Genomic DNA, 57671 nt, shown 5'->3' with positions numbered 1-57671 from the left:
CGCGATGTCCTGCGTTTCCTGGCAGGCGTCGTGCCATGTCGATACGTAACCCCGATATGCGGGTCCTTCATACATGACGCCCTGCTTTCCAAAATCGAACGTCGGATAAACATCGGCAACGCGATCAAGAAGAATCGCCGCCTTGCGCGCATAGGTTCGATCGCCGGTCACCGTGTACGCGGAAGCCAGCTTGACGATGCCGTCGATGACGAGCTGCTTCCACTGGCCGTATATCAGATATGAGCCGATAAACCGCCACCTGTTCCCCGTCGCCTCATCGACATATCCTTCGCCGTCGTCGACGCCGAACAGGTGAAGCGGGTCGTCCGGATCGGGATGCTCTATATTGTACAGCAGCGAGCGATCGGCACGGTCGACGTCGAATATGCCCTGCCGGTCGAGCCCTGAGGTATAGTAGCGGTAAAAATCGTTTTTCGGAAATTGTTCCTTACAGTGCGGACAAGCCGTTTTCCATGGATGACGGACAGCGTCCATTACCCAATTGTACATCGGTACGTCGTTGCGGCACGATGGACAGAAGCCGCTCGACCATACCATCCATGAACGGCGGATCGTCGGACCGAACATGAACCGCCACAGCGTGTCATCCGGCAGCCTGCGCCAGTACGCCGCAAATTCTACATATCGCCGTCTTACTTCCAACATATCCGGATCGCTTTCGCAGTTGCGCCAGATCGTCTGAAGCACCGATGAAGGAAAAAATACGCTCGTCGTTTTCACAGAAACCCATCTCCTTTACTCCAGGAAGAATCGGTACGGCACCTTATTCAGAGCGAAAAAAGCATCCCGTCGAGCACGACCGCGTCCCCTTCACCTGTTTCCGGATCAATATAGATCAGATAAAACAAAGAAAACGCGGCTATATAAAAAACATATAAGCTGCGCCTAGTTTCGTGTCGTCATTTTTCGGAGTACGTTACTCGTTATTTCCAGGTAGTTCAAACCTTAACGTGACTGATCTTTAAGTATATCCCCTATGATGGATCGAAGATCTCTAGCCAACCTGAATGGCCCCGTTCTAAGGGACTTTATATATGGTTCTAAATAATATTCAATATCGATGATCTATTTACCTTCTTTTGTAATTGCCGAGAACTGGCACTTAGTTGCTCGGGCATGGCTTATGCAGTTATTCATGAAGTCAGTTGCACGATCATATAGATGGCGATTCCCCAAATAATCACTGCGGAAGCTTTATTCAAACGCCTCATCCAGACTCCGGATTCGTCGACTTTTTTCATCAGATTCCCCGCTGCGCTTAATCCCAAGAACCATAACCAAGATACTGTGATCACCGCTGCAGTAAAGCTGATAAGGTTTGCGCCAGCATACTGGAGCGAATTCATTCCGATCACGATGACTGTATCCATAATGGCATGCGGGTTCAACAATGATAATGACAAAGCAAATAGTACCTGTTTACGCACTCCCAAGATGGGTGGGCTTGAAGCGGAGTCGCCGGATGAATGGCTGTTCCATGTCGTCCACCCCATATAAAGAAGAAACACGATGCCAACTCCCAGTAAAATCATTTTAAGCCATGTAAATGTCAGTACGGCTGCTGATATGCCTAATACAGCAAATATGACCAGCAATGTATCGCATAATGCAGCAGTGACTATGGATGGCAAAGCTTTGATAAAATTCGGCTGGTTGGCTCCTTGGTTAAAAATAAACACATTTTGTGCGCCTAGAGGCAGAATTAATCCCCCCGCTAGTAAAAATCCGTGAATTAACGCTTCAATCATAAAATATCCTCCAGCTCTCTTGATGTGATTTTGCATTATTGTAATGTAGGAGGAACGGTTTGACTCCATCCATTTGGATGGATAACGAACCAACCAAGTCGTATACTATTGGGAGACATCCGTAACAAGGAGGTACATGCGTGACCTTGCTAGTTGGTTGGAAACCGGACCGTGAATCGGATATTCCACTCCATTATCAGATTAGCCGTCATATTAGAAATAAAATTACATGCGGAGATTGGCCAGTAGGTACAAAAATTCCTTCGCAACGGTGGTTAGCGGATGAATTTGGCGTTAATCGCAGCACAATCGTCATGGCACTCGATGAATTAACCGCAGACGGCTTATTGCATGGGAATCGCGGTGGAGGAACGGTAGTAACCGGCTTATGTGACCACCCCGGTTCTCCTCCTCCGCCGGACTGGATCTCCTATGTAAATTCAGGGGTTCAATCCTCTAATATACCGACCGTTCAAGAGATCAATCGGGCAGAATTTCGTCCGGATGTCATACGGCTTGGAACAGGGGAGCTTGCGCCTGAGCTGCTTCCTCAGGAAGCAATGAGGACTGTGCTGCAAGCATTGTCAAGCGAGACCATGCCGCTGGGTTACGCCGAACCCAAAGGCAGTGCGAGTCTAAGGCAGTTCATCTCTCAGCATGTTGAAACATACGGCATTCGTGCCGCTCCTTCGTCGATCCTTATCGTCTCCGGAGCTCTGCAGGCACTGCATCTCATTTCTATCGGCTTGCTCCACCGGGGATCGACAATTTTTCTGGAGAAGCCGTCTTACCTGTACTCCATTCCTATCTTTCATTCAGCGGGGATGAAGCTGACCGGTATTCCAATGGATCGGCACGGTATCCAAGCCGCTCTGATCCCCAAGTACAGAAAACAGTACAACGGCGCTCTGCTCTACACGATCCCTTCCTTTCATAATCCAACGGGAACGGTTATGTCTCGGGAAAGACGAGAGCAGTTGATGCAGGTATGCCACTATGAAGGCTTGCCTTTGATCGAGGATGATGTATACAGAGACCTGTGGATCGATGAACCTTCTCCATTGCCTTTGAAAGCGGCGGACTCCTCTGGAATTGTGCTGTATCTGGGCAGTTTGTCCAAAACAGTCAGTCCAGGCCTTCGAATTGGCTGGATCATCGGTCCGGAGCCCGTTGTAGACAGGCTGGCGGACATCAAGATGCAAACGGATTACGGCGCAAGCTCCCTCTCTCAAGCAGTTGTCGAGAAATGGCTTTCGAGCGGCCTGTACCAGCAGCATATGGAGAACTTAAGGCAACAGCTGCGACATCGCAGAACGATTGCCGTGAAGGCTTTGGAGCAGTTTTTGGGTGACTATGCTGATTGGGAGGTGCCAAAAGGCGGGTTTTATATCTGGGTCCGCTTGAAACGCGAACTGCCCTTAAAGGCCTTGTTTGCGGCAGCTCTAAAAGCCGGGATCCTGCTGAACCCAGGGCATCTTTACGAGGGAGAGAACAATCGGCATATTCGGATTTCCTATGCTTTTGCTTCATTGGAGGATTTGGAAACTGGCATTTTTCGATTATCGGTGCTGATTAAGGATATGTCGAATCACTTCGAAACGAATAAATCCGAAGAATGACTGTTAAACTAAAGGCGGCCAATTTGGCGGTCTGGCGGTGTTTCGCCCCAACAAAAACGGACAACCGCATGAAGACGAGTGCGGCTGTCCGTTTTGTCGTGTGGCCCGGTTTACAACGGCTGCGATTCTTCCCTACGCAGAACCCGGATTGCATAGTCGCGGCCGAACTGAGGCGAGAGCGCGGTCCAGAACGAAAAAAGCCCCTTTTCGATTTCGGCCATCGCTTCCGTTCCGCCCGTGTCCACCATGTCGAATCCCGCTTCTGCACCCAGCCGAAAGACGGTTTGCTTGGCTTCTTCGTCCTCGCCGCTCATGAAGAGCGTGGCGTTCGCCCCGCCGAACCTCGGTGTCGCGAGCGCCTCCCACGTCGATGTATGGAACGCCCGCACGACGCGTGCGCCATTCGCGAGCCTCCGCACTTCCGCGTCAGCCGATCGCCCGTCGAACAGCATCGTCGCATTAACGACGATTTTCCGCCGCAGGTCTCCCGCCTCCTCCAGCACTCGTTCGATTTCCGTGCCGGGAACGGCCAATACGATGATTTCGCCGAACGCAGCCGCTTCCTTGATGGAAGTCGCCGCGGCGTTCGGGCCGATCGACTCGAGCAGCGCGCGCATCCGTTCGCTTCTCGGATCCCGTGAGCCGAACGTCACCCGGTGACCTTTTGTCGCCCATGTACTCCCCAACGTACCCCCGATGTGTCCTGACCCGATCATTGCAATGTTCACGCTCGCATCTCCTCTGCATGTTTTTGGAGGCTCGAACGCCGGAACTTACGTATCGTTTACGACGTCCCGTCCAACAGCTCGTTGTACAGGCGAATGTTGTTTTTCGTCCGATCGATCAGCTCGTCGAGTTCGCGGCGCTGCGCCTCCATACGGGCCAAGTGGTCCGTCAGCAGGCCGATTCGATCCCGGAGAACGGCTTTGTCACCTTCGAGCATCAACGATAGTTCGGTCACGCAGCGGTTCGTACTCGTGAATGACTTGATCTCTTCCAAGGACAATCCCAACCGTTTCAAACATTTTAGTCCGGACAGCAGTCGGAGATCTTCGTCGCTAAAAACGCGCGCGCCTCCCGACCGTTTGCGCTGCGGCTTGAGCAGCCCGATTTTCTCGTAATACCTGAGCGTATCGTGTCCGAACCCCGTCAGCTCTACGACTTGACCGATCGTGTACAATGAGTGCAGCCTCCTTTCATTCCTCATTCTACTTGCTGGAGGCGACTCCAGGTCAACTCCCGCGAAGCGAGAAATTTTCCGCTTCTAAATGATTGCATGTACATGTAAGTTTGAATCGGATATGTTCTTGTCGTCCGCCACATAACGAGACGAGGCACAGGAACGGATTCCTTTGCCTCGGTTTATGAGATTTACTATACCTTTTGTTCTATCCCTTACGGATTCGTCAACCGAACCTCGTCGCCAATCGCTATTACACCCGTTCTTACGACGGAAGCATACACACCGAAGGTTAGATTCAACTTATCGTTGACGATTTTCAGCAATGAAGAATCCCGTTCCAGCGAATCCGGATGCAAGGTGATCATCGAGCAGCGCTCGCAGCCTTTATCGATCAGCAGCTCTGCGCTGCCTATACTTAATCGCTTGCCGATCCACTGGGCCTCACCCATCTCTTCATCGTTTAGCGAGACGATTAGATTCGCTCTGAATCGGCGCGGATCCAGCTTCTTCCCCCATAACGCTTCGAGCTTGAGAAGCGAACGGTTCGTTACGATCAGAATATGGCTGTCGTCAACTCCGGTTCCTTCTCCGCTTTCAGTCCTATAGCTCTTCATGCTTATTTTCATACGGGCGAATCGTTGTATTTCTTGAAGAAGTTCTTCGTCCCAATGATATTCCTTCCCGTCCGGAGCCGTCACGATAACGCGCGGTTCTCCGTCTTCGACGCTTTTCTCCTCGATGATCGCTCGGTAGTTCAGCATCGCGGGGATTCCTCTCGCGGTAATAAAGCTGTTCCAGCCTTCCTTAGTCTCATCTATGAAAGCATGAAGGCGGTCGCCAAATAGCCCGTATGGTTCAATGCTGCATGCCGATTCAAGCCGTTCCCCCGCAAACGATTTGACCGGGTACCGGAACATCTCGCGAACACTGCCGACGATCGTCACTAAAATGAACCCCTTCCTCGACCTTAATCTGGCCGTTTCAAATTTCCCTTTAGTTGCTTACTCTCTCTCATATGTAAATATATAGCTGCCGGATCCGGACAGCAAGCGAACATCCGTCTCTAACGACGCAACCGACAAAATAACTCGCCCCGTTCAACGGTTAATCCCAACTCCTGTATCCCATATCAGCTGATCGAACAGTATCCGAAGCTCTGCCCTGCGTCACTCTTTGACGCTGCACAGTACGATCCCTTTGATGAAGAAACGCTGCAGGAACGGATATAGCAGTAAAATCGGAAGCGCGCCCAAAAAGATCTGGGCCGACTTAGCCGTTTGATCGTTTATTTCCGAGTATCGCTCCATGCTCTTGACCGAGAACAAACTGAAATCTTGCCCGATCACGACCGTCTGAAGATAGCTCTGCAAAGGATATTGCGTGGGCGAGTTCATGAAGATCAAGCCGTCGAACCATGAATTCCAATGGCCGACGGTCGAGAAAAGCGTAACCGTTGCCAGCGATGCCATAGAGAGAGGGATGTAGATTTTCCACAGTACAGTTAGATGCCCAGCTCCGTCTATAAATGCCGCTTCTTCCAATTCCTTCGGCAGCCCGCGAAAAAAATTAAGCATAAGGATAACGTTGAACACGGGAACGGCTCCGGGCAGCACGAGAGCCCAGATCGAATCCATGATCATCGTGTCTTTTACCACCATATATAGAGGGATCAGTCCGCCGCTGAACAATATCGTAAAAACGAAAAGCCATGCGTATAGCGTTCTGGAACGGAATGATGACGTTTCCTTGGATAACGGATAAGCGACAAGGACGGTAAGCAGCATGTTAAGCGGCACGCCGATGCCGACCCGCTTCAACGTGATAAACAGCGCATCGAGAAATTCTTTTTTGCCGCTTACGAAATCATAGCTTCTGATCGTGAACTGAACGGGCCACAATTTGACATATCCGGCTGCCGCGGCCTCACTTGAACTGAATGATACGGCCAGCACGTGAATTAACGGCATTAAGCAAATCGCAGCCATCAAAGTCAAAAAGACATAGTTTAATACGACAAAAGCGACTCTGCCGCGGGAGTAGCGTTCTACCATAGGATTGTTGCTCCCTCTAGAAAATTCTATAGTTGGCGAAACGGTAAGCCATTACGTAAGCCGCGATGACGAAGATGCATGACACGACGGATTTGAACAACCCGGCTGCCGTAGTTACGCCATATTGCGTCTCCACCAAACCGATTCGATAAAGCTTTCCTTCCTCACTTCGTTTAGCAAAAGCGCAACGATAATTGGAACGAACAAACCTGCGACGATTTTCATGAACGAGATGATGATCGTGCATCTTATTTACTGGGCGATTTTTCGGATTAAACGATCCATTCTCATAAGGCTAATCGAATGTTCGTGAGGGAAAGCATTTTTGCCGGAGGATCTTAAACGGGTACCTCTCAAACGCAATGGGCATAAGCTGATACATGTCATTTTGAGAGGATGTTTTAACATGTTTCCTTATCGCCCGGAAAATCATCATTTCCCATATTCCGATTACAAATTTACTCCCCGCGGGTATTATTATTCGCCTTATACCGATGCCGGATGGCTCTGGGGGCGTGGCGCCATCGAATCGGACGAAAGTTACCGTCCGCCTAAGCAGCAGAGGCTTACATTCGTGCTTGTGCATGGCTCTTGGGCCGACGCGCGCTTCTGGGACGGCGTAGCTGCGGTGCTGCGCAGTCAAGGGCATACCGTTTATACGCCGGAGTACGCAGGTCACGGCTCAGATCCGAACAAAAATGTCACGCATGCGATGATCACGAAGTCCGTCGTCGACTTTATAACGAGGCTGAACCTGCGCGACATCGTTCTCGTTGGGCACAGCTTCGGCGGATCAGTCATCCAGAAGGTTGCCGAACAGGTACCGGACCGCATCAAGCGCCTTGTTTTCTGGGATGCATTCGTGCTGAAAGACGGCGAGTCGGTTGCCGACGAGTTACCGCCACAAACGAGGCAAGGCTTCGAGCAGCTTAGAGCCGAATCGAAGGACGATACAATCATGCTTCCGTTTCCGCTGTTTCGGGATTTGTTCGTCAATACGGCAACCCTGGAGGAAGCTAAACAATTTTATACAAGTGTCAGTCCGGAACCGGCGAAACCGCTTTTCGAGAAGCTGGATCTTAAAACGTTCTTTACGCTGCCTACGCCCAAAAGCTATGTCTATTTCTACCAAGACAACGTATTGCCGCAAGGAGAGGGGTTCGGCTGGAATCCGCATATGTCCACTCGGCTCGGCCTGTTCCGCCTGATCGTCGGCGACGGGGACCACTTTACAGATACGCGCAGAAGACCGGCCATGGTGGCTAAGAAGCTTTACGAGGCGGGCCGGGACTAATCGGGAGTCAAATTTTGCACATCATTGTAGCGTAATCCGTCGATGTCCTCTAGATCTTGGCTCGTCTTCCATCCTACTTCGTTTAAGGCGTTCTTTCTTGAAACCTTAGATCGACATACGGACCCGCAGTGGAGCATAACGACTGCGGATATTTTGTTTTTTCCTCGTTTTCAACCTAGCACACTAACTCCCCTGATAAATCGAATCTTTATCACAACTTCTAACCCATTTCCTGGTAGAATATATTATACGATTGAAATTTTCATCTTGAAAGGAGATCACCCCATGTGGAAAAAAGTTTTGTTACTCGCTATAACCGGCGCTGCGATCCAGATCGCCTTGCTCACCTCCACCGGTAACACCTACGAGTACGCGGATACGCCAACGGAGCCGGCTGACGGCTATTTTATTCCGAAGAAGCTCACCTTCCTTGAAAACATGCCCTATTACGTCATTCCAAATGCGCTCAAGAATGAAGCGGAAGGATCTTTCGCTCCGCAAACGGTTGAAGTTGTCGAAGCGGAAGTCAATTGGGCAACGTCCGGTAACTGGTGGAAAATACATACCGATTACGGTGACCGCTGGATCAAAACCGCCCCTTGGCAAATCGAAGTGTCACCTCCACCCACCATCCGATTGATGTCGGAAACGCCTTTGTATGCGCAGGCGTCGGAAGCCGGAGGGTCTACGGCGGCGCTCTCCCCTCAGGAAGTGACGGTCGTGGACGCGGAGAAGAACTGGTTTCGGCAAGCGGAGTCCGATTATAATCCCAAGCGCTGGCTCAAAATCCGCACGACCTGGCTTGGCGATCAATGGGTTCACTTGCACTTAGACGAAATAGGCGCCTTACAGCCGCTGGATCGCAAGGTTTATTATCCTAGTGTTTATTATCACAATTCACCGTTTATGCATCTCATCACGGGTCAAAACGAAGGACTGCTCTCGAACGTTTTCGTTCAACAATCGGCGGAATACCGGTCCCTGCTCGGAAGCTCTTTTCAATTTGAAACGGAACAAGGGCCCAAATGGTCGTTTGGACCGGGCATGACGATTCAAGCTAATCCGCAAACACTTATACGTACGGAATCATCACCGTTATTTAAATATCCGAATGCCTATTCCGAATTGGTTGCCGAGCTTCCTCCCGGTAATTTAAATGTCATCGAAACGACCGTTAATGACGACGGATATTTGACACATGAAGAATGGTATCATGTTCGGAACGATCAAGCCGAAGGCTGGTTTAGCCCGTCATATGCTGAACCTGAAGGGGCGACGAAGGATACGAAATCGATCACACTTCGTAGCTACATGACCGGCATTATGCGTTTCCCGAATAGCAGCATTTCGCTGAAAAACGGCCAAATCGGGCCTCAAACCCTTCATCCTCTGGCCTCATGGACCGCTCCTGATGGAATGCGCTGGTACAAAATCAATTCTTTCGTCGGTCAAGGCTGGGTCAAACTCGACGGCTATCAAGATAACATTGTATTGAAAGACCGGGAGGATGACGTGCAGATCCGGTCTACCACGTTGTATCAAGGCGCTTTTTATCAAAATGATGCGGGCATTTTTACGTTTGGCTCCGAAACGATTGGAAAATTGCTGAAAGGAGTGCCTCATTTATCCGCCGACTTCTTGGCGAAGCAGTATCATTATGAACTGACCGGTCCTGATCCAAACGGCTGGTGGACGTTGACGAACAAAGCGGGTTATACGTTTCAAATCAAATCCGGCGAGAAAACCGCCAAGACGTTCTGGAACGGAATCTTTGCGAATCCCGTAACCCTCTCAGCCGCGCCGGCTGCGGCAGCCGAAGCGAAGCTCCCGCCGCTCATCGGCTTATCGGAAGTGCAGCAGCTCTTCGGCGCCTCAACGGCTTACTATGATAAAGTGGTTTACGGGGATAATAATGTTGTGCTAAGCTCCCGTGAATATGAAATCTCCGGATTTAACTTACCTTCAACAGCCGAAGGCAAAGAACTCCATCTCTCCGGACTTCTTTATGAAAATTCGTATTTGCAACCCGGCACAATCTCACCAGAGTTAAGCATCGTAGTAAAACGTCGAGACAACGATGACAAGGATCCGGTGAACGTTCAGACGGCAAAAGTTAACCATCTATACAATTTGAATTACAATGTCGGCGTTTACGATGTTAAGCTAGATACCCCTCTCAAGCCGGGAATCAACCCTTTAACGCTTGAAGTCAAAGTAGGCGAGCGCATCGTTTACAAAAAAGACTGGGATGTCACAGCTCCATCAGAAAAATAAGACAAAAAAAGATCGTCTCCGGTTTAGGAAGACGATCTTTTTTTAATCCAATTACTTTGATTTTATTCAACTATCGTTACCCGTCATTTGTTTCACAGGAAATATTCGATGAGATCAAGAAAACAATCTCGTTCGAATACCTTGCATTTTAATAATCTTCTGAAGTATAAAGTCGATTACAAACCGGACACTTCAAATAATAAGTTACTCTGTACTTTTTGCTATAGGAGAAATTTCCCATCATTCTTGTCCAACCCTCACCTAAATATTCTTTCTTTGTAATCCTCTTTAATTTCGTATTACAATCTTTACAATCATGCTTTTTCAAAAAATAGTCTTTCATTTGGTCAAATGTGAGCTTCGCTTCATAATGTTTATTATTTCCATACCTAGCGCCCAAGAAGCCCAGAATAATTATGATACTGGCAATCACTATACCCCCGACTACCTCTATATCAAAATCTAACATCTGCTCATCACCCTATTCAAACTTACCACTTTCATACACTCTTCTGAAGTTAACTGTGCGTTACTTAAGCGAACAAAAGGCTCGGCAGTATCCCCTCCACCATTATAGGTGAGCAAAGAAAAGAGGAGCTGCGGCTGCAAACTCCATCTTCGTTAACACAGTGATTTTACTCGTAATACCAATCATGTTCTTTGGTGTAACCGCTCCAAGCAATAAGCTTATTTCCGTTTACATCATGAAACTGAAAAGTCAATCCGCATCCAGTTCCACCTTCGATGTCACTTACTTTGACACCTGACTCCATTAAGCTTTTATGAAGCTGCTCAATTTCTGAAACCCTAATACATGCGCGTACCCTATAATTGTCAGCATCTTTGACATACCAGTAACTTTCTTCATCAGTTTGATCGGGGCGGAAAAGACATATTCTGAATCCTGAAGCCGACTTTAGTTCCGCTATTCCCTTTACTGGGGGAACTAATTCAAATCCTAAGTATTTCTCGTACCATTCCGCAGATTGTGCAATGTCTTTTACGGGAATTTCGAGTGTAAAATCTTTTACAATTGAAATTACATGATTCATTGCATATCTCCCTTAGCAGAATACTAGCAGAAAATCACTTAACCAGTTATTACCACTCAAGCATACTTAATAAATATTCCAATTTCAAGAATAAAATTTATTGTCCTTTGTTCGAGTTGGAACCGGACTATGTTCTTGTCGTCCGACAGACATGTCGAACGCGCTTTCCGAGTTTACTCAACCAGCTTATTCAATGTCGCATACCCATAGTCCCCTCAACGATTTAGCCTGTTTTTTCGCTTGCCGGGCAGTTGGATGCCGCTCCAGCCGCTTACATCGCATTGGCCATATTCATTGTCACCCGCAGCAACCACCGTGCCGTCCGATTTAAGACCGAGAGTATGAACGCAACCCGCCGCAACCGCCACAATATCGCGCCAGCCGCTTACATTGCATTGGCCATGTTCATTCATACCCACAGCCGCCACCGTACCGTCCGATTTAAGGCCGATGGTATGATAACTACCCGCCGCTATCGCCACAATACCGCTCCAGCCGCTTACATCGCATTGGTCATGCTTATTCAAACCCACAGCCGCCACCGTACCGTCCGTTTTAAGCCCAACGGTATGAAGGTAACCCGCCGCTGCCGTCACAATATCGTGCCAGCCGCTCACATTGCATTGGCCATATCGATTATTACCCACAATCGTCACTGTACCGTCCGATTTAAGCCCGACGGTATGCCAGTCACCCGCAGCAACCGCGACCATATCAAACCAGCCGTTTACATTACATTGTCCTTCATTGTTTCGACCCGCAGCAACCACTGTCCCATCCGATTTAAGCCCGACGGTTCGCCGCCACCCCGCCGCAACCGCTACAATATCGCGCCAGTCGTTTACATTGCATTGTCCATGCTTATTCCAACCCACAGCAACCACCATGCCGTCTGATGTAAGACCGATTGTATGAGCATTACCCGTGTTCGTCGCCATATGAACATTACCAGCCGCAACCGCCACAATATCGCGCCAGCCGCTTACATCACATTGACCATATTTATTATCGCCCACAGCTGTCACCGTGCCGTCCGCTTTAAGCCCGACGCTATGACGACAACCCGCCGCTATGGTAGCTTTAGGCCACCGTTTCACCTTTAGCGCCGCTTCCTTCGGTGAAATGTAATCCATGTCCTACCTCCTAGAAACAAGACCTATTTTATTCATCCCTAACTGGACTGTGGCGACTGACCTCCGAACTCTTTTTGCTTCATTCTTATGCCCAATATGATGAAGGCGACATAGATTACGATGGCAATCGAATCGAGTAACGTATCTGGAAGTGCAGAAACGTCTTGAACCGCCGTTACACCAAGAATGACTATTAATCGGACGATTAGAAGCGATACGATCGTCCATGCGGCAAACCGAATCTTCAAACGCTCGTTTTGAAATGACATGCAAATGAACGCGATGCCGAAGACCAGATTTTCCGCCGTAATGATGTGCCAGACATACAGGAATACTGTCCTTGTTTCCATGGCTATCGCACTTACGTGGAGCGTCGGCAGCACAGAAGATTGCCCGTTCCATGCATGCGTAACTGCAAAAAGTATTGCAAGAATGCCTGCAATCAGGTAATAAAAATTCCTAATCTTGATGCCCATGACATCCCTCCTCGGATATTCCCGGTTCCTTCTTTCGAATAGCCTGGTAAATCCCGCGAACGATCTCTGCCAGCCGCTGGTCGCTTTCCTGATTAAAGTCCCTTAGCGTTTCGGCTGCTACATCGAGCAACTGACTGACCTTTTCCAGATGGGCGATTTTCTTGCGCATTTCTGCATTCTTGGTTTCGAGGAACGCAGCAACCTCCTGACAATACTCAGGGTCTACATTCTCCATCCTGTGGAACCCAAACTTCCCCTTGATTTCGTCAAGAGAAAACTCCGCATACTGCATGATTTGAATATTCATCAAGTCGATCAGGTCGTTCTTAGAATACTTACGGTATCGATTGTCATCCCGGGACGGCGATACGATTCCAATCCGGTCATAGTACCGAAGCGTATCCTTCGGTATCCCAAGTATCCGCGAAACCTCTTGTATAGAATAAAAGTTTTTCATGAATTCAAAATAACATTGGAGTAACCTCCAATGTCAAGTCATTTAATTATTTCCAATTTTTTAAGCTAAACCGCCCGTTACTTCAAGCGGCTAACCATATTCACGTAGATTATTCCTTAAAACTGCCTGTTAGTTGAGTAACGGCAGCCGATCATTCTGGTCGGCTGCCGTCATGAATTTTTTATGCTCCTGTACTCCGTTAATACAGTAACGACAGCTGGAGAAACAGTAAAGAGGGGAATCTCTCCCCCTCTTAGATTACTAATCTTCAGGCATTTGCCAACCCGTTTCCTCATCCCAGATAGCATCCGTATCATCAAGATGCACATGCCAATCTCCATTAGAAATACTTCTTCTAATATCCGTCAAACAAGCCAACCAATAAAACAGCGCTTGCAAGGTATCTTCAAAATCATCTGATATGGGTAGCTTTGTTGAACCTGCAAAGATCACGGTTGGTTCATCCTGATCATAGTCATAAACACAAAATGTTTCGCCAATATCCTTCATTTCAAAACCCGCATTGTATTTATCAATGATGGCCGTAATCTCTTGCTCCTCACTGTCGGTAAGGTTATTATTCCTCATACACGTGTAATAAACAGACACTCCCATGCTACATTTCTCCTTTTTCTCGATATAACATAACTAATGTTCCCGCGTACGAATAATCAGATGTTGCTTTTTTGATCCCGTATTATTCTACTTACATTTCATTGCCAATTGAAGTATCGTAATTCCTAAATTTCAGTCATTCGTATCCTTCTTTACTCTTAATTTCCAGGATATACAATGGTTGTTCCGTCCTTCGTTTTCAAAGAAAACAGAGCCTTTGGTCTAGTAATAGTTAAAGCCTCGTCTTCCAATAGTTTTAACAATCATCAGTCAAGAACATACGCTCTTATCAACGTCCCTTATTACCCACATTAACGACAACATCACAATTACCACAACAAAAAAACTATTATTCAAGCACATTATAAAATATCAATATCCCCGTCTACAAATCCAATTCCAATCGCAGATGCACTTTTGAGGGTATTTGCATACTTTCCTTCTTTCCCGAACCAATTAGTTGTATATGATATGTATCTTCCGAACCTTCATACAGGTTAAAATTGAATGCTTTTATACCATTGGGGATGTCTTTCTCTAAAATCTGATTTAACCAATTTGAAAACAACCTATAATTCTCCATAATACATTCCCCACTTTTATAAAGAATTTTGTTACTTTTGATGTTATATTGAGAAGTTACAAAATTGAACAAATCTGTAAGTTGCCAATATGAGTCTGACCGATCAATCTGCGGCAACCCCGGGTTTTAATGTTAAAATTCTTGTTCTCGCCAGTGATACACGTAAAATGTTGTATCACACTTCATTTCACGTTGAAGAAATAATCATGGCTGTCCGTTACGATGCTGCCGATTCATGTCGATAGCGTCGCATCCAGCCATAGAAAGTATTATTTTGAATTGAGAACCTGAATTCCATTTTCTAAAAAATGTTTAATCACAATAACACGTTGAGAAATAATTTCATGTATGGGCTGCTCCCAACTTCTTGCTATTTCTTCGTATTTTTCTTTATCCGAAGAGATTTCAAGTATCCACTTTAGCAAAGGTAATCCCCATGCAAGAACGGTAGTAATCGAATACGCTGAAACAACTGAATAAATGTCTCCTTCCCAACCAGACTCGTGTAGGCCACGTAGATAACCTGCAATAACTATCTGTTCAAATTGTACCAAATCACTTACATGTATTTGATTTGGGCTAAAAATCGAATCAGGAATTAAATTCCCGATATCTTCACCGGGAGCTCCCCATCCTACACTCGACCAATCAATGATTATCGTTTGTTCTCTTCCTTTTGGATCTGAGCGTGCAAACAGGTTCGGTGGCCATACATCATAATGACAAACGGTTTTGGGGATTCCATCTAAGATGAACAATAATTTCTCTCGATTTTCCCATATTAACCGCGCCGAGTCTTTAATTTGTGTCGGTACCGTCTCAAGAACTAAATCCGACTTCCAAACTTTATCATCAAAAATAATAGGCATTCCTGCAGTATTTTCCAATACTCTTGATCTTAACCATCTATGAGTAAACCATGGCTCTGAATAAATTTGTTTTTCTTTCATCATTCTTCCTTGGAAGGAACCAAGATGTTGAGCTGCAAGTTCAAACCGAGAAAGTGGCCATTCCGGCCCCGCAATATCACTCAGATCTTCCAGCCATATCCAAATTGTATCATTATCTTTTTCTACAGCATCAAAACATTTGGGAATCTCCAGATCATAATGATTACTAAAAAAATGTATATAATTTGAGGTGTAGAAGAGAAACTCTCTTCTCCAATAGCTCCAATCCACAGGATCTTCAAATCCTGGTTTCAATATTGGATCCTGAGCATCAATTATTGGTTTTCGAATTATCTTTAATATTAGGGACCAAGGCTTTTCAATATCATTTTCCAAGATAGCAGTTCCACTAAAACGATATATTCCACCAGAATTGGCACTGAACACATTATATTTAAGTTCGTAATACGACCAGTTGGATAATGACAACTTTTCGTTACCAAGCAATTGATGAAGAATAGAAGTCAGATGCGAAGTAGAAATTTCGAAAGGCTGGGTTAAATCAGACATGAGAGTGGATTCCTCCTTAATAATAGGAGGGAGCGGTATTAATAGGGGTAAAGGAAATAAACTATTCCATTTATACCACGCTTAAGACACACATCCCGTGTAAAGGTTCAAATAAGCAGACCGATTTTGTAATTAAATTGATAAAAATCAGTCATCTACATTAGCTGGTGCTGTCAGAAGAACCCTTACACCATACAAACATATTTCCGAGTTCTTGAAAGCCGACCTTAGTGTAAACACGCATCGCGTCATCCGGTTCAGGATCCAGTGTCCACATTCCTCCATGATTGATGTAGAGCTTGCTGACGCCGGCTTCTTTCAAGCGGCGCATGCACTCGTACAACAGGTTAGTCGCGAATCCCCGTCTTCGATGTGTGGGAGCCGTTCCGAACGGTTCGATAAACGCAATATTGTTCGCGCTGTCGAGCCAGATGTTTGCAAAGCCGATGACTTGATTCGCCGCATCCACGATAACCAAGTCCAAATCCTGTCGGTATGTTGGGCAAGACATCAAACGGCGGTAAATCTCCATATCCGGCGTAGTCAACCCAGCAGAACCGGCCATGATAATGATCTTTAGCTCTAAATCACCAGTCTCAATCGGACGAACCTTGACCCCCTCTGGGAAACAAGGCTCTTGGTTCGCAGTTTCCAAATCCATTACCCCGGAATACATGTACCAAGTATGCTGCTCGTATCCTCTGGCCTTCAGCGTCTCTACCCGGGGCTTATCCTCGACATAACCCCAAATATAAACTTCCTGTCCGTTCCGATCTTCAAGTGACGATCCGCAATAGTGTTTTTCCGCCCATGCGAATATTTCATCTTCCAGGTGAACGTATCCATTCGCGGTAAAGCAATAAAGAATGCGATAATGCCCTGACCAAATTGCACCGATTATGGTCCCGTTTTCGATTTCGCAAAGCGTAAGATTTTGAAGGAACTTTTCACCGCCGAAGGCGCGGTTGTAATCAAAATCCCCTAGACTTGGGTAATACCGGCGGTTCGGGTCTGTAAACTTATGAGAGATCACTCTGCGGACCGACATGTAATCCCTTTCATCCCGGTATGGCCGAAAATAAACCGTCATGTTTTTTCTACTCTCCGTTTCTCACAGATATAAAGTCTGCTCAATACATTCAGAGTAATCCATTATTTGAAAATACTACAAGCGAAACAATGATTATAGTTATTTCTTTCTTTTGAAAACCTATAAGCTTTTCGCTGATTAATTTAAACTGCCTGTCCGTTTGGCCCCCGCTTTAGTTCGAAAAAAGGGTCAAGTTCGTGCCCCGACAGTCGGATGACAACAAGAACTTGACCCTATTGTTGATCGTCGTTCGTATAAAAGATTCCTGATCGCTTTATGGGGTTCCGTCCATCATATAAAAGGAACATAGTAGACGACCGGAGTTCTGAGCAGCGGATTTTACTCCGCCGCTTCCGCCAGCCATGCTTGCATAGCCGGAGATTCCTCCCAATTCAAACGCAGGGCGATTTCGGTATTGATCTCATCGGGCGGCATGATTTCGACAAGGACGCATACTGATTCTCGCGGTTGATTTAAGGCAAACACGCCTTCATCATCGAGCATTTTCATCGCCAGCTCCATGGCCTTCAGCCTCAAATCAAACTCGCGATTTCCTTCGTCATCTGCAAGATCCGAAATGGAAGGACGCTCAACAAACCGTAGTTTAACGTGATCGAAGTTCTCATCCCCGAAACAACAATAACGCGAATCGGCATAGGACCATTTGATGAGTTCCGCAATTGTCGATCCCGGCTTGTCGCTTGCGTCTCCTTGCCTGGCCGCTTCCACCTCCAAAGCCTCCCTCGACCAGGCGGAAATACTTGGCGCATGTCCCTCTTCCGTAGTGTATAACGTACAGTAATAATAACGTTCACCATTTTTAAACAGACTAAGAAATGTCTTTCTTGCCGTATCAGCAATCTCTGCTGCCAGCGCTTCTATCTCCGTTATACGCTTCATAACAAAGGACACCCTTTCTGATATAGTAGGAGCAGCATGCTCATCCAACCCTTTTCAAGAGATTCGACTTTTGCCCGTAATTCTGTAATCTGATAGTATCGCCTTCTTGAGACTGTTCAAACACCTAGCGTTTTCCATAATCCCGAATAAGTCCCTTATTCTCAGGTTTTTCTTCTACCCAAAGAGACTCTGCTTTATAACCACACATATCAGCACATTTGAGTCCGGATACTGGAAGTATATTGAATTGCGGACGGATGGGATTGTTTAATCAAGACGTGTTCCCAGCAGCCATTTACCATTTACGAATTCGATTTTTATGGTCAATTTATCAGAAGATTCGTCAAGTACGGTAGTATCTAATTCAATTTCTGCAACATTATCTTTTTGTCCCTTTAGCTTAGCGGTATCCATTAAGAATTTTTTTGCCCATCCGTGTCCTCCATTATTATTGTCTACATAAAGCTTCCCCTCATAATCTTTATAAAGAGGACGGTCTTTTTCCGGCGTCAGGTAACGAGAAAAAAATACCGTTTGAGCAATATCTTTTGTAAATCTTTCCTCCACCGCTTGTTTTAAATCGGCAACTGTTTTGTATTTTGGGTCCATGACTAAGGCGTACCCCGCTTCACCAGCTATCGTTTTCGTCGCATCGATTTTGAACGATCCAGTTCCGTTAAATATTCCGTACATTTCTAATGCATTCGGTATTAGCCGGTCAAGGATTTCCTTAACTTCCTTGTCAGAGAGATTGACTGTAGCGCTTACTTTAGTATCCGTTGTTGTAACTTCCGTGTGATTTCCTCTACTCTCACAACCAACAATTAAGACTAAGATTGCCAAAAAAAATAATAGACCACACTTTATCCTTTTCATTACCATCACCTCATGCGAAATTTGATTTGTTAAGTCTTTACAAAATTTCGACCTAGAACGTCAGCGCATAATCACGATCTGCCTTCGCATCTTTGCAGTATTAGACGCCGATCAACAGTTAAATGTTTCCATATGCATGAATTTCTAATGTTATATAAACGATTGTTAATTCGAATTTTTATGTTACAAGAAAAGCTCAAAGAACAGTCGCGATCAACAGCGGCCGTTTTTTGAGCTCTCACATATTGTTTAGTTTTTCGTATTTATTACCAGCCTCAAGACCGCATCCGGTCTTTCAATAATCGTATCAGCCGGATCATGCTCAGTTATATTCAGGCCTTGCTTACAGAGAATCTTAACACCGTTTTCATCTTCGACGGTTCAGTCTTACGGGGATCCGATAAATAAATTTCCCGATGCATTTTGCTTAGTCGGGTAAATCCATGTTCAGTGCAAAATGCCTCCATTTGCGCAAAACTTTCCGGCTCATCTTCAAAGCTTCCGATATGCATCATTTGACAGCTCAGCCCATCTTCTACATGCTCAAAACGAACTTTCTCAAGCAAAGGGTTTTGTTTTTTTCTTTTCGTTTGTTCCAAAAATCGTTCGAACCCTTCTTCTGTCAAAAAATCGGGTTGGCGTATCATTATCGTATATTTAAAATTGTTTTTGTCTGTCGACGGTTTTGACCGATCAAGCAAGTCCCATTCACCTTCGAGCGGAAAAACCGTATATTCATAATATCCAACGGGTACATCATCACTTTTGTAGGACATCCGTACCGCATAACTCATACTGTACAATGCTTCTGTTGCCTTGGCGAATGCATCGCCATTAGGATTCCCGGACCCACTGACCATAATAAACGGTATCCTCGGTACTACCACAATTTCAGGCGCCGGTTTTGGCAAATAAAGTTGCTTGAAATCTTTTTTATAATCTACTTTTTTGCTCAAATCCGGATCTCCTTTCTGCATATCCTGGGTGTTCGAAGTATGGAGGGACGCTTGGCAGCTAGCCCTCGTAATGTTTGTGTGTCACTCATAATCGAGTTTCCTCCTCAAGGTTATATCATATGAGCTATTATAAGAGTCTAATGCTGACAGCAGTATGTCAGTGATCACATTTTAGCTTTAATCAATGGCTTTAAACTGTTACGCCAAAACCGACTCATAAAGTTCGGCTATGCGCCGGTCATCCTCTATTAAAAAACATGCTCAGCCCCCATCATTTATTAGTCTATTCGTTCAAACGCAAAAGGCCGATTATTTCAATCAAATTTGATATTTGAAAATCCTCGCCATAATTTTTTACTTCTCCAACTCTATTTATAAGGATTGAAATTGCACCGGCATTTTTTGCTGCTTCTATGTCTTTTATCTCGTTACCGACAAAAGCAATATTTTGAGTTCTAACCCCAAAGCTCTGTGTGATTATTTCAATTCCTTTTTTATTGGGTTTACGAAAGCCGCAGTCAACTGATGATAAAAAATAGTCGACTTTATCCTCAAACAAGCTTATATCCTGAATAATAAGTTCCGTAGGCATTCCGGTAGGTACATCCGTTAGGATCCCAATTTTGTAACCATTCGCTTTAAGAGCATTCATCACTTTTTCCGTTTCCGGATACACAATCAAGTTTTGTTGAAAGAACTCAAAAAAAACTCGAATTGCGGCGTCAATCCTATTTTCTGCGATGCGCCATCCATTAAAAACATCTGTAAAAATAAATCTGGGTGTGTACTCAATCTCTCTTGGATACAGTCGAGGGTTATATTTTTTAAGTGTTTCTGCCGCAACGTTAATTTGTTCTTCTGTTAGATCTAAGAATAATTTGTCTGAGACAGTTCTTAAAGCCTCCTGATAATAATCTCCCCAATAGTGAGGAAAACCTTCGTAATCTATCAATGTTCCGCCCAAATCAAATATAATGGCTTCAACGTTATCCATTAAACAACTTCCTCCTATCACAGCTAATAAGGGTAGTAAAATAATTCTTTATCCCGTGTTCTTTTCCTCTTCTTAGTTTGCGTGATTCGGATTTTGATCTGACATCGCCAAAAAAGATCAGGAATTTTTCCTGATCTTCAGTCGAGTCGTACGAAATCAACTATAGTTAGTCAAACCTTTCTGGTTTTGCTCCCAAACTTCTAGCCGGCTTCGCACGTATTGCGCCGTTTCAAATCGACGAGTTCATTGACGCCGTATTCTTCGAACTTATCCAGCAACGGGTCGCTGCCGTGCTTTAACTTAAAGTCCATTTCTTCCGAATAGAGAGGGACAACGGAATAGAAGTGGACGGTCCGCCCATCCTCCATGTCTAACGTTAGAAAATCTTCGTCCACTTCAAGGGGGGGCAGCAAAATGATGCCGCTCATTCCCGTTTGCCGCGATAGCGGCTCGGCCGGATCGCCATTAGGCATCGTATGCTCCCAGCCTAGCCAAGTGTCGTAGTCGTGGGGAAAACGAGCCAACATTTTCAGCCATCGTATAGGCCAATAATGGTCCGGATTTTCTAAATCTTCTTGCAAGATGGGCCAATCGGGCGGCAAGCAGATCATCAATTCCGCATATTCGAAGCCTTCCGCTCCTTCCGGCGTACTCATGGGCATAAAGCTCATGCCGGTTGTGAATAAAGTATAATAATTGCGTTCGGGAACCGGTTTTATGACATGTACGTCAATATGAACGACATCCGATAGGATTTCGTGAAAAACGGAATCGGATTCCCCGATATACTGGCTCACATGGTCTTCAATTTTCTTGATCCATTCTTCTTCCCCGTACTCCGGAGACCGCCATTCATGCTGTCTATCGCTATAGCGATAGATCGGGTTCCCCGACTCCGAATATTCCTTCGATTTCGACATGTTCGCCTCTCCTTGTTTCCACAATTTTCATCTAAAACATCATACCATAATTTCTTTATACAAGGGAAAATTCCCATCTCCCCTAATATCCTTCAAGCCTTTGGACGTACTGGGAAATCGAATTTGAGTTCCATCCGGAGATCATTATATGGTATACTGCAAGACATGAGAACATACATTCCCGTAACTGTAGATGTCTGAGGAAGGATTGTGAACACAAAATGGCCGAGCTGTTGAAAGAGATTTACAATGAGGCGTTTTTCGAGAAGCTGACCGGGAAGCTGAAGGCGGAGTATTCGGATTTTCCGGAGCGGACGTTTCTGGAGCTCGTTTATGCGGGTAACTGGGAGCCGCTTGCGCTCAAACAGCGGATGAGGCGGATATCCGAATCGTTGCGCGCGACGCTTCCAGCCGATTATCGGGAGGCGCTCAACATTTTGAAACGAGCCGCCGTCGATTGCCGCGGACTCCCTTACATGATGTATCCGGATTTTGTGGAAGTGTACGGTCTGGAGGATCCCGAAGCCTCGATCGAGGCGCTGGCCTTGTTCACCAGGTATTCCAGCTCGGAATTCGCCGTCCGGCCGTTTATCGTCCGCTATCCCTCTCTTATGCTAGCGCAATTGAAGATGTGGGCAGCAGACCCGGACGAGCACGTTCGCCGGCTGGCGAGTGAAGGAAGCCGCCCCCGCCTGCCTTGGGCAATGGCGCTTAGCAAGTTCAAGCGGGACCCTCGTCCCGTATTGGAGCTGCTGGAGCTGCTGAAGGAAGACGAGTCGGAGTATGTGCGGAGAAGCGTAGCCAATAACTTAAACGACATCGCCAAGGATCACCCTTCGCTTGTGTTGGAAACGGCCCGCAGCTGGTACGGCAGGCATCCTCACACCGACTGGATCGTCCGGCACGGCTGCAGAGGGCTGCTCAAGCGGTGCGATCCGGAGGCGCTTCGCTTCTTCGGTTTCGTTCCGGCGGAAGCATTCGAGGTTCGCGGACTGACGGTCGTTCCGGATCCTGTCAAGATCGGCGGTTCGGCGTCAATGGGCTTTACGCTCGTTAATCACGGAGAAGAGCCCGCACGGCTTCGCATCGAATACGGTATCGATTTCGTTAAAGCTAACGGCCGCAGCTCCCGTAAACTGTTCAAGCTGTCGGAGAAAACGTACGCTTTCGGAGCGTGCGCCGTTTCCTTTACGCATAGCTTCGTACAATTGACAACACGTAAACATTACCCCGGCGAACACCGCCTTGCCGTTATTATTAATGGAATCGAAAAAGCTCTTGTGCCGTTTAGCCTGCACGGAGAGCTTTGATTGTCGGCAGTGTTAGGATCGTGCTCATCGATCATAAAAGTTTCCCTTGTCGGATAGTCCAAACTTGACATAAGCCGGTTGCAAACATGCAGCCGGTTTATGTTGATTCGGGTCAAGCTCGGATCAACTATCGTATCCAATAATTTAGCATTGGCGCATTGAGGAAGAAGATGTTTTCTTACCGAGTACGGTTATTATTCCAACACCTTAACTAATACCAAAAAAGGAATCCTTTTTGATATTTTGTTTTGAAATATTTTGATTTTGTAAATGGCTAGAAATTGAATCTACCATAGACTTCGATCCTGCTATAAAGTATTTGCCATTGTTTTTATATAAGGCGTTAAACTTATCCATTTCCTGTTGTAAGTCATCTCTTGAATCAAGATAAGAGACACTTATCGATGTGTTGTTGGCGATTTCATCAAGTTCATCTTTGTAGATATATGACTTTTTGCCATCATAATAGAGTAGTTTTCTTTGTTTCTCGTCTCGTTTCCCTTCCGCCTCTAATTGTTTAAGGATCGACCGAAACGGTGTAATTCCAATTCCGCCTGCGATCAGAAGCGAAGGACTGTTATCTTTCAGGTAAAAAGATCCTACAGGCCCACTCATCTTAACTTTCATTCCCTGTTTTAATTCTAATAACGCTTTCTTGAAATCGCTTGGGTCACCGCTGATTCGCGTCGTTATTTTCACAATATTCTCTGAAGGAGCAGATGCGATACTAAATGGTTTTGTAGAATTTTTTATGCGCTTATGCGTAATGTTAAACAAGCCATATTGCCCTGCTTTCCAGGTTAAATCTTTCTCTTTTTCAAATAAAAACGAATATACATCTTCCGATTCTTTGTGGCTTTCTAAAAATGATAGTTCTCTCTTCTTAAATATGGAGAATAAATCTTGAAAAAAACTCATTTCCCCCATCCTCCTATTAAAATTTTCAAACCGCTCACTTATCTGAACCCGTTTACCTTTTCTATAAAACGAGGATTTACACTTGTCAAAATGGCTAACGACTAATTGGACACCATTTAGTGACGTTTTTATTTTAGGTCACCATTTGGTGTCGTGTCAACAACATTTTTACGGATCGCCTCATTTATGGATAAACAAGCTTCTGCACCTCTGGATCATGTATTTAACGTGACTGCGCCTATTCCTGTGAACAACCCTATGTAAAATATACTTGACATATGATCCGGTATTCATTACATTATGTATAGTTTTATTTACATTTTGTTATTTATTGGGAGGTCATTATGTCCTATCAAGAAAAAAAGGTTTTCGTTTCCATCATCAGCAGTATACTCATCTTTACGCTCTACAGTTTATACGCGATAAATAATGCCGAGGAAGGCAGCATCACATCGGCCAGCGACTTCAGTTTCTGGGGTTCCTTCATTCTGGTGCTGCTGCCGGTGTCGATCGTAGCTAAAATTATCATTCATATCGGGTTTGTTATCTTCAATAAAATCGCCACGAACGAAGATGAGCCTTCTTTTGAAGATGAGTTTGATAAGATTATCGAACTGAAGGCGGACCGGATTTCGCTTTATGTGTTTTTCCTCGGGTTTCTATTATCCATGGTTCCGCTCGCTACGGATCTTCCCACTTACCTAACGTTTCTTTTGTTGATCTTCTTCGGTTTTTTATCCGATCTAATGGGACGTATCGCTCAATTATACTTCTACAAAAAAGGGGTTTGACATGGGGAAGGATGCGATCAGCAATCATATACGGAATCTCCGCTTTCATCATAACGAAATGACCCAGCAGCAATTAGCGGATAAGGCTGGGGTCACCCGACAAACGATTGTAGCTATCGAGAAGGGAAATTATTCCCCTTCATTGGAGTTGGCTTTTCGCATCGCGCGTGTGTTCGGAAAGTCCATCGAAGAGGTTTTTCAATATGAGGATAAGCAATAAAAAGCGGTTGAAACTAGGGAGTGAAAATTGCCCTCTTCATCCGCACATCCCGCAAACTTCCGCGAAAGATAGGTACGATAAGGAGGTTATTTTTGTTGATGAAGATTACAAATTCAGGTAGAAGGTCTGCAGTAATGACCGGAGTGTTATTATTAGCCGGTTTGGTTACAGGCGTGTTTAGTGTAGTCCCTGTTATAGATGGTACAGACTACCTTGTCAAGGCTTCTACAAATGAAAACCAGGTACTGGCAGGTGCGTTTTTTCAGTTGTTAATGGTTGTTCCATATGTTGGTATTCCTATTGTGATGTATCCGATATTAAGCAAGCATAATAAAAGGTTGGCTCTTGGATCTGCCGCATTCGGTATCATCGCGGGTGTGTTCATTATTATCGGTGTAATCATTCTTCTGTTGCTGTTGACATTAAGCCTCGAGTTTGCAAAAGCTGGACCTCCAAACGGTTCGAATTTTCAGATCCTGGGCGAATTGTTACGGGTAGGACGTGATTTAGTGAACCATGTGGCGACGACACTGGCTTTTGTTTTGGCTATGTTGTTGTTTACCTGCATCTTTTACCAAACAAAATTAGTTCCACGTTGGTTGTCCGTTTCGGGTCTTATTGGATCTACATTGTCCATATTGGCAAGCTTATTATTTATGATTCGCTTCATCGGTCTGGATGCAACTTACATGATGTTGAACATGCCGATAGCCTTTCAACAATTGGTGTTGGCTATATGGCTCATCTTCAAAGGATTCAACGATCGGGCGGAAAAGGATTTTGTATCTTAGAAAGAAGGTGTAACTGAAATGAAGAAATCAGAACGTTTTTGGGACAAAACGGCAAGTAAATATGATCAAGTAGAGATGAAGGATGAACAAACTTACATCAACATAATAAAAAGAACGAAAACGCATCTCAATATGAGCGACATTGTTTTGGATTATGGCTGCGGGACTGGATTGATAGCTAATGAAATTGCAGAATACGTGAAAGAAATTCATGCGATTGATATCTCTTCTAATATGATTGAAATTGCAGAAAAAAAGGCAAAAGAGCGAAACATTGCGAATATAAGCTATGCCCACTCAACCATTTTTGATGAAAGGTTTAAGAAAGGCTCATTGGATGTCATCCTAGTCTTTCACGTTCTGCATTTGTTGGAGGATGAACATATCGTTCTACGAAGAATGAATGAACTGTTGAAACCAGGAGGATTATTGATTTCCGCAACGCCATGCATAGGAGAAAAGCTATTTCTAAAAAGTTTGTTATTCCTTGCAGGTAAAGTTGGTTTAGTGCCGTATACAAAATCATTTAAAATGCGATATTTAGTTGATACCATTGGGGAAAGCGATTTTACTAATGTCGAATCGGATTGCTTGAAGAAAAGTTCTCAGGAGTATTTTATAGTCGCTAGGAAGATTTGATTTGTTACTTAGGAGCCGTTTCCTGGTACGGTTCACCGCGCTGCTCTCACTCTGACTCAGTACTTTTTCTCATAAGTATTTTATTAGAAAATCTTTATCCTCCGGGTATGCATGTTTAGCTCCAACTATTTGTTCTAACGATAACCAGCCAATATTATATATTTAATCCATCCGGGTCATTGATATTGGCATCGCCACCGATAAGCTTTACTTCGAAATAATGGGTTTGATAGTGAATTCCTCCCTCCGCTTGTCCTTCCTTAATGAAGAGATTTTTAATTATTTGTACATCATACCCTGTTTCTTCTTTTACTTCTCTAATGCAACAATCCTCTAAGCTTTCATTTTCTTGTAATCCGCCCGATGGAACGGCCCATTCTACTAAATCCTTACCCTGAATCATCAAAATCCGGTTTTTGTCATCCAAACAAACAGCTGCACTTCCAATCCACATCGATGATTCCTCCTTTTTGACTCCTGTTAAGTCTTATCGTTATCAGAATGGATGTATGTAAATGTATTCTCCCATAAATAACCATAGGGATGTGTGACATATTATTGAAATCATCCCCCCCTCTCGGAGCGGTTTCATTTCTTTATACTTTTTTTACACTTTTCCAGTCTCATTATTTATACCGGCCGTTTATCCTATAAGCATTCATATAAACTTCGAAAGGATGAGATGAGTGGCAGAAACGATTTTGAAAGCAACCAATATTTCAAAAATATATGGGAAACACAAAGCGCTCCATAAAGTATCCATCGAAATTAAACGAGGCATGATTTACGGCCTGATCGGGGAAAACGGTGCGGGCAAATCGACTTTTATGCGCGCCGTTATGGGATTAATTACGATTAACGAGGGTGACATCGAGCTGTTCGGAGAGACGGGGATGAAGGGCTTGCAGCGTGCGCGCAGAAAAATGGGACAATCCATTGAAACGCCGGCACTGTATCCGGATTTGACGGCTCGAGAAAATCTCCGAGTACAAGCGGCAAACGGCGGCGTGAGCAATCGGGAGATTAACGATTTACTTCGCTTGATGAGCCTCGAGCATACAGGCAGCAAAAAAGCGAAGAATTTCTCGCTGGGCATGCGCCAAAGGCTGGCGATCGCCTCCACCCTTATTACAAATCCGGAGTTCTTAATTCTGGACGAACCGACTAACGGCCTTGATCCTTCTGGCATTGTGGAAATGCGGGAAATCATTCAACGTTTGGTAACGGAACGCGGAATCACCGTCTTGCTTTCCAGTCACCTGCTTGATGAGCTTTCTCAGGTCGCTACGCATTACGGCATTTTGCATGATGGCAGGCTGATCAGCGAATTTTCTCGGGAGAAGCTGGCAAGTGAATCTCGTCAATACATTGAATTAGAAACAACCGAGGTTCAAGCGGCAGTCGTCGTCCTTGATGAATTAGGGATACGGAATTATGATGTCGTCTCCGGAAATGAAATGAGGATCTACGAACGCTTAAACGATGTCGCGGCAATCAATCGATCGTTAGTTTTAGCTGACGTGAAGGTGATGCGTATTGGTACGACCAGACAAAAACTCGAGGATTATTTCTTGCAGGTAACGGGAGGAACCGATCATGCTTAATCTTTTGGCTGCCGAGAAAATTAAATTGCTTCGAAGCAAAAAGCTTTGGATTGTCCTGGGCATTTTATTGCTTCTTCCGATCTTGCAAGCGGCAAACAGTCAATTAGTCGTTCATTATGGAGAAGAGCTCGTCCAATCCATTGATACCGTCATTAATGGAGCGACGGGCATTCTGATGATGGAGAAAAACGGATTGACGGTTTTACTTGTAATTTGCGTTTTTATCAGTTTCTTTATTGGGGACGAATTTCAAAATGGAACGATTCGCAATGCGTTGTCGCTAGGCCGCAGCCGTACTCATTTTTATTTATCCAAGCTTACAGCATCCGCACTGCTTACGTTAATTGGCGCCATCGTCTTAACCACGTTTGGGATGATCAGCTACTCCATAACGTTCGGCTTCGGCGAAATTGCCGAGATAAACCATTACTTCAGCTATGCTGTAAAAACGTTTATCACTCTGTACTTGTTGATACTGGCTAACGTGTCGATTTATGTCATGCTGAGCTTTCTAACCAAAAACAGCGGCGTCTCTATGGTTTGGAGTTTTGTTTACACCATTGGGACAGGCTTCGGCGCTCCGGTTTTCCAACAAACTGAACATTTTAAACAGATCACATACTGGTTTGCGGAAGCTTTCCTGTTCTATTCCGATTTCGCGAATCCGGCGGATATCGCCAGATATCCCGAGATGATGTTAGTCAGTTTCATCACCATTGTGCTATCATCAATTATCGGAATTCTTCTGTTCACAAGAACGGACATAAAGTAGGTCGATCAATATGGCGGCGATTTTGATCATGGAAGACGATAGTTCCATTCATTCGCTCTTGAAGGAAGCATTGGAGTTGCATGGCTTTCGTACGCTAAGCGCATACTCCGGTACGGAAGGAAAATTGTTATTCGAACAACAGCAGGTGGATCTCGTTCTGTTGGATTTAATGCTGCCGGGGATGGATGGCGAACAATTCCTCCGGGATATTAGGCTTCGTTCCTCTATTCCCGTCATCGTCATCTCGGCCAAAACCGATCAACATTCGAAATTGGAGCTTTTGACGAACGGAGCGGACGATTACATCACAAAACCGTTCGATGTGAAGGAGCTGATTGCGCGAATACATATACAATTACGTCATGTAACATACGCTCCAGTCAGCAATCGGAAAGAAATGCATTATAAAAATATCCGCATAAATGTCGACACGCGCGAAGTGTTCGTCAATGACCGCCCTGTCCATCTGACTGGACGGGAATACGCAATTCTTCAGCTGTTTCTAGACCATCCGCATAAGGTATTCAGCCGAGCCAATATATATGAAAGCGTCTGGCAGGAGCCTTTTGGGGACGGCGACAAAACGATCAATATGCACATCAGTAATTTACGCAATAAGATTAACATCGATGACCGGAACTACATTAAAACGGTTTGGGGCATAGGCTTTAAATTTGAGTGACGAGGGAGCGTGCATGCGATGTGGGGATGGCTGTTTGGTTTCCTGGCATTGACGCTTCTTCTTTATCTCTTCTTCTTGAAGCGGGAGCTGCGAAAGCTAACGTATAAGGCCAAGGAAATACCGATTAGCGCCGGTTACGGCAGTAAGCTGTATGTCGATTTTCGCGAGAAGTCCCTCATGCAGCTGGTCGATGAATTAAACCAAATGATCGAAGCTTTTGAGCAAAAAAATCGTCAGGCCAAGCAGATGGAAGAAAACGTGAGACTGTCCATCGCCGGGTTATCTCATGATTTGCGGACACCGCTCACGTCCATCCACGGATATATTCAGCTCTTGCATGCGACCGCGGATGAAACGAAGAAGGTGCAATACTTAACCATCATCGAACACTCTGTCCGGCGTCTGATGGAAATGGCCGACCGCTTTTACGACCTGGCCCGTATTGAAACGAACCAAAAGGAAATCGTATTGTCTTCACTATCCCTCTCCAGTTTGGTTGAGGAAACTTTCTTGTCCTTCTATGAGCAGTTTGAAGAAAAGAAGATTGAACTTCAGTTCCCCGAGCAAGCCGTAAACACGCCAATCATTGCCGATTCCGTAATGCTTGTCCGCGTGATCCAAAACATCGTGCAAAACATGCTTCGTTATGCCGATAGCAAAGCTATCGTCCGCTATGAGCCGGATGATCGCTATTTGTTATTCAGCGTTAGCAATGACATCAAGCCGGGTAGTAAAGTCGCGATAGAAAAAGTATTCGAACGCTTCTATACGGAGGATGCAAGCAGAACAAATACCGAATCCAGCGGCCTAGGCCTCTATTTGTCCAAAAAGCTTGTAGAAAAAATGAACGGAAAAATGAATGCGCGAATGAAGGATAATTGGTTCATTCTCGAAATCCATTTTGCCGTCCACCGAATTTAAAAATAATGGATTGCGCTATATACCCGCTTCCAAACCCTTAGACTAATAATTAGAAAAAAAATATAAAAACGAAGCATACTACACTGGTTATTCTTAAACGGATGTGGCAATCGCAATGACATGCCTGCCGCCCGCCTCCACGGGCACATGCCAGTGGGCGCGTGCTCTACATAGGCGCCGATCTCTGCTTGCCCATCAATCGTAATCGCCTTGACGCGCCAAAGATCCAGCGGTGGAACAAGCGTTGCCGCGACGCCGTTCGGCAACGAGATGCTGGCCGTGAAGCCGGACCCCGCTCGCTCCCAGCGCAGCGATACCGGCCCTTTAACGGTCATGACGCTCCATAAGATTATCCATAAACTGCAAATCGTATAATCTTGGAAAAACAATTTGATGAAAGAATATTTTCATTTAGCTCTTGCATTGTTTTTATCAATTCCTTGGATTTTGTAATAAGTTCTTTTTCAAAATCTCCCCAGAAAATTTTCTCATAGATAATTTCTTCTCTTCTTGCATTAATAAAAAGTTCTCTATCAGTTCGAATTATTGGACCATCTTTTAATTCAAGATTTAGCTGACTAACGACAAGTTCATTTCCTTCTTGTATGAACTCAAGCCAAGTCCATGAATTTTCAATATATTTTAACGCGGCGTAGCAGTTTTTTTGAAGTTGGTAATACACATCAATTAGAAAATTAAAGTGAGTCAAAATTAACTCAGAATAGACGCGTTTGGTCTCTAATCGCATTTCAGAAGATGGATACGGCAGATATTCAATTCCATATACGATAATGGTAAAACAGCCGTAAATTTGATTATATTCTTTGTTAAAAGTCTTTAGGTCAATTAAACGAAACTCATCGACGTCATCTTCAAATATTTCATATTTAATTTCAAACATCAGAAATCACTCCGAACTATATTCGATTCAAATTAATTATGTATGTAGAAAAGACAATTCTTATTTTTCAATTAAAGATTCGAGTGAATTCGTAACATTACAGTTGTTGCAACGATATGCATATGTTCTTATTATTCGTTCAGTCTGAAAATTGGCTGTTTTTCCATCGAAATCATTATCAACGAAAGCTTTGCTCCCAGTTGTACATTTTTTCTTATTAAAAAGGAAATATTTGATTTCCTTCCAAGTAAGTGTCACTTCAATTTTTTTACCTCCAAAATTAAAATTCGTTATCATATTATCACAACCTTAGGAAACAAATTTGTACTATCTAATTAGGGACGCTTTGGTCCGATTTTAACTCTTTTTTTTCTGTTTTTATCAAATAAAATCGCAATAATTAAACTGAAAAAGCTAACAAGTAGCGGCAAGAATATAAGACTATCTTTCATGAAAAATAGAGGGATTTCTATATTGAAAATTTTACATATTATTATTCCTCCGAACCAAAGGCCACTTAAAAAAAACAAGCATATTCCGATCTTTGAAATCAGGGGCAGTTCCTTAAATTCTTGAAGTGTTTTTATTTCGTAAGTTATTTTCATTATCCACCCGGCTTTCGGTTCTGAATTAATGTTCCCGTTAGCTGTATCACACTTGAGTTTTTCGACGATATCCTTCTTCAAGGATTTGTTTGAGGCTCGATCCGGTCAAAAAAACGCATTAGCACCACAGAAGGAAGTCCGTGATTCTCTGGATGATCAATACTTAATAGACTCAATGTTCTCTCCCCCTCAATCGTGATTCCATGTTATGTAAATCACTTGATTAGTTCGCCAGAATAATGCAAATCCCTTTTGACCCGGTGCAAACATTAGTGTGTACACAACCCGTTCAACATCTGGACAGGAGTCGCAAAATAATTTCCCACCCTATTCCATTTAATGCTTTTCAATTTCCCCTTCCGTGTTGACTTCGTTTCAACAATTACGCATGATAGTAGTTAATGATTCAATACCATTCTTTCCGCAAGACAACCACATCCAAAGAAGAGATGACTTATGCCGAACCCGAACCAGCTGCAACAAATCCGTTTTAAGCAAAAAGCCGTTGCGTATTTGAACAAATATTTTACCGGGGAATCGATCGACTACAAACAAATCATCGCGATCATCATCCCGATATTCGTAGATCAGGCTTTTATTATCGTGATGAGCCTGCTGAACACCGCTATGGTCAGCTCCTCCGGAGTGGCCGCAGTCAGTGCGGTGAGTATGGTCGATTCGCTTAATATTTTTATTATGAACGTCTTTGTCGCGATCGCGACGGGCGGTACCGTGATCGTAGCGCAGTACAAGGGCGGCGGCAATCCGGATAGGATGAACGCGGCTGCCTCGCAGGCCATTTCGGCAGTTACAATCGTATCCGTGTTGACATGCCTGCTGATGATTTCCTTTCATGGACCGGCCTTGAATTTTCTATTCGGAATTGCGGAAGCCGATGTTCTGCACTATGCGAAAATTTATTTGATCGCAAACTGCATCTCTTACCCGTTCTACGGAATCTATCAAGCAGTGACCGGCGTTTTAAGGGGTGTCTCCGACACCAAAGCGAGCTTGGCCTTGTCGCTGATCATGAATCTAACGCACTTCGTGCTGAATCTGATCTTGATCATTTTCTTCGATATGGGAGTCATCGGCTTAGCGATCTCCTTGATCGCAGCCCGTGTATTGGGAATGGCGTCCGCCCTGCTTTATCTGGTCAAATACAATCATACTTTACGCTTTCGGATCCGCAACGCGCTTACGCTCCAGTTCTCCATCTTGAAAAAGATTCTGTTCATCGGCATTCCTTTTGCCGCGGAACAGATGTTTTTCAGCGGGGGCAAGCTGCTTACGCAAACGTTTATCGTCCAATTCGGCACGCTTGCGATAACAGCGAATGCGATCGGCAACTCGATCTCATTGTTATTTCAGGTCGGCGGTGCGGCGCTCAGCATCTCGATCGTGACCGTTGTCGGCCAGTGTATCGGACGGAAAAACGTCGAGGACGCCAGGAAATTCATCCGGTCGTTCCTTTGGCTTTCCTCGATCTTTTTTGTGGCCGTTGGAGCCTTACTGCTTCCGTTGTTTCCATTTCTCGTCCGCTTGTTCTCTCCGCCGGAAGAAATTATTCCGACGATCTTCATTCTGATCTTGCTGCTTGCGGTCTCCGAGATTTTTTTGTGGTCCGCCAGCTTTATTCTGCCGTCCGCTTTACGCGCGGCGGGAGATTCGAAATATACGTCGATCGCTTCCTTGTTGTCAATGTGGCTGTTCCGCATCGTGCTCGGCTACATCCTGGGCGTTACGCTTAACTTCGGCTTAATCGGGGTATGGTCGGCTATGGTCGCCGAGTGGGGGGTACGCAGCTTTATTTTCTACAGGCGGTTTAAAGGCGACAAATGGTATAAACATAAATTGATTTAGAAGATAAGTTCATCCGCAAACGGATGGACTTATCTTCGTTTTTGGATTAGCGGACGCCCTTCCTTACGCATACCCGCTTCCCCGCGACATCATTTTCGTTTCATCCCGGACTGAACAACGTATACCGTTAAGAGGGCGACGAATAGCAAAAACCCTTACCCAGTACAAACCAGCCTCTCATCAAGAGGCTATCTTTCCTGGTAAGGGTTCTTCATTTACTCAGCTATCCGCTCTTTCGTTCAAGCAGTTACAAAGATCGGCGAAATCCGCTTTACTTCGTGGGGGTATTTTTACTCTTAGCGAATATTTAAAAGGCCATCCTTGTGAGACAGCCTCTTACGTCATCGGAGATCCAGTATAATCTTGTAAATGACTTGCTGATTCATTTCGATCGCTCATTACTTTGCCGTTAATTGCGATATATGCCCATTATCCTGCCTGTTTTTCCGCAACCAAAATCCTCTAAGTATCATATCACACTTCTCGAACGCGTGATGTTGCCCGCTACGATTCCTCCCAAAATGAGGGCAACCCCGAACCATTGCGACAAGCTCACATGCTCATACAAGACCAGCGAAGACATGGTTACGGCTACCGGAAGCTCGGCTGCAGCCAAAATGGTACCGAGTCCCGGTCCGATATGCGGCATTCCGATTGAAAACAAAAGCGGCGGCAAAACGACCCCGAATATGCCTAGAAGCAATCCGTAGGGAGCAACGCCCGTCAAAACTGGCAGATCGAACAGAAACAAAGGCGGGAACAATATAAAAACAACGATCAGACCGCCGGTTGAAAGAAGTGCGCTTTTCAGAAGGGGCGGCGTTTCTCTCCCGACCGAACTGCTAAGATAAATGAAAGTCGTAAACGTCAGAGCCGAAAGCAGCGCCCAAACCGTTCCTTCCCATGCCGGCACGATTCCTTTGTCCGAAACCAGGCTTGCAGCCAGAACGGAGCCGACAAGCAGAATGGCGATTGAAAGCATTTTTCCGATGGACGGCTTTTTCTTATGAAAGACCCGCTCAAAAAGCGTGCCGATCCAAACGAATTGGAATAAAAAAATGATTGCCATCGAGGCATGTAGGGTTTGCAGCGATTGATAATAAAACACGCCGGTTAGACCGAAAGGAATTCCGGATAATAGCAGTTTGCCTGCCTGCTTGAACGCGATCGACCTTCTTTTTGTAAACAAAACAAGCAGCCAGATCAGCAAAGTTCCGAACAAATATTGGCCGCCCGTTACTTCTGTCGCCGAATAACCTGACTCGTAAGCCAGCTTCACAAATGTCGACAACACCCCGTAACAGCAGCCTCCCAAAAAAACAAACCATGCATAATGCCAAGCTTTCACGATGATCAACCCTTTCTCTGAACAAGGATAACAGGCCTCGCCGTCCTAAACGCTTTCGAAGAAAGCGGCTTCGCAAGCATAAGTTTAGTGACAAGCGCGTTTACCGAGAATTAGAGCCGCTTCCTCGATATACATGCTGAAAAATTAAAAAAACCACGCAATTGTCCATCGACAATTGCGTGGCGAAAATAGAGCGTACTCTAGAAAAGTCCACGTCCGTAAAAATTTTAGTATTCAAGCTACATTCGAGTATAATACCGGGAAATCCCTTTGTCAATGAATCAACGATCGATCAATCCTTTGGGGATGGGAGTTCTCGCCAGGAGCAGGTTGTACGCTTCATCACAAACTACCCGCAAGTTGCGACTCTAGCATAAGGGCAGCGAGCATTATGGCTTTCTTCTCCGCTCCTTATTTTTCAATCATTTCCCAGTGCAGCTCCGTAGATGAATCCGCCAATAAATGAAGGAGCGCAGTTTCAACAAGCTCAAGGCTTACGACGTACTTCTGCGGAAATTCACAGGCTTGGCCGCCTACTGTAAGCTCGATAAACTCATCATCTTCCTCCGGTGTGCTGAGAAGGTTGTGAATCGTAGTGCCTGTCTCGACTGTAACAATGAACTCGTTACTGCCGCCGCCGATCATGATGGTGTTCTCCATGTGCCGGATCGTAACCTGACTGCGTGTGAAGCCGTCCATCCGCCGAATGACTTCCATGCACTTATCAAACGATGCATGAGAATACTCGGTTGTGTCAGCCGCCGCTCCTTTTCGCTGTTCCTCATAAATGGTGATCACCGGTCAACACTCCTTTGCGAATGCATCCTTACAAATATCTCATTTCATTCAGTAATCGCGCGCTGCATCGAACCATTGTTGAGCCATCTCTTCCGGTATAGGCTGGCCGATCAGGTTGTCGGACTGGCTTAGCTGCCATACCGCTTCACCAAGGTCCTCTCGTTCCGTGGTTTCGATACCCTTAAGGGTATTGAAGCGAACGGTGAATGCGGTGATGGCTGCCTCGGCATCTGTAAAGCTGCGGGCCTGGGCCAATGCCGTCTGTGCAACGTCGTAAGCTTCGTTAGCCGGCTTGGCCAGTCGTTTAGGCCAGGAAGAGAATGGGCGGCCGTACTCGGTCGTCCACCACTCAGGCTTTCGCAATTGGCTTACGGAAGCATGTCCGCTCCATGGGCGAACGTTAGCCCTTGTTTTCATTTGCTGCTTTAGGCGCTTGCCCGATACCTCTTCCACATTGTAGGCAATAATTCTGTCAAGCAGCGGCCACGCGTTCAAGGGTGGCAAGTCGCCCAGATCAGGCATAAAGCGCAGTTCCAGATTCGTTAGCCGGTCTTGTCGAACCAACAAGTCCAAATCGCAGAAGTTCCCCCACAAACTCAGTGAATTAAGATTTGGGAACCGGTTTAGACACTCCAGCGAGATGGGCTGTCCAAGCGGCGCGTTACTGAGCGTCAGGTTCGTCACCTGATGCAGCTCACCCAGGTCAGGCAGCAAGTACGGATCATCAGTCTTACGTCGGCTGGTCCGCGGCGCAAGCGTCAGAGAATACGGCATATCGCCGGCGGCAGAGAAACGTGATAGATCGCCGGACACACTCAGACGGAAATATTCAAAGAACTGCTTCTTCGGAAGCTTAATTTGCAAACGGCTCTCAGACTTGTCCAGCTTGATGGACAAGCCATGCAAAATGGACTTGCTGGCGTCCGCTACCGTGTCTGCAGACAGGCTCGGAACCCAAGTCATCTCTTCAATGGGGCGTTTCTGCGCCCAGTCGAAGAAACTTGCGTCACTGCCTGTATAGTACAGAAATCGCGGCCAGGGCGAGCCTGCCGGAGTGGCAAAGGCATCAAGTACGGTCCAATCGATGTGCGTTTCAGTCGCGACGTGAAGATCTGCCTTCTTCCCCAATTGCGACGGTCCGATGGAGAGGCTGCCCACACCGGGTTCAATAACAAGAGTGTGACTGCGAGGACCTGTCAGGTCGATCGGATAACGACCAGCTTCTCTAATAGAACCGGCAGGCGGACGAGCTTGGTTACCATTAGACATTTCTATCATCCTTTCTTCTAAATACCTGCGTAATACTTTCTTGTTTCCCGCATATTGGCACTTTGGATCTAAAAAACAACTTGACACGCCTAAAAAAACACCTCTTCGTTCGGTAAAGCGAGAGTGTCGAAGTCACGCACTACCACACAGAAGAGGTACCTTCCTATGTTAGAACATTAATTAGATCTGTATCTACTGCCAAATGAACTAAAGATTCATCTACCTCAACGCTGTACTGAAATGTGTGTCTTCAGTCTTCAGTCTTCAGTTTCCACCACCGCAACGGCCCGTACCGGGGATCCGTCGCCACAGACGATGCGCAGAGGAAATCCGTAAAACATGAAGTCGGTTCCTCCGGGAAGACGTTCCAAACCATGCAGCCCCGTGTACGTCACAATTCCGATACCCAACAACGCCCTCTCCAGTTCTTCGGACAGTTCGCCCCCCACGAACGGCGGTCGCAGCGCAGCCAATCGTTCAAAGCTTTCTAGTCCGACGGATTCGGCAAAAAACAGACCCCGGCCTTGCGGCCAAGTCGGGTCTTCGCTCCGTGCTAAGCGCGATGCTCCGAAAAACCGTTCCAATGGCAGCTCATCCAAGGTCGCGGCACCGGGGTGCATGTGTGAAGGCGCGTCTACATGTGTTCCGGTATGAGTACCCATCGAAAGCTGACGCAGCTCCCAGGTATGGCTCTCGTAGGTGTGCGTTATCTTGACTTTTACCTCCGGATCGCCGGGATAAACGGGAATTCCGTCGGCAATCGGCAACGACAAATCGATCACTCTCACTCAGGCATCTCCTTTCCTGCAAACTGATCTCCTAATATCTCTTTCGTTTGAGTTGAACTCTCGTACCCGATTTCGTTCAATCTCTTGGATACACTCCGAGAGTTCTTCCTTTTTCCGCAAGCGGCGTTAGTGCCGCACCGCATATATCGAACGTCAAAGGATGTTATGGAGGTGCTGTTAGTATACTTTTTTCAAAAGCTCGATAACTTCATCTAGGGAGAGACCAAAGGATTTGTAGTATGAAGTGTCGCTAACCATTTGCTTCATAATCATTTCGTTGCGTATTCGAAGCATCTCATCGGACGAAAATTCGGCTACAAAACAACCTTTACCGGTTATTGTATTTATCAAACCGCTTCGTTCGAGTTCTTCCCAAGCTTTCTTTACGGTGATGACGCTAACACGAAGCTCCAGAGCTGCTTGTCGAATCGGCGGCAAGCAATAACCGCTTTCTAACTCGCCTTTCAAAATTTGTGCGCCGATTTGTTCAAAAAGCTGCTGATAAATCGGTTTTTCCGAGGTGTTTGAAATTGCTACGTTCATCATATCTCCACTTTTAGGAATCGTTTGATTGCAATTCGATAAGCCATCATGGTGAATCCAATAAATATCACAATTCCTGCGATCAGTATGGATGTTTGAAGCGCCAAATTGTCAGCGCCGGTTCCGTTGAATATGTCATATACATCAGAATCCCGGATTCCCAACCATTGAGCAGCTCCTGCAAAAATCATAGCGGCCGCTATACCTGCAGTCGTCGCCCCGCCATATTTATATGCCGTCTTGTAATACAAGGATATAAAAATCAGGTTGAAGATCGCAAGCATGACAAAGCAGAGTCCCCAAAAACCCAAATGCGGTGCGAAGAAATAGTAAATCATATTCGGGTATAGGCGAAGCGTTATCATGCCATAGATCATCGCAATCACTATATGCAATAATTCCATGATGACAATAACGGACACCCTCGCCTTCACCATGTCTTTTTTGGTGACCGGCATCATCGAGGTAAAGATCAAATCGTTCTGAGTTCTAAATCCGGCAAACATGTACGGTATCGTTAACCAGCAAAAATACAGAGGGACTAGAAAATATAACCAAGCGGGAACTAACATTAAGGCGCCTGTTAAAAGAGGCAAGACGAAAAACATAGGATTCACTCCTAGTTTTAAATCCTTTACCACTAAGTTATACATGCACACCCTCCTTTTTCGCGAAGTAAATCATAATTTCCTCGAGGCTCGGCGTGGTTGCTTTCATATCGAAAGTCGGATCGAAGTCTGAGGCGCGAATCAACCCCGTAAAGCCGAAAGCATTTATTTTGTAGGAAATTAAGCGTTCTTTCACCTGGTTTAACTGACCTTCATTTCCATGAATTAAGCGATATGACTCTATAAATGCATCCTTCTCAGAACTGTTTATGATTGTTCCGTTATCGATAAACGTAATAAAATCCGCGCATTTCTCCAAGTCAGATGTAATGTGCGTAGAGAAAAGAATGCTGATTTCGCCATCGATTACGAGTTCTTGAAAAACATCCAGAAGATCGTCTCTAGCAACCGGATCGAGTCCGCTGGTCGGTTCATCTAGGACGAGAAGTTTTGCGCCATGGGATAAAGCAAGGGCCAAATTATACTTAACTTTCATTCCCGTTGACAATTCGGCAATTTTTTTGTTTTCATCCAATTTGAACCTTCTCAGATAGCTGTAGTAGGTTTCGTTATCCCAATTCGTATAAAATTTTTTAAACACACCGGTCAACGTTTTCAATTTGCTTCTCGTGTAAAAGTCGGTGCCACCGAATGCATAGCCGATTTCCTGCTTTAATTCGATTTCGTGTTCGGCAATGTTTTTGCCCAAAATACGTACCTCGCCGCTATCGATATGAATCATATTCAGGATCGATTTTATTGTGGTTGTTTTTCCTGCGCCATTTGCACCGATAAATCCCATAATATAGCCCTTTTCCAGTTGAATCGACACATCTTTTAACTGAAAATTTTGATACTGCTTATTGATATTTCTAACGTCCAATGCGAACATACCGTACCTCCTCGTTAAATTGTGTATGTTGTGTATGCACAATATATCACAAGGAGTTTATAGCGTCAATTGCTCGTTACTACTTACGTAGCACTAAATTGAAACCGACCGCGAAGAACGGAAACGAGTGATTCGTGCAAAGGGAGGGATTGTTTGAGCAGTGTAAGCTTTCCCCGTATTGAACAGGTGCTTTAACTGCGCTGGGAAAATCGGCTCTTTGTAGGGTGTGACAACAAGGACAGCGCTTCTCTTCGGCGCGATGCTCGGTGTTGATGAGCGGAGCCAGAGGCAAGTCAAGCACTTGCCTTTTGTCACTCGAGGGTGGTTTGCTGCTGTTGTTGCTATTTTGACCGATCTGGCGTTCTAGTTCCTGTACGCGATGTTGGAGTTTCTTGATTTGCCGCGCTTGCGTTTCCACAATTTCGGTTAACTTTCGTTTTGGCCCAGGAGCACGGAAATAAAGCCAGCAATCTCGGGATCTCCTTTGCTAATGTGTAGTACCTGTTTAGATGTTAGCTTCATTGTACGCGCTCCTTCCGCAAAATCTGATAAGAGAATACTTCTACATCGCGTACTAAAAATCCTTAAAAATCAGAAAAAAATCTCCCCAGAATTTCAGGGAGACGTAGGTAGTAACGGTTGCAACAAAAGTATTATATTGCCTGTCATGATTCATTTTTTCCAACATTACTCGAAAATCTGCTTCATCCACATCCTGTTGACCGAATCTACGAACTTTTCATTTGATAGAAATAGCCTTGCTTGGCCATTAGCTCATCGTAAGTGCCCACCTCAACGATTCGGCCCTTTTTCATGACGACGATGCGATCAACATTACGAACGGTTGATAAACGATGAGCTACGATAAATGTTGTTCTCCCTTGTATTAATTGCTCCATCGCTTGTTGCACATGCTTTTCTGAAATATTATCTAGAGCAGAAGTAGCTTCATCCAGCACAATGATTTTCGGGTTTCTGACTAACGCTCGCGCAATTGCAATGCGTTGCTTTTGACCGCCCGATAACTTCCCACCATGTTCACCGATCGACGTATCCATTCCCTCAGGTAGATCTCGAACAACGTCTTGTAGATTGGCCATCCATACCGCTTGTTGCAACCGCTCATCGGAAACATCATCTAAACCATAAGTAATATTCTCACGAATTGTACCAGAGAATAAAATATTGTTCTGCAACACAATCGCCAATGATTGACGGTAGTCCTTCATACTAAGTTCCGACATCGGCACACCATCAATTAGAATTTGACCCTTCTGCGGCTTGTAAAAACCAATGATCAGATTCAAAATGGTGGATTTCCCCGCACCAGATTCCCCTACAATGCCGATTTTCTCTCCTGAACGGACATGGAGCGAAAATTTTTCAACTGCATGCTTCTCAGAATCCTCATAACGAAAATAAACTTCATTAAACTGAAAATCGCCTTGAACAGCATCCAGCTTTCTTTCCCCGTTATACGCTTCCAAATTATCGGAATTTAGTACTTCAGAAACAGAATACAAGGATTCGAAGCCCTTCATTAAATTCGGATAAATATTCATAATTTGCGACACATAGCCAACCATCATCGTGAAAAAGCCTTGATACATCATAATATCGCCAATCTTCATATAGCCCATGTAAGCAAGACCCGCCGTAAAAAACAGACACACCACCTGAAAAAACTGAAAAAACACCCAACCAAGTGCGCCAAACTTTGCTTCAATAGCATCTATTCGAAGCCCTGCGATTCGTATGCCTTCTAGTGCATGATCTACCTTTTTGATTTCGTTCTCTTCTAATCCATGTGCACGTGTTACCGGAATCATCTCGACAGTTTCAGAAACTTCCCCCGACATTTTCTCAATATTAGTACGCAATTCCCGATTATACTTTGTGATTTTCGCGCGATAAAAACGAACTAAAACAACCGCAATGGGAACTAAAAAGACAAAGAAGACCGCAACATACCAACTGTATACTAGGGTTAACGCAGTAATTGCAACTAGATTGATACAAGCTGGCAAAACCGAGAGAATGATTTGTCTAGATAAAAAATCAACCTGCTCGACATCACGCAGTACCTTCGATTGAATTTTGCCCGCATTAAGATCACCGTGATAGCTGAGCGATAATTTCTGAAGTTTGCGGATGAGCGTACTTCTTAAACCGGCTTCTACATGCCGAACCGCACTGCTCATGTAGCGAATATACATCACATGTGTAGGCACATTCAGTGCTGTAACCAAGATGATGATAATCAAATTCGACCAAAAATATGCCATTGAATACTTATCAGGGTATGTAATGATGTTGATTATATTTGCAGTAACAATAGGTAATAACCAGAGAGGGGACGTGCGTAATATGAAAAATATGAATGCTAATGAAAGTTTCTTCCAATTACGAATATGTAAGCGGGCTAATAAGTGAAGCGGCTTGGTTCGACTACCAGAGGATATTTCAAAAGCGTTCATGTAATCCAGCGAATCTACAGACTTTTTCTCCATCTTGTATTCCCCCATTTCTAAGCGATGAAAGTATAGGACGATTCTGCTTGATCAGCGTAGATATAACGCTACGTATTCGCAATAGTGCTTCGAAGTCCAGCAATTTTCTAATCACCATTGCTGATTGTATTCACATCCTGCGGTGTTAACTTCATGGCCATCCACCTCGCATAAAAGTTGATACTGACTACTTCTACTCGAGGTATTCAAATTCCTTTAATTGGCTTTAACACGTTTTTTTTCTTTTCAAGTAGATTTTTACCGATTTCCTTACCGTCTTGTCCTGCATTATATGAAAGGATGAAAGAATACGGGAGGCGTACTAGAATGGCGGTTATTTTCAAACAAGTGGGGGGAACGGCTATTTTCTCCGCGGATGCCGAAGTCAAGACTAAAGACGGCGTTTTGGAGGTTAGTTTTGTGGAAACCCAGCGTATACCGAAAGGCAATTTGAACGGAGTGCTGCAGATTTCCTTGAACGGCAATCCTTTGGTTATCTCCTCGGGCAGCACGCGGTCGAAATCGAATGGCGGCAAATCAAAATGCATCAGGCGGCAATTTCTTGTCTACGACGGCAACAAGGTCAATGAACTGAACGAGGCACTGGCTCTGGCCTTTGGCAAGCTGAGAAAAGAGCTGGTCTCGTTCGACAAGAGAAAAGCGGTTATGCTAAGACTGCCTTGCTTTCTTAGGGTCCCTTTATGCCGACTAGCGGAATCCCAATATATCGTTGCATGCAGGCTCAGGGGCAGGCCCGCACTGGAATGCTTGCGGGAAGCGGAAGCCATCTACAACAACTGCAAAGGCAATTGCTAATTTGCAGCCCCCTGCTAACTTCAAAGCTTAAACGTTATGATAAAATTGAGAATTGAGTCTTCACTCCGTTTCGTATGCTCGAACAATCATACATCCGAATCCGTTCAAACTCTTCGTTATTCATGCAAATACCCAGCTAATACCCGCAATAATTCGCGATTGAGCGGAATGATCGAGGAAACTTCGCCGGTTTTTCGGTAAGTCATACGAAACCCCATTTTTCTAGTGTAGTGCGAATTGAAATCTCTCGTATCGTGCAGTTTCTCGCGATACTCCCGCCCCGCTAGATAAGCAGCTCCACCGCGAGCTCTCCTGGCACCGTTTCATTACCCTCCAACGAGGAATCAAACTACATAAAAAGCGATCTCTCAATTGAAATTGGGAGGGCGTCGCGATGGCGCCAGAATTAGACGAAACGTGTTCCACGGGAGGGCGATGAGACGCAGCAGTTCAATCAATCACTTAGATCGGCCTAAAAACTAGAAAGGTTACTAGAGGTGTCGGACTGGCGTTCGATTATCCCAATAACTCTACCCTTCACGACAGTATGTTATAATACTCTCAAGAACATAAAGAAACTGAGGCGTCAAAATGTAATTTCGACAACTGGAATACTTTATGACATTAAGTAAAGAGCTGCACTTTACCCGAGCTGCAGAAAAATTGCATATTTCACAGCCGACATTAAGTCATCAAATCAAAGCGCTTGAAAATGAAATTGGCGCGCTGCTCTTTGATCGTCTTGGTAAAAAAATATCTTTAACGGAAGCCGGTAAAATATTATATGGGCAAAGCTTGAATATTTTTCGGGCGATTGAAAATACGAAGCTGCAAATCAATGATTTAGAAATGATTAAGCGCGGTTCTTTAACAATCGGCGCCTTGCCTGTCGAGCTAATCAACTCTACGCGTTCTTTCGGTGCCAACCCTCGTAAATCCGCAATTCCTTGCTCCGTTACGATCACATCAACGTCATGCTCCGTATGGTCACGGTGTGAAACCATAGGCACCACGGATGAAATCGCTCCGCCTTTGGCGTAAGATTTCGTTACGAAAATGCCTAGACGCGTATTTTGGGTAAAGTCTCCCGAGCCGCCGATTCCGTTCATCATATTCGTTCCTAATACATGCGTGGAATTAACATTTCCGTAAATATCAACTTCTCAACTTCAGACCCAAGTGAAGCCCCCGTATAAACATCTACTGTGACATGCTCCCACCACTTATAGAAGTGGGGGCTTCCCAGGACCTACCTGCAATCGCAGCTATCCTTACTGGGCTATCCCCGCCAGCCCGGCGGTTCTCTCTCGCTCTATGCAAGTCCTAACAGGCACAACCCTTCGGCTCTTATGTTTCCGGCTGCATTCTCATCCCTTTGATGGATACCGCCGCAGCCCTCACATACCCAGACGCGTTCCTTCAGCGTCAATGTCTTGTTGATCTTGTAGCATGCTCCACAGCGTTTGCTGGATGGAAACCATTTGTCGATCCGAACAAAACGCTTTCCTCGCTCGGCCATTTTGTAGCCTAGGAACGTCCTGAACAGCCCATTACCGTTATCCATCGTTGCTTTTCCGAGGGATAACGCTTGCGACATGGCTTTCATATTCAAGTCTTCCACGACGACGGCCTCCCAGGTTTCGGCTAGCTGCCTGCTCAATTTGTGCAGGAAATCTTTCCTCTGATTGGATACTTTCTCATGGAGACGGACGACCCGCAGTTTTTGTTTATTCCAGTTTGAACCGCCCTTTTTTCTTCGGGAGAGCACCCGCTGTTCGCTCTTCAGCCGAACCTCCATTTTGCGGAAGTACTTCGGATAATTGGCAGCTGTATTCGTGTGGTCGATGTAGAGCCCCTTCGAGCTATAGTCTAATCCCAAAACCTTGTTAGGCTGGGGGACGATCGGTTTTACATCTATCTCGTAATGGGTCAAAATGGAGATGTGATAACTTCCGCCTGAATTGCGGCTGATCGTGGCCGATTTGATGGTATGGCCATTCGGAATTTGGCGATGGAGCTTGATCCGGATCTCGCCGATCTTCGGGATGCGGACATGTTTGCTATCGGCCGTGATACGTATGGTGCCCTTCTGATTGTTGNATGTTTGCTATCGGCCGTGATACGTATGGTGCCCTTCTGATTGTTGGTCGTGTAGCTCTGCACCGGATTTTTCCGGCTCTTGAACTTCGGATACCCGTTACGCTTGTCTCGAAAGAAACGGTATTATTTCTATAATAATAATAGATGATCTTAATGATACAACGTATAGCTAGCACTAAAAAAGCCGCATGATATGCGACTTTTGCTGAGTTCATATACTTGTGTCACCCGACAGATGTCGTTAGGCGGTTATGTCCGAGATGCTTGCGTCCGAATACGTGCATCTCCCCAGCCTTGTTATTTATAATTTTTGAAATATAGCGTGGCTTCCTCTTATATCTATTTGTTTATACCATTTGGGCAATTCGCCAATCAATGTAGTCGGTCCGGGCCAGCTTGGAACGTCATCAAAAATGATAAATCCGCCTGAAGCAACAAACGGACTCCAAAACTCAAAATCTTGTTTTACCGATAAATAATCATGTGCTGCATCAATATATAATAAGCCAATCTTTCGAGTCAAAGGCCATCTACGCGAAGCCTCGATACTGTCCTGCCTAATCGGTTCGATATAATCTATGAAATTCAACTTTGTCATATTATCAATAAATTCATCATATAATTGATCTTCGGCATAATACCCTTTCAAATAACTTTGAAGCTCAGGCGTTATTTTCCATTTATCAACAGCGTACACACGACCTCCATTTCGATCTTTAATAGCGGATGCCAAGCATGAAGTCGATCTCCCCTTCCATGAGCCTATTTCAACTACATTGGAAACCGGGGCAAGTAACGTATATCTGTACAGATTCTCGACTCCTTCATCCGATAACCACCCATCGATAGGCGTAATTAATTGCTTGATTTCATTAAGCCGAAATACAATTTGGTCTTCGGTTAAATTCATTTTTATTCTTCTCTCCCTAAATTTAATGATATAATTTATTCCAAAAAATTATTGCTGACAACTACAAACATCTATAGAGACTTTTAAACTGCTGATTTTTTTCTTGTTACTACGTACGAATTACAAGAATATATCCCTATCCCCATACCTACAACTCATACCCCAGCAGCCATCTCAAACGTTCAATTTGGATGCGGTCAGGCATCGCACGAAGCACGGTATTGCGAAAGCGGATCGCTGCCGGATGCTCCAACTGGACAAGACGTCCCATTCGACGTGACTGAAGTACTACACGGTTCGTGCGCGGCATTCGATGTCGTTCATAGGCAAGCAAAGATTTGGAAACATCGGAATGATGTTCTCTTAGGCAAGCGGCAAGTACAAACGAGTCCTCGATGGCCTGTGCTCCGCCTTGGCCAAGATTGGGAAGCATCGGATGAGCCGCATCGCCAAGCAGCGTCACGCATCCATCATGCCAAGTTGAAATCGGCTGACGGTCAAAAATATCATGGGCAAGCACTTTGTCTTCCTCTGTCGCTTCGATGACCGCTTCTATCGGGTCAAACCATCCCCGAAAATGCCGCAGCGCCGCAGCTTTGCGCTCGCTTGCCCGACCTAACGTCCCTTGAGGAGCATTGATCGCCGCAAACCAAAAAATGCGGTCCTGCCCAAGATGGGAAAATCCGAATCGTTTTCCGGGCCCCCAAGCCTCAAAGCCGCCTCCTGCAGCCATCGGATAGCGCTCGTCACGAAATACGGAAATGCCGCGAAGCGCCGTATAGCCCGAATAACGCAAGGGCGTGCTGCCGGTAAGACCTTCCCTCACGGTGGAATGGAGTCCGTCCGCGCCTATGAGCAAATCTCCTTCAACCTGGGTCCCGTCGGCGAATAATGTGGTGACTTTACCGTTATTTTGTTTCCAGCTTTCCAGCTTTTTGTTAAACTGCACGTCCGTGCCAGGAGCTAGACCTTCTTGAAGGATGGCTTGCAGTTCCGTCCGATGTATCAAATAACTAGGGCTGCCAAATTGCTCGGCTTGCTTTCGAACCGGCAGCCTCACGATCAGCTTCCCATCCCAGGTACGAATTTCCGCCATTCCGACCTCCTTCCCTTGCATTCGCACCCGCTCCGCAACACCTAGCTTATCGAGTGCCTTCATAGCATTGGCAGCCATAACAATTCCGGCTCCGCCTTCCGTACGTTCAGGCGCTTTCTCGAATACAACCGTTTCCCAGCCGACCTTTTGCAAAGCGATCGCAGCGCTAAGTCCTCCGATACCGGAACCTGCAATCAATGCTTTTTTGCGGATATGAGGATCCATTTCATGTTCTCCCTCTTTACTTGCTTTTTATGACTTAAGTCTTAGTAGTTAGCATGCACGCGCGTTATTGCCGCTCCTATACATTATTATAAAAACCACAGCGGCAAAAGAAAAACTGCAACAAACTCAAGGCAGAAAAAACCAAACAAAACCCGAAGCTAAGCTTGAGGTTTCGTTTGGTCCCCGAATCAATGCCTATTTACGGTCCCATTTCCTACAACCGCTGTTCGCCCGATATCGCAAGGCGTATTTCGTCGTATACCCATCGAGCTGTTCGTTCGCAGGACTTCCCATGCTTAAGACTCTAGGCGTTCAAGCGTCACCCAGACGCCTTCTTCCATTGCCTTGTCCGCTCCGAAACCGAGCAGATGCCCGTAAATCGAGTCGCCGATCGACGTTGTGGACAGCGAGGCAGCCTCACCTCGGCAGTAGCGGATGAAATCCTCGACCAGCCGCAGATCCCCACCGCCGTGCATATCCATCGACACGTTCAGATGCACCTGTTCTTCGGTGTATTCATGGCCGGCCCGGACATCCGGGTGGCGAATCGTGAAATACCCGTCTTCCATGACGCCGCTGATCTCGCCTTTCGTCCCGATGATATGCAACGTCCTGCAAGGCTTAGACGTATTGCCGATCAGCGTATGGGTCGCCGTGGATCCGTCTGCGAACTCGATCACGACGCACTGATGGTCAACCGCGTCGTTGTCGCTGCGCCAGACGCATCGTCCGTACGGATTGTCCGTCCGAAGCGACTCCAGCTTCTGCTCTGTAGTCGGTTCAGATCCCAAGTGCTCGATGGACCTCCACACATAGGTCCCCCACCGTGCTTGCTCGATATAATGCTTACGCGCCGAATAATCGCACTCCGCTTCGATCGGGCAGTCGGCGAGACAGCGCGTTCCTGATCCGGCAGGCGCCCGATCGCTGCGGAAAAAGCTCAACCCGCCGCTGCTGGTTACCCGAATTGGCGGGATCCCGCTTTTCAGCCATGTGATTAAATCCATGTCATGGCAGCATTTGGCCATCAGCATCGAGGAGCCGCCTTGCTCCTTGCTGCCCCACTTGCCACGGACGAAGGCGGCGGACATGTGGTGGTAGCTCACATGTTCGCCGGTCTGAATGTTCACGATATCGTCGATGACCCCTTCTGCGATCCGCTTGCGGATCTCTCGGTAATAAGGCGCGTACCGCAGAACATGGCAGATCATAACCTTCCGGTCATGGCGGCGGGCGGCGTCCAGCAGGACGAGTATCTCCTCCTTCGAAATGCCGATCGGCTTCTCGAGCAGGATATCGTAGCCTGCCTCCAAAAGCGGTAAGCTAGTCGGGACGTGCAGCGCATCCATCGTTCCATTGATTGCTGCGTCGGCGATCCGCCCATCTTCGAGGAGCGCGTCCAGACTGGCGTAACACCGGTTCGGCGCGACGCCGTGCAGGTCGGCCAGCCGATGGCATCTCAGCTCGTCAGGATCGACTACCGCGACAACCTGCAGCTCTTCCGGATGCGCGAGTCCGTAGGAGGCATAGGTCAAGCTGCGGTTGCCCGCCCCCACGATCACTACCTTAAGCGTTTGTTGAAATTGAGGTTGTTCCGGTTGTTGCGTATCTAGCACTCGTGGAGTGATTGTCTCTGCCATCGGTTTCTCCTGCCTTTATCTCTCTATTAACTTTCTACCAAGCTGTTCGTAGGTACGCCGATTTCTTTCAGCACCGGCAGCGATACGTATAGAGTAGTGGCTTCGGAACTGGATATTTTGCGCAATCCGAATGTGACGGTGCCGCTCACAGGCATCAGATCAACATAACTGATCAGCCGCCAACTCGTATCGGTCGAGTATGACGTCGTACTCATCCCCAACTGGCTTGTGTATGCCGCCGCTCCGGTGCTAGCCGCCGACGGCTTCGCGTAAAAGGCGATATAGACGTATTTACCTGCGATTCGCGGATAATCCGCCAGATTGATCGTATAGCCGAATACGTCGGTGTTTGCCGCACCCGTCAATTCGTATACATCCCGGCCATTGAACTTGACTGCAGACGACAAAGCGTATGTGCCTCCCCCGCCGCTTAATACGGAGGAGAAGGAGGCGGCCGCAGGCGCGTAATCCAGGTCAGGCACGCCTTGGATCCATGCCGTGTGCAGCAAGGTCGCCGCTTGTGCCAAATCCTCGACCCAGATCGGTCTCAGCGTCATCTCGGTCTTATGATTATCCCACACCCCGTTCCCGTAAATCCGGGCGTTATTGACACGGGCACCCAGTCCGGTCTTGCTCGTGCCTGTCCGCAGAACCGCATAAGAGACCGCCGGCGTTTTGTACCGGACGAACGTATTGCTTGCGATCACCAGGCTGGAGCTTGCGGAATAACAGGTCACAAAAGATTCGTCGGCCGAGACCGATACGATATTGTTATTGATCCTTACGGTGCTGGTAGGATAAGCATTGGCCACGATACCGGCAGCCGTATTGCCGTTGATGATGATGCACGAGCGTATGAGCCGGTTCGGGTTCGTCAGCTGGTAGCCTGTCTCTCCGTTATTTTCAAAGTAACAATCGGTTACGTCGAGCGGCGTATTCAGCATCTTCGTATAGATGCCGCACACCTTGTTGTCCTCGATGGAGCAGCCGTTGATCCGGACGCCGAGCGCGCTGTTTGCCATATTAATGGCGATACCCTCGTTGGCAAACAGCTTCGTGTTGATCACGTTCAGCATGTTGACATTGTCCGCCGCAAAAAGGATGCCGTCGCCGAAATTGAAGGAGAACTCACAGGTTTCCACATCGTTGCACCAGCCGTAGCCGATTGCAAGAGCAGCAACCTTCGTTTGTACGATACGGATGCGGCGAAACAAAGAATGGGAAATTTTCTTCGTATAAATGCCATATTCGAACTTGCCTGTCTCCCCTTGAATCACGATGTCGGAGAACTCGAACCGTTCCGCCACGCGTGTGTCGTCAAACACGAACGCGGCTTTGATCGGGCTGGCAGGCGACACCGACGAGTGGGCGCGAATCCAAGAGCCTTTCTGAAACCCGTCGCCTACGATGCGAATCGGTTTCTTCGAATTACCGATGGTAATCGGAATGGAGATCATGTAGTCCGCAGTCGGGAAGTACAGCGTATCGCCCCGGTTCTGCGCAACGTCGACAGCCAACTGAATGGCGGCTGCGTCGTCCGTTATGCCGTCGCCCTTTGCGCCGAACCATTTGACGTTTAATGCTTCGGCGTAGTTCCGTTTGAACCGGAGCCCGGCGGCTGAAACGAGCAAGGTGCCCGTATTGTCCGCCGAGGCCGTGTCCGCAGCATCATAGCGAAAATGACCCTGCTGGCCGAGATCCCTCACGTAGTAGACATGATCCGCATTCGCCGCCTTTGTGGCGCGCAGCTCTGCGATAGTAGTATTGATAACGAAGTCGTCCAAGGAGCAGCAAGGATCATCAAGTTTCAGGTCCTTGTCCTTTTTGTCTTTGTTCTTGTCTTTGTCCTTCCCGTACACCGAATCGGTCACGCTGCCGGAGCCGTGTGCGAACGCTTCCGAACCCTTCGCCAGCGAACCCGCCGCGATCGCGGCGCCGGCCATTCCTAGCGAAACAAGCAGCTTGCGGCGGGATATCGATCTATTCTCCCGTTCCTCGAATTCGCTTGCCTTCACTTCGATCACGCTATCTTCGCCCAGCTTCTCTCCGTTGGTTCCATTGCGGTTCTCCATTGTGATTCCTCCCAGAACAGGATTTTAGAATGCACGTGTGTCGAGTCCCAAGGATGCGCCTTGCTTAGTCAAAGCTTGCTGAACGCTTCGGATGTCCACTTCCCTCGGCGTCCGGTCCTTCAGTGCGCAAATTGCGGCTGCCGCGCCGGCTGCCTGACCGATTGCCATTGCGATCGGCTGCACCCGGATAGCGGAGTGCGCTTCGTGCGTGGCCGATACGGGACGCCCTCCGACGAGCAGGTTGTCGAGCTTTAGCGGGATTAAGCAGCGGAACGGGATATCGTACCATTCGCCCGGCTGCAAATGCTTCATGATCGTGCCTTCGCCGCTCGGATTATGAATATCGACGGGATACGTGCCGCACGCGATCACATCGTCGAATTTGCAGGCCGCGAGCAGTTCGTCCGCCGTCAGGACATAGTCGCCTATCACTCGGCGCGATTCGCGCACGCCGATCTGCGGTGCGGTCGTTTGCAGGTAGGCATGCTCGAAGCCTTCCACCTCTCGCGTTAAGAACTTTACGAGCTGCTGCACTTGGCGGCGTCCCTCAATCTCGGCCTGGGTCAGCTCCCATGGGTCGGTCGCATCCTTCAGGATAACCCGCGTCGTGTTGAAGTGAATCACATCCGGCTGCGTCGCATAAAACCACAACACGTTCTCGCGAGGGCAGTCGATCTCGCCGCGAGTCTTGGCTTCCACGTAGCGGCGGGAGATCTCCGCCCGCTCCGGCATCCTGTCGACGTCTACGCCGCCCATGCGGAAGTTCAACGTCATAGGCTGCATCAGGTTGTCGACGCTGCGTCCTTTCTCCACGACGGCTCCGGCCATGGCGGCCAAGTCGGCATCGCCGGTCGTATCGACGAAGAGCTTCGCCTTGAGTTCCACGAGACCCGCCTTATTCGCAACGACCATGGACTCCACCTTCCTGCCGGATTCATCCGTCTTGACGCCGCCGAGGAACGTATGGTAGAGCAGATGCACGCCGGCTTCCATGCAAAGCTCTTCCGCCACGACCTTCAGTGCCTCGGGGTCGAATGCGGTCCGCTGCTTCGGATGACCGTACATGCCCAAAGCCTCCATCCGTTCGACGAGCTCCTGCAGCACGCCGTTGATGACCTGAATTTCCTTCCCGTCGGAGAAGTGAGCCCAATAAGTCATCCAGGGATTCACCATCATCGCGGTCCCCGCTCCGCCCAGAAATCCATACCTTTCGATCAGCAGCGTCTTCGCTCCCAATCTCGCGGAGGCGACCGCCGCGGCTATTCCGCCCGGTCCGCCCCCCGCGACGATTACGTCATACTCCTTATCCGTCATTTCCGTTTATCCTCCGTCGTCGTATTGTCGGTTATTTCAACAAGCCTTGTTCCTTCAACTGCTTTTCGGCCGAATCTACATAAAGCTTATATTTGAACGTTTCTTCCAGCGTCTTGAGGAAAGCCGGATATTCGGACAGCGGACGTTTGCCGTAGACGAATTTAACCAATTCCTCTTTGGTGTAGCGGTCCGCATCCGCCTTATTGAAGCCTTCAGGCGGAATGACCGAGCTGTCGAGCAAGCGGATCCGTTTGGTATTGGCCGCATAAGCGCTTATATCCTTTTGGTTCGGGAATTTGTTCGCCAAATAAGATTCGTTAGGACGGCCTGTGAATTGGTAAAGCGTAAAGTATCCGCCTTCCTTCGTCATCAGATCGGTGAGCGAATACTTGCCGTCCTGCTTGGTGTAATGTTTTCCCTCGATCCCATACATGACAAGCTCGTTTCCTTCCTTGGAAGACACATAGTTAATGAGGTCAAATATTTTTCGCAGCTTCTCTTTATCCTTCTCGAGCGTCTTCGGGATTGCCAGCAAGCGGCCCGGCCTGTCGTAGTCGAACGCGCCGTCGAATTGACCCGCCGGTCCAACAGGCGCATCGAACGTAATCCATTCGGCTTTCGGATTCACCGTCTTGATCTGCGCAATGAATTCGTCTTTGGCGAAGCCGGTCCATGGGTAGTTCACGATACCGCCTTTGCCTTGGAACGCCTTCTGCTGAATTTCATTGGACTTGTTGGTCATAATCTCCGGATCGACTACATTCGCATCGATGAGCGTCTTGATCGCGCCCAGTGCGAGCGGCATGTTCGAATCGTAGAAAGCGTTGACGAGCTTGTCTCCTTGCTTGTAGAAAGCGCCGGCGAACGGATTGCTCACACCGTAGGCGCCAAGCACCGAGGCGAATGTCGAGAACTCTCCGCCCAAAATGCCGTACGTATCCTTCTTGCCGTTGCCGTCCGGGTCATTCTCGGTGAATGCCTTGGCTACAGCCAAGAGCTCCTCGAGCGTCGTCGGCACCTTTAAGCCCTGCTTGTCGAGCCAGTCTTTGCGGATCCAATACGCATCGAACGGGGCATCCCCGTTGCGCGGAATCGCATATATTTTGCCATTGTATGAAGCTTTCTTGAGCAGCTCGCTCGAGAGCGACGTGACGAAGTCTCCCGCAACTTTCAGCTCTTTGCCGTAATACGGCGTCAGGTCGAGAAGCAAGCCCTTGTCGGCGTACTCCTTCATTTCGGCATAGGACACTTGAAATAAATCCGGATAATTGCCGGCGGAAATGCGGAGCCTGACTTGTTTCGAGTAATCGTCAAGCGTCTGCAGCGGCGCCAATGTCAAATCGATGCCGAGCTTTTTGTCGAGCGTCTGTTTGATAACGTCCGCATCCGTAGACGGGAGTCCCGTACCGGTCAAAGTGACGTTAAGAGCGACGGGTGCCGAAGGTTTGGCCGATGTCCCTGTTGGGGAAGCCCCGGGAGTTTCGCCTGCTGTCGATTTCTCCGTGCCGCCGCAGCCGGCTGCCAAGGCAGCGGTCAGGGCGGTGACGGTAAGAATGGCATAGCCTTTTTTCAAGCTTTTCATGTATTGAGCCCCTTTCTGAATCGGATCTAGCATCTATTGAAATTGGCGCGCCCAAGATCAATCTTTTTCAACCTTTTACCGAACCCAGCAGCATGCCTTTGGTGAAATGCTTTTGCAGAAACGGATACACGATAAACACGGGCAAGCTGGCCAAAACGACAGCGCTCATCTGCATGGTCACGGTCGGCACCATATTCTCCGCATTTTCCAGCGGCTGCTGGGCCATCGTTAATATTTCCCGGACGACCACTTGGAGCGGAAATAAGTTCCGGTCCGTAATGTACATGATCGCGGAAAAAAATTGATTCCAGTGGCCAACCGCGTAAAACAAGCCGATCGTGATGAGCGAAGGCTTCGACAACGGGACAACAACCTGCCATAGGATACGGAATTCCGACGCACCGTCCATCCGGGACGCTTCGAACAGCTCCTCCGGCAAATTCTCAAAAAAGCTTTTCATCAGCAGCACATTAAAGCTCGAGATCGCATTCGGCAGGATCAGCGCCCAGATCGAGTCCAGCATGCCGGTCGATTTTACGATCAAGTACGTCGGAATGATTCCTCCGCTGAATAGAAGCGTGAACACGACCATGTACAGGAACAGCGAGCGCATCGGCAGCTTCTTTCGGCTGAGGCCGTAAGCGGTCAGAGCCGTCATCGTCAGGTTCACCGCAGTGCCCGCGACTGTCAGGAAGACGGTAACGTTAAAGGATCGAAGGATGTTCGAGGTCTCGAACAGCTTGCGGTACGCTTCGAACGTAACCGACTTAGGAATGAGCACATAACCGCCGTTTTTCAACACTTCGCCATAAGGTGTCAGCGACACGGAAAATACGTAGAGCATAGGGATGACGGCTGCGAGCCCGACTATCGTCAAAATCGCATAGGACACCCAATTGAAAACGCGGTCGGAGGCGGCGTTCACCATATGCTCTCCCCCCATCGTTTGGCCATTGCGTTAGATGCCAGCACTAGCACCAGTCCGATCAGCGATTTGAACAATCCGACTGCGGAGGCCAAGCTGAAGTTGAACTGCTCAAGCCCAGTCCGGAACACCCAAGTGTCGAGAATGTCGGCTACCGGGTATACATGGACATTGTACAAAATGTAAATTTGATCGAAGCCGGCGTCCAGCAGATGTCCCAGTCTCAGGATCAGCAGCAGCACGATCACATTGCGTATTCCCGGCAAAGTGATGTGCCAGATCATGCGCAGCCGGCTCGCCCCGTCCACACGGGACGCTTCGTATAGCGTGGGGTCGATCCCGGCCATGGTCGCAAGGTAAATGATCGCCCCCCAGCCTAAGTTTTGCCACACCTCGGAGCCGACCAGAACGGTTCGGAACCATTCGGGCGAGCTCAGGAACGGGATCGCGGTTCCTCCGGCATCCGTAATCCACCGGTTCAGGATCCCGCTGTTTTGCGACAGCAGGACGATCAGGATGCCGTAAATGATGACCCAAGATAAAAAATGGGGCATGTAGCTCAGCGTCTGCACGAGCCCTTTCAGCCATCGGACCCTGCACTCGTTTAAGAGTATCGCCAGAATAATAGGCGGAATCATGCCGAACAACAGCTTGTACAAAGAGATGAGCAAGGTGTTGGTCAGAAGCTGCGAGAAATAAGGCGATTCGTAAAATTGCCGGAAGTATTTGTACCACGGATCCGCCCATGGGCTGCCCAGAATTCCCTCCAGGATGTCGTAATCCTTGAAGGCGATGACCAGTCCATAGATCGGAATGTACTTATAGACGATGTAATAAACGATCCCTGGAAGCAGCATCAAATAAATAGCGCGAAAACTCCAAACCTTCCTCCAGTATGCTGCCGAATTGATCATTAAGTTCCTCCCCCTCTGCTGTTCTGAATACATAGTAACAGGGGCGGGAACGGGGAATAAGGAACATTGTTGTCCCGTTTATGGAACGATTTTATCCCGCGCGACGCGCGATATTATTACTGTGAGGTTTCCCCGTGCTTGAAACGCTTGCGAAATTCGCTCGGTGTGAGACCCGTAGTCCGTTTGAAAATTTTATTGAAATAGTTGTCGTTCGCAAACCCTACGCTTCGTCCGACATCGCTTACGATCATGTCCGTCTCGGATAAATAACCCTTTGCCTTCTCGATCCGGTAATTTTGCAAATAATGTATAAGCGACTCCCCTGCCTTCTTTTTGAACAGGCGGCTGACATAGTGTTCTTCCATTGAAACATAACGGGAAAGCGATTTCAGGGTGATCGGAGCGTCATAATTTTGCCGTATGTAAGCGATCATCTTGTTGACCTCCTCATGGTCCGTCAGGCTTACTTTGGCCGAGGTATGGTGGTGCATGTATAGGGAAAGCCGTCTGCCGAACAGATACTTCATCTCGTCAAAAAAAGCGGCCTCCAACAGCTCTCGTGCCGGAAGCGCGGGACGTCCGGCGATGCGTGCGAGCACTTGATCCAGGTGCAGGATCCCCGACTTGACAAGCACAAGCGGGTATTGCAGTCTGCGCTGCTCCGCCCACATTGCCTCAAGCGTTTTCGTGCACGCCTCCAACTTGGCCTGCTCGAATTCGCGCAGCAGCTCCTTTTCATACGTCCACGACAGGAGCGGCAGCGCGTCCTCCGGCTTTGTCCGGAGGGCATCGTACTCCACGGTTTGCCGGTTGTCATACCAGAGCCGGTCGGCGGCATGCAGGAGCTGTGCCCAGATCTTCAACAGCTCCTCAACCGGAAACGCTCGCGTGTACGCCCCCTTCATGACGGCAGTGCCCGCTGTAGGGCCGTTCCAACGAAGGGGGCGATCGGCGAATGCAAACACGGTCGTGATGCCCGAGTGGCAATAGGAGGTCAGACCGGCCAGCTGCCCCGCTACGGCAAAGCCGGACTCTTTTACCTCGGCCAGACAGCGGTCGGGCGCGCTGCATAGGAATACGCCTATCCAGACGTACCCCGCTCCGCGTTCGGGACGGACAATCGGCTCGTCCCCCTCCCCTTCACCGGCCGTTCCGACCATATGGGTGAAAATACGGTCCCACAGCAGAGGCAGCTGCTGTTCAAAAGCATATAGCTTGCTCCGGGATTGGAGCTCATGAATTTCGGTCCGGTTCTCCAGTTCCCGCCGGATTTTCAATAAGGCTTCCGCCAGCGATTCCACGTCCATCGACGCTTTTAGTACGTAGGCGGACGCGCCGTGCTCCAGCGCTTGGCGCGCATATTCGAATTCATTCATGCACGTCAGCATCAGGAAGCGGGTCTCCCTGCCCTCCGCTCGCGTCGCCTTGAGAAGCTCGATCCCGTCCATAAACGGCATGACGATATCCGCGATCACTAGATCGGGGTTGTTTTCCTGAATAAGCTGAAGCGCATCTTCGCCATTTTCCGCTTCTCCGACGATCGTAAAGCCCAATTGCTCCCAATTAACCTTGTTTCGTATCGTCCGGCGCACCATCGGCTCA

55 protein-coding genes and 3 pseudogenes (2 of these 58 only partly in view) are annotated in these 57671 nt (G+C 47.0%); 15 read left to right on the top strand and 43 right to left on the bottom strand.

The annotated features are described in order from the left end of the window. Together DQG23_RS04270 and DQG23_RS04265 are read right to left on the bottom strand one after the other, a co-directional pair. Positions 1-741: the 5' portion of a heparinase II/III domain-containing protein gene (locus DQG23_RS04270; RefSeq protein ID WP_113029523.1), read on the bottom strand. 1974 nt of this gene lie to the left of the window's left edge; the window shows 741 of its 2715 coding nt (coding positions 1-741); the start codon lies at positions 739-741; the stop codon falls past the left edge of the window. Between the two features lie 413 nt (positions 742-1154). Further along, positions 1155-1769 carry a LysE/ArgO family amino acid transporter gene (locus DQG23_RS04265; protein WP_113029522.1) on the bottom strand — a complete coding sequence of 205 codons (615 nt, stop codon included), beginning with the start codon at positions 1767-1769 and terminating at the stop codon, positions 1155-1157. A gap of 140 nt (positions 1770-1909) precedes the next feature. Between DQG23_RS04265 and DQG23_RS04260 the strand changes: the two genes are divergently transcribed. Then, complete coding sequence (locus DQG23_RS04260; RefSeq protein WP_337589382.1) at positions 1910-3388, top strand: aminotransferase-like domain-containing protein; 1479 nt, start codon at positions 1910-1912, stop codon at positions 3386-3388. Between the two features lie 110 nt (positions 3389-3498). Here DQG23_RS04260 and DQG23_RS04255 read toward each other — a convergent pair whose 3' ends face one another. The 5 genes and pseudogenes from DQG23_RS04255 to DQG23_RS42845 form a co-directional block, all read right to left on the bottom strand. Continuing rightward, the gene (locus DQG23_RS04255; RefSeq protein WP_113029521.1) at positions 3499-4116 is read right to left on the bottom strand and encodes an NADPH-dependent F420 reductase; all 618 of its coding nucleotides are present in this window, start codon (positions 4114-4116) and stop codon (positions 3499-3501) included. 56 nt (positions 4117-4172) lie between these two features. After that, entirely contained in the window at positions 4173-4568 is a 396-nt protein-coding gene (locus DQG23_RS04250; RefSeq protein ID WP_158560288.1) for a MerR family transcriptional regulator, read from the bottom strand. Positions 4569-4783: 215 nt separating this feature from the next. After that, complete coding sequence (locus tag DQG23_RS04245; protein WP_238177730.1) at positions 4784-5515, bottom strand: MOSC domain-containing protein; 732 nt, start codon at positions 5513-5515, stop codon at positions 4784-4786. Positions 5516-5737: 222 nt separating this feature from the next. Further along, positions 5738-6622, bottom strand: coding sequence for a carbohydrate ABC transporter permease (locus DQG23_RS04240; protein WP_113029519.1), 885 nt, complete (start codon positions 6620-6622; stop codon positions 5738-5740). A 16-nt stretch (positions 6623-6638) separates the two neighbouring features. Beyond that, positions 6639-6776, bottom strand: a pseudogene (locus DQG23_RS42845) (sugar ABC transporter permease); the annotation flags it as partial. A 252-nt stretch (positions 6777-7028) separates the two neighbouring features. Here DQG23_RS42845 and DQG23_RS04230 point away from each other — a divergent pair. Both DQG23_RS04230 and DQG23_RS04225 read left to right on the top strand, forming a co-directional pair. Beyond that, entirely contained in the window at positions 7029-7916 is an 888-nt protein-coding gene (locus DQG23_RS04230) for an alpha/beta fold hydrolase (protein WP_113029518.1), read from the top strand. A gap of 285 nt (positions 7917-8201) precedes the next feature. Next, complete coding sequence (locus DQG23_RS04225) at positions 8202-10190, top strand: SH3 domain-containing protein (RefSeq protein ID WP_113029517.1); 1989 nt, start codon at positions 8202-8204, stop codon at positions 10188-10190. 148 nt (positions 10191-10338) lie between these two features. On the opposite strand, the gene DQG23_RS04220 is transcribed toward DQG23_RS04225, so the two are convergent. The 13 genes from DQG23_RS04220 to DQG23_RS04155 form a co-directional block, all read right to left on the bottom strand. Then, positions 10339-10659 carry a hypothetical protein gene (locus tag DQG23_RS04220; protein ID WP_113029516.1) on the bottom strand — a complete coding sequence of 107 codons (321 nt, stop codon included), beginning with the start codon at positions 10657-10659 and terminating at the stop codon, positions 10339-10341. Positions 10660-10825: 166 nt separating this feature from the next. Beyond that, positions 10826-11242, bottom strand: a complete 417-nt coding sequence (locus DQG23_RS04215) for a VOC family protein (RefSeq protein ID WP_113029515.1) — start codon at positions 11240-11242, stop codon at positions 10826-10828. A 215-nt stretch (positions 11243-11457) separates the two neighbouring features. Next, positions 11458-12375 carry an RCC1 domain-containing protein gene (locus tag DQG23_RS04210; protein WP_113029514.1) on the bottom strand — a complete coding sequence of 306 codons (918 nt, stop codon included), beginning with the start codon at positions 12373-12375 and terminating at the stop codon, positions 11458-11460. Between the two features lie 38 nt (positions 12376-12413). Next, complete coding sequence (locus DQG23_RS04205; protein WP_192894541.1) at positions 12414-12851, bottom strand: hypothetical protein; 438 nt, start codon at positions 12849-12851, stop codon at positions 12414-12416. Continuing rightward, positions 12835-13308 carry a MerR family transcriptional regulator gene (locus tag DQG23_RS04200; RefSeq protein WP_113029513.1) on the bottom strand — a complete coding sequence of 158 codons (474 nt, stop codon included), beginning with the start codon at positions 13306-13308 and terminating at the stop codon, positions 12835-12837. The genes DQG23_RS04205 and DQG23_RS04200 overlap by 17 nt, the downstream gene beginning before the upstream one ends. Before the next feature lie 261 nt (positions 13309-13569). After that, a complete protein-coding gene (locus DQG23_RS04195; RefSeq protein ID WP_113029512.1) occupies positions 13570-13923 on the bottom strand; it encodes a hypothetical protein in 354 nt (117 codons plus the stop codon). A gap of 852 nt (positions 13924-14775) precedes the next feature. Then, positions 14776-15966, bottom strand: coding sequence for a phosphotransferase (locus DQG23_RS04185; protein ID WP_113029510.1), 1191 nt, complete (start codon positions 15964-15966; stop codon positions 14776-14778). A 160-nt stretch (positions 15967-16126) separates the two neighbouring features. Next, on the bottom strand, positions 16127-17056 hold the full coding sequence (locus tag DQG23_RS04180; RefSeq protein ID WP_113029509.1) for a GNAT family N-acetyltransferase: 930 nt from the start codon (positions 17054-17056) through the stop codon (positions 16127-16129). 339 nt (positions 17057-17395) lie between these two features. After that, complete coding sequence (locus DQG23_RS04175) at positions 17396-17956, bottom strand: DUF4303 domain-containing protein (RefSeq protein WP_113029508.1); 561 nt, start codon at positions 17954-17956, stop codon at positions 17396-17398. A 267-nt stretch (positions 17957-18223) separates the two neighbouring features. After that, positions 18224-18832 carry a hypothetical protein gene (locus DQG23_RS04170; protein WP_113029507.1) on the bottom strand — a complete coding sequence of 203 codons (609 nt, stop codon included), beginning with the start codon at positions 18830-18832 and terminating at the stop codon, positions 18224-18226. Positions 18833-19164: 332 nt separating this feature from the next. Further along, positions 19165-19788 carry a GyrI-like domain-containing protein gene (locus DQG23_RS04165; RefSeq protein WP_238177729.1) on the bottom strand — a complete coding sequence of 208 codons (624 nt, stop codon included), beginning with the start codon at positions 19786-19788 and terminating at the stop codon, positions 19165-19167. Positions 19789-20071: 283 nt separating this feature from the next. Then, a complete protein-coding gene (locus tag DQG23_RS04160) occupies positions 20072-20782 on the bottom strand; it encodes an HAD family hydrolase (protein ID WP_113029505.1) in 711 nt (236 codons plus the stop codon). A 200-nt stretch (positions 20783-20982) separates the two neighbouring features. Beyond that, the gene (locus DQG23_RS04155; RefSeq protein WP_113029504.1) at positions 20983-21702 is read right to left on the bottom strand and encodes a suppressor of fused domain protein; all 720 of its coding nucleotides are present in this window, start codon (positions 21700-21702) and stop codon (positions 20983-20985) included. 221 nt (positions 21703-21923) lie between these two features. Here DQG23_RS04155 and DQG23_RS04150 point away from each other — a divergent pair, with 221 nt between their 5' ends. Next, positions 21924-23012: a DNA alkylation repair protein gene (locus DQG23_RS04150; RefSeq protein WP_113029503.1), complete on the top strand. Its 1089-nt coding sequence runs from the start codon at positions 21924-21926 to the stop codon at positions 23010-23012. 207 nt (positions 23013-23219) lie between these two features. Here the strand turns inward: DQG23_RS04150 and DQG23_RS04145 are convergent, their stop codons facing one another. Continuing rightward, positions 23220-23930, bottom strand: coding sequence for an FAD-dependent oxidoreductase (locus DQG23_RS04145; RefSeq protein WP_113029502.1), 711 nt, complete (start codon positions 23928-23930; stop codon positions 23220-23222). A 344-nt stretch (positions 23931-24274) separates the two neighbouring features. On the opposite strand from DQG23_RS04145, the gene DQG23_RS04140 reads away from it, so the two are divergent. From DQG23_RS04140 to DQG23_RS04125, 4 genes are all read left to right on the top strand, one after another. Further along, positions 24275-24721 (top strand): hypothetical protein, encoded by a 447-nt coding sequence (locus DQG23_RS04140; protein ID WP_113029501.1) that lies wholly within the window; start codon positions 24275-24277, stop codon positions 24719-24721. A gap of 1 nt (position 24722) precedes the next feature. Beyond that, positions 24723-24941, top strand: a complete 219-nt coding sequence (locus tag DQG23_RS04135; protein WP_113029500.1) for a helix-turn-helix transcriptional regulator — start codon at positions 24723-24725, stop codon at positions 24939-24941. 92 nt (positions 24942-25033) lie between these two features. Next, entirely contained in the window at positions 25034-25732 is a 699-nt protein-coding gene (locus DQG23_RS04130; protein ID WP_113029499.1) for a DUF4386 domain-containing protein, read from the top strand. An 18-nt stretch (positions 25733-25750) separates the two neighbouring features. Continuing rightward, positions 25751-26371 (top strand): class I SAM-dependent methyltransferase, encoded by a 621-nt coding sequence (locus DQG23_RS04125; protein ID WP_113029498.1) that lies wholly within the window; start codon positions 25751-25753, stop codon positions 26369-26371. Positions 26372-26525: 154 nt separating this feature from the next. Here the strand turns inward: DQG23_RS04125 and DQG23_RS04120 are convergent, their stop codons facing one another. After that, positions 26526-26825: an NUDIX hydrolase gene (locus tag DQG23_RS04120; RefSeq protein ID WP_113029497.1), complete on the bottom strand. Its 300-nt coding sequence runs from the start codon at positions 26823-26825 to the stop codon at positions 26526-26528. Positions 26826-27057: 232 nt separating this feature from the next. On the opposite strand from DQG23_RS04120, the gene DQG23_RS04115 reads away from it, so the two are divergent. The 4 genes from DQG23_RS04115 to DQG23_RS04100 are packed head-to-tail and all read left to right on the top strand — an operon-like array spanning position 27058 to position 30350. Then, positions 27058-27975 (top strand): ATP-binding cassette domain-containing protein, encoded by a 918-nt coding sequence (locus tag DQG23_RS04115; RefSeq protein ID WP_113029496.1) that lies wholly within the window; start codon positions 27058-27060, stop codon positions 27973-27975. Continuing rightward, positions 27968-28747: an ABC transporter permease gene (locus DQG23_RS04110; protein WP_113029495.1), complete on the top strand. Its 780-nt coding sequence runs from the start codon at positions 27968-27970 to the stop codon at positions 28745-28747. Before DQG23_RS04115 ends, DQG23_RS04110 begins: the two co-directional genes overlap by 8 nt. A 28-nt stretch (positions 28748-28775) precedes the next feature. Next, a complete protein-coding gene (locus DQG23_RS04105; protein WP_238177728.1) occupies positions 28776-29429 on the top strand; it encodes a response regulator transcription factor in 654 nt (217 codons plus the stop codon). Between the two features lie 18 nt (positions 29430-29447). After that, a complete protein-coding gene (locus DQG23_RS04100) occupies positions 29448-30350 on the top strand; it encodes a sensor histidine kinase (protein ID WP_113029493.1) in 903 nt (300 codons plus the stop codon). 349 nt (positions 30351-30699) lie between these two features. Here the strand turns inward: DQG23_RS04100 and DQG23_RS04090 are convergent, their stop codons facing one another. Next, positions 30700-31251: a hypothetical protein gene (locus DQG23_RS04090; protein WP_113029491.1), complete on the bottom strand. Its 552-nt coding sequence runs from the start codon at positions 31249-31251 to the stop codon at positions 30700-30702. 1061 nt (positions 31252-32312) lie between these two features. Here DQG23_RS04090 and DQG23_RS04080 point away from each other — a divergent pair. Beyond that, positions 32313-33719, top strand: a complete 1407-nt coding sequence (locus tag DQG23_RS04080) for an MATE family efflux transporter (RefSeq protein WP_113029489.1) — start codon at positions 32313-32315, stop codon at positions 33717-33719. 469 nt (positions 33720-34188) lie between these two features. On the opposite strand, the gene DQG23_RS04075 is transcribed toward DQG23_RS04080, so the two are convergent. From DQG23_RS04075 to DQG23_RS04040, 9 genes are all read right to left on the bottom strand, one after another. After that, complete coding sequence (locus DQG23_RS04075; protein WP_113029582.1) at positions 34189-35067, bottom strand: EamA family transporter; 879 nt, start codon at positions 35065-35067, stop codon at positions 34189-34191. Between the two features lie 411 nt (positions 35068-35478). After that, positions 35479-35865 carry an Imm1 family immunity protein gene (locus tag DQG23_RS04070; protein WP_113029488.1) on the bottom strand — a complete coding sequence of 129 codons (387 nt, stop codon included), beginning with the start codon at positions 35863-35865 and terminating at the stop codon, positions 35479-35481. Positions 35866-35913: 48 nt separating this feature from the next. Beyond that, a complete protein-coding gene (locus DQG23_RS04065; RefSeq protein WP_113029487.1) occupies positions 35914-37134 on the bottom strand; it encodes a hypothetical protein in 1221 nt (406 codons plus the stop codon). Positions 37135-37391: 257 nt separating this feature from the next. Then, positions 37392-37922, bottom strand: a complete 531-nt coding sequence (locus tag DQG23_RS04060) for a cyclase family protein (protein ID WP_113029486.1) — start codon at positions 37920-37922, stop codon at positions 37392-37394. A gap of 177 nt (positions 37923-38099) precedes the next feature. Further along, entirely contained in the window at positions 38100-38465 is a 366-nt protein-coding gene (locus DQG23_RS04055) for a GntR family transcriptional regulator (protein ID WP_113029485.1), read from the bottom strand. Then, on the bottom strand, positions 38465-39118 hold the full coding sequence (locus DQG23_RS04050) for an ABC-2 transporter permease (RefSeq protein WP_113029484.1): 654 nt from the start codon (positions 39116-39118) through the stop codon (positions 38465-38467). Before DQG23_RS04050 ends, DQG23_RS04055 begins: the two co-directional genes overlap by 1 nt. Then, positions 39111-39965, bottom strand: coding sequence for an ABC transporter ATP-binding protein (locus DQG23_RS04045; RefSeq protein ID WP_113029483.1), 855 nt, complete (start codon positions 39963-39965; stop codon positions 39111-39113). The genes DQG23_RS04050 and DQG23_RS04045 overlap by 8 nt, the downstream gene beginning before the upstream one ends. Positions 39966-40044: 79 nt before the next feature. Further along, complete coding sequence (locus tag DQG23_RS43690) at positions 40045-40383, bottom strand: DUF6444 domain-containing protein (RefSeq protein ID WP_420330193.1); 339 nt, start codon at positions 40381-40383, stop codon at positions 40045-40047. Between the two features lie 310 nt (positions 40384-40693). Next, positions 40694-42475, bottom strand: a complete 1782-nt coding sequence (locus DQG23_RS04040) for an ABC transporter ATP-binding protein (protein WP_113029482.1) — start codon at positions 42473-42475, stop codon at positions 40694-40696. 327 nt (positions 42476-42802) lie between these two features. Between DQG23_RS04040 and DQG23_RS04035 the strand changes: the two genes are divergently transcribed. Together DQG23_RS04035 and DQG23_RS04030 are read left to right on the top strand one after the other, a co-directional pair. Beyond that, positions 42803-43291, top strand: coding sequence for a hypothetical protein (locus DQG23_RS04035; RefSeq protein WP_113029481.1), 489 nt, complete (start codon positions 42803-42805; stop codon positions 43289-43291). A gap of 618 nt (positions 43292-43909) precedes the next feature. Then, positions 43910-44176, top strand: a pseudogene (locus DQG23_RS04030) (LysR family transcriptional regulator); the annotation flags it as partial. On the opposite strand, the pseudogene DQG23_RS04025 reads toward DQG23_RS04030, so the two are convergent. The 11 genes and pseudogenes from DQG23_RS04025 to DQG23_RS03975 all read right to left on the bottom strand — a co-directional run. Then, positions 44155-44454, bottom strand: a pseudogene (locus tag DQG23_RS04025) (acetyl-CoA hydrolase/transferase C-terminal domain-containing protein); the annotation flags it as partial. The pseudogenes DQG23_RS04030 and DQG23_RS04025 overlap by 22 nt on opposite strands. Before the next feature lie 149 nt (positions 44455-44603). Next, a complete protein-coding gene (locus DQG23_RS04020) occupies positions 44604-45314 on the bottom strand; it encodes an RNA-guided endonuclease InsQ/TnpB family protein (RefSeq protein WP_238177744.1) in 711 nt (236 codons plus the stop codon). Between the two features lie 378 nt (positions 45315-45692). Continuing rightward, the gene (locus DQG23_RS04015; RefSeq protein ID WP_113029479.1) at positions 45693-46301 is read right to left on the bottom strand and encodes a class I SAM-dependent methyltransferase; all 609 of its coding nucleotides are present in this window, start codon (positions 46299-46301) and stop codon (positions 45693-45695) included. A gap of 148 nt (positions 46302-46449) precedes the next feature. Next, positions 46450-47622: an FAD-dependent monooxygenase gene (locus DQG23_RS04010; RefSeq protein WP_113029478.1), complete on the bottom strand. Its 1173-nt coding sequence runs from the start codon at positions 47620-47622 to the stop codon at positions 46450-46452. A gap of 296 nt (positions 47623-47918) precedes the next feature. Next, positions 47919-49262 carry a Gfo/Idh/MocA family protein gene (locus DQG23_RS04005; protein WP_113029477.1) on the bottom strand — a complete coding sequence of 448 codons (1344 nt, stop codon included), beginning with the start codon at positions 49260-49262 and terminating at the stop codon, positions 47919-47921. 26 nt (positions 49263-49288) lie between these two features. Further along, a complete protein-coding gene (locus DQG23_RS04000) occupies positions 49289-51334 on the bottom strand; it encodes a glycosyl hydrolase family 28-related protein (protein WP_113029476.1) in 2046 nt (681 codons plus the stop codon). Positions 51335-51358: 24 nt separating this feature from the next. Further along, on the bottom strand, positions 51359-52648 hold the full coding sequence (locus DQG23_RS03995; RefSeq protein ID WP_113029475.1) for an FAD-dependent oxidoreductase: 1290 nt from the start codon (positions 52646-52648) through the stop codon (positions 51359-51361). A gap of 31 nt (positions 52649-52679) precedes the next feature. After that, positions 52680-54230 carry an extracellular solute-binding protein gene (locus DQG23_RS03990; protein WP_158560286.1) on the bottom strand — a complete coding sequence of 517 codons (1551 nt, stop codon included), beginning with the start codon at positions 54228-54230 and terminating at the stop codon, positions 52680-52682. A gap of 67 nt (positions 54231-54297) precedes the next feature. Next, the gene (locus DQG23_RS03985; protein WP_113029473.1) at positions 54298-55158 is read right to left on the bottom strand and encodes a carbohydrate ABC transporter permease; all 861 of its coding nucleotides are present in this window, start codon (positions 55156-55158) and stop codon (positions 54298-54300) included. Continuing rightward, positions 55152-56069, bottom strand: a complete 918-nt coding sequence (locus tag DQG23_RS03980) for an ABC transporter permease (protein ID WP_238177727.1) — start codon at positions 56067-56069, stop codon at positions 55152-55154. The genes DQG23_RS03985 and DQG23_RS03980 overlap by 7 nt, the downstream gene beginning before the upstream one ends. A gap of 116 nt (positions 56070-56185) precedes the next feature. Further along, positions 56186-57671, bottom strand: the 3' portion of a protein-coding gene (locus DQG23_RS03975; protein WP_113029471.1) for a response regulator. The gene runs 26 nt beyond the window's last position; only the last 1486 of its 1512 coding nucleotides appear in the window; its start codon lies off the right edge, out of view; it ends in the stop codon at positions 56186-56188.

It is taken from the genome of Paenibacillus contaminans (genome assembly GCF_003285015.1).
In the GTDB taxonomy this organism is placed as follows: Bacteria; Bacillota; Bacilli; order Paenibacillales; family NBRC-103111; genus Paenibacillus_V; species Paenibacillus_V contaminans.
The sequence above is the reverse complement of the archived record's forward strand: the minus strand, read 5'-3'. Positions and strand labels throughout refer to the sequence as shown.

Excerpts from the sequence above, each read along its gene's own strand:
- DQG23_RS04120 (WP_113029497.1), bottom strand. The coding sequence starts at position 26,825 with ATGTGGATTGGAAGTGCAGCTGTTTGTTTGGATGACAAAAACCGGATT.
- DQG23_RS04045 (WP_113029483.1), bottom strand. The coding sequence starts at position 39,965 with ATGTTCGCATTGGACGTTAGAAATATCAATAAGCAGTATCAAAATTTT.
- DQG23_RS04185 (WP_113029510.1), bottom strand. The coding sequence starts at position 15,966 with ATGTCTGATTTAACCCAGCCTTTCGAAATTTCTACTTCGCATCTGACT.
- DQG23_RS04195 (WP_113029512.1), bottom strand. The coding sequence starts at position 13,923 with ATGGGAGTGTCTGTTTATTACACGTGTATGAGGAATAATAACCTTACC.
- DQG23_RS04040 (WP_113029482.1), bottom strand. The coding sequence starts at position 42,475 with ATGGAGAAAAAGTCTGTAGATTCGCTGGATTACATGAACGCTTTTGAA.
- DQG23_RS04215 (WP_113029515.1), bottom strand. The coding sequence starts at position 11,242 with ATGAATCATGTAATTTCAATTGTAAAAGATTTTACACTCGAAATTCCC.
- DQG23_RS03990 (WP_158560286.1), bottom strand. The coding sequence starts at position 54,230 with ATGAAAAGCTTGAAAAAAGGCTATGCCATTCTTACCGTCACCGCCCTG.
- DQG23_RS04230 (WP_113029518.1), top strand. The coding sequence starts at position 7,029 with ATGTTTCCTTATCGCCCGGAAAATCATCATTTCCCATATTCCGATTAC.
- DQG23_RS03985 (WP_113029473.1), bottom strand. The coding sequence starts at position 55,158 with ATGGTGAACGCCGCCTCCGACCGCGTTTTCAATTGGGTGTCCTATGCG.
- DQG23_RS04225 (WP_113029517.1), top strand. The coding sequence starts at position 8,202 with ATGTGGAAAAAAGTTTTGTTACTCGCTATAACCGGCGCTGCGATCCAG.
- DQG23_RS04000 (WP_113029476.1), bottom strand. The coding sequence starts at position 51,334 with ATGGAGAACCGCAATGGAACCAACGGAGAGAAGCTGGGCGAAGATAGC.
- DQG23_RS04105 (WP_238177728.1), top strand. The coding sequence starts at position 28,776 with ATGGAAGACGATAGTTCCATTCATTCGCTCTTGAAGGAAGCATTGGAG.
- DQG23_RS04240 (WP_113029519.1), bottom strand. The coding sequence starts at position 6,622 with ATGGTAGAACGCTACTCCCGCGGCAGAGTCGCTTTTGTCGTATTAAAC.
- DQG23_RS03980 (WP_238177727.1), bottom strand. The coding sequence starts at position 56,069 with ATGATCAATTCGGCAGCATACTGGAGGAAGGTTTGGAGTTTTCGCGCT.
- DQG23_RS04065 (WP_113029487.1), bottom strand. The coding sequence starts at position 37,134 with ATGTCTAATGGTAACCAAGCTCGTCCGCCTGCCGGTTCTATTAGAGAA.
- DQG23_RS04135 (WP_113029500.1), top strand. The coding sequence starts at position 24,723 with ATGGGGAAGGATGCGATCAGCAATCATATACGGAATCTCCGCTTTCAT.
- DQG23_RS04100 (WP_113029493.1), top strand. The coding sequence starts at position 29,448 with ATGTGGGGATGGCTGTTTGGTTTCCTGGCATTGACGCTTCTTCTTTAT.
- DQG23_RS04080 (WP_113029489.1), top strand. The coding sequence starts at position 32,313 with ATGCCGAACCCGAACCAGCTGCAACAAATCCGTTTTAAGCAAAAAGCC.
- DQG23_RS04170 (WP_113029507.1), bottom strand. The coding sequence starts at position 18,832 with ATGAAAAGGATAAAGTGTGGTCTATTATTTTTTTTGGCAATCTTAGTC.
- DQG23_RS04265 (WP_113029522.1), bottom strand. The coding sequence starts at position 1,769 with ATGATTGAAGCGTTAATTCACGGATTTTTACTAGCGGGGGGATTAATT.
- DQG23_RS04155 (WP_113029504.1), bottom strand. The coding sequence starts at position 21,702 with ATGTCGAAATCGAAGGAATATTCGGAGTCGGGGAACCCGATCTATCGC.
- DQG23_RS04055 (WP_113029485.1), bottom strand. The coding sequence starts at position 38,465 with ATGAACGTAGCAATTTCAAACACCTCGGAAAAACCGATTTATCAGCAG.
- DQG23_RS04180 (WP_113029509.1), bottom strand. The coding sequence starts at position 17,056 with ATGACGGTTTATTTTCGGCCATACCGGGATGAAAGGGATTACATGTCG.
- DQG23_RS04050 (WP_113029484.1), bottom strand. The coding sequence starts at position 39,118 with ATGTATAACTTAGTGGTAAAGGATTTAAAACTAGGAGTGAATCCTATG.
- DQG23_RS04005 (WP_113029477.1), bottom strand. The coding sequence starts at position 49,262 with ATGGCAGAGACAATCACTCCACGAGTGCTAGATACGCAACAACCGGAA.
- DQG23_RS04125 (WP_113029498.1), top strand. The coding sequence starts at position 25,751 with ATGAAGAAATCAGAACGTTTTTGGGACAAAACGGCAAGTAAATATGAT.
- DQG23_RS04090 (WP_113029491.1), bottom strand. The coding sequence starts at position 31,251 with ATGTTTGAAATTAAATATGAAATATTTGAAGATGACGTCGATGAGTTT.
- DQG23_RS04035 (WP_113029481.1), top strand. The coding sequence starts at position 42,803 with ATGGCGGTTATTTTCAAACAAGTGGGGGGAACGGCTATTTTCTCCGCG.
- DQG23_RS04205 (WP_192894541.1), bottom strand. The coding sequence starts at position 12,851 with ATGGGCATCAAGATTAGGAATTTTTATTACCTGATTGCAGGCATTCTT.
- DQG23_RS04150 (WP_113029503.1), top strand. The coding sequence starts at position 21,924 with ATGGCCGAGCTGTTGAAAGAGATTTACAATGAGGCGTTTTTCGAGAAG.
- DQG23_RS04145 (WP_113029502.1), bottom strand. The coding sequence starts at position 23,930 with ATGAGTTTTTTTCAAGATTTATTCTCCATATTTAAGAAGAGAGAACTA.
- DQG23_RS04110 (WP_113029495.1), top strand. The coding sequence starts at position 27,968 with ATGCTTAATCTTTTGGCTGCCGAGAAAATTAAATTGCTTCGAAGCAAA.
- DQG23_RS04175 (WP_113029508.1), bottom strand. The coding sequence starts at position 17,956 with ATGAAGCGTATAACGGAGATAGAAGCGCTGGCAGCAGAGATTGCTGAT.
- DQG23_RS04160 (WP_113029505.1), bottom strand. The coding sequence starts at position 20,782 with ATGGATAACGTTGAAGCCATTATATTTGATTTGGGCGGAACATTGATA.
- DQG23_RS04140 (WP_113029501.1), top strand. The coding sequence starts at position 24,275 with ATGTCCTATCAAGAAAAAAAGGTTTTCGTTTCCATCATCAGCAGTATA.
- DQG23_RS03995 (WP_113029475.1), bottom strand. The coding sequence starts at position 52,648 with ATGACGGATAAGGAGTATGACGTAATCGTCGCGGGGGGCGGACCGGGC.
- DQG23_RS04210 (WP_113029514.1), bottom strand. The coding sequence starts at position 12,375 with ATGGATTACATTTCACCGAAGGAAGCGGCGCTAAAGGTGAAACGGTGG.
- DQG23_RS04220 (WP_113029516.1), bottom strand. The coding sequence starts at position 10,659 with ATGTTAGATTTTGATATAGAGGTAGTCGGGGGTATAGTGATTGCCAGT.
- DQG23_RS04010 (WP_113029478.1), bottom strand. The coding sequence starts at position 47,622 with ATGGATCCTCATATCCGCAAAAAAGCATTGATTGCAGGTTCCGGTATC.
- DQG23_RS04015 (WP_113029479.1), bottom strand. The coding sequence starts at position 46,301 with ATGAATTTAACCGAAGACCAAATTGTATTTCGGCTTAATGAAATCAAG.
- DQG23_RS04200 (WP_113029513.1), bottom strand. The coding sequence starts at position 13,308 with ATGAAAAACTTTTATTCTATACAAGAGGTTTCGCGGATACTTGGGATA.